Source organism: Vibrio methylphosphonaticus (genome assembly GCF_023634655.1).
In the GTDB taxonomy this organism is placed as follows: Bacteria; Pseudomonadota; Gammaproteobacteria; order Enterobacterales; family Vibrionaceae; genus Vibrio; species Vibrio methylphosphonaticus.
This window is the reverse complement of record NZ_JAMKMS010000019.1, coordinates 1-57,671: the sequence shown is the minus strand read 5'-3', so window position 1 is coordinate 57,671 and position 57,671 is coordinate 1. Positions and strand designations below refer to the sequence as shown.

Annotated in this window: 50 protein-coding genes and 2 pseudogenes (1 of these 52 running past the window's edge); 31 read left to right on the top strand and 21 right to left on the bottom strand. The window is 44.1% G+C overall.

Annotated elements, in window-relative coordinates; genetic code table 11:
* The 4 genes from potB to M9196_RS19020 all read left to right on the top strand — a co-directional run.
* Nucleotides 1-576 carry the 3' portion of a spermidine/putrescine ABC transporter permease PotB gene (potB, locus tag M9196_RS19035; RefSeq protein WP_250619092.1) on the top strand. It extends 282 nt beyond the left edge of the window, so the window shows 576 of its 858 coding nt (coding positions 283-858); its start codon lies beyond the left edge, outside the window; the stop codon is at nucleotides 574-576.
* Nucleotides 576-1,346, top strand: a complete 771-nt coding sequence (gene potC / locus M9196_RS19030; RefSeq protein ID WP_250619091.1) for a spermidine/putrescine ABC transporter permease PotC — start codon at nucleotides 576-578, stop codon at nucleotides 1,344-1,346. The genes potB and potC overlap by 1 nt, the downstream gene beginning before the upstream one ends.
* A gap of 102 nt (nucleotides 1,347-1,448) precedes the next feature.
* The gene (locus M9196_RS19025; RefSeq protein ID WP_250619090.1) at nucleotides 1,449-2,480 is read left to right on the top strand and encodes an extracellular solute-binding protein; all 1,032 of its coding nucleotides are present in this window, start codon (nucleotides 1,449-1,451) and stop codon (nucleotides 2,478-2,480) included.
* Between the two features lie 248 nt (nucleotides 2,481-2,728).
* A complete protein-coding gene (locus tag M9196_RS19020; RefSeq protein WP_250619089.1) occupies nucleotides 2,729-3,766 on the top strand; it encodes an extracellular solute-binding protein in 1,038 nt (345 codons plus the stop codon).
* Between the two features lie 160 nt (nucleotides 3,767-3,926).
* On the opposite strand, the gene cobB is transcribed toward M9196_RS19020, so the two are convergent.
* The 11 genes from cobB to M9196_RS18965 all read right to left on the bottom strand — a co-directional run bounded on the left by cobB (nucleotide 3,927) and on the right by M9196_RS18965 (nucleotide 15,721).
* On the bottom strand, nucleotides 3,927-4,667 hold the full coding sequence (gene cobB, locus M9196_RS19015) for a Sir2 family NAD+-dependent deacetylase (RefSeq protein ID WP_250619088.1): 741 nt from the start codon (nucleotides 4,665-4,667) through the stop codon (nucleotides 3,927-3,929).
* Nucleotides 4,668-4,893: 226 nt separating this feature from the next.
* On the bottom strand, nucleotides 4,894-6,114 hold the full coding sequence (locus M9196_RS19010; protein WP_250619087.1) for an ammonium transporter: 1,221 nt from the start codon (nucleotides 6,112-6,114) through the stop codon (nucleotides 4,894-4,896).
* Nucleotides 6,115-6,535: 421 nt separating this feature from the next.
* A complete protein-coding gene (locus tag M9196_RS19005; RefSeq protein WP_250619086.1) occupies nucleotides 6,536-6,967 on the bottom strand; it encodes a hypothetical protein in 432 nt (143 codons plus the stop codon).
* 15 nt (nucleotides 6,968-6,982) lie between these two features.
* On the bottom strand, nucleotides 6,983-8,044 hold the full coding sequence (locus M9196_RS19000; RefSeq protein ID WP_250619085.1) for a formate dehydrogenase subunit gamma: 1,062 nt from the start codon (nucleotides 8,042-8,044) through the stop codon (nucleotides 6,983-6,985).
* An 11-nt stretch (nucleotides 8,045-8,055) separates the two neighbouring features.
* Nucleotides 8,056-8,664 (bottom strand): formate dehydrogenase FDH3 subunit beta, encoded by a 609-nt coding sequence (fdh3B, locus tag M9196_RS18995; RefSeq protein ID WP_250619084.1) that lies wholly within the window; start codon nucleotides 8,662-8,664, stop codon nucleotides 8,056-8,058.
* An 11-nt stretch (nucleotides 8,665-8,675) separates the two neighbouring features.
* Nucleotides 8,676-11,531 carry a formate dehydrogenase subunit alpha gene (locus M9196_RS18990; protein WP_250619083.1) on the bottom strand — a complete coding sequence of 952 codons (2,856 nt, stop codon included), beginning with the start codon at nucleotides 11,529-11,531 and terminating at the stop codon, nucleotides 8,676-8,678.
* 11 nt (nucleotides 11,532-11,542) lie between these two features.
* Nucleotides 11,543-11,761, bottom strand: coding sequence for a twin-arginine translocation signal domain-containing protein (locus tag M9196_RS18985; RefSeq protein WP_250619082.1), 219 nt, complete (start codon nucleotides 11,759-11,761; stop codon nucleotides 11,543-11,545).
* A gap of 108 nt (nucleotides 11,762-11,869) precedes the next feature.
* Nucleotides 11,870-12,499 (bottom strand): TorD/DmsD family molecular chaperone, encoded by a 630-nt coding sequence (locus M9196_RS18980; protein ID WP_250619081.1) that lies wholly within the window; start codon nucleotides 12,497-12,499, stop codon nucleotides 11,870-11,872.
* A gap of 6 nt (nucleotides 12,500-12,505) precedes the next feature.
* A complete protein-coding gene (locus tag M9196_RS18975; protein ID WP_250619080.1) occupies nucleotides 12,506-14,170 on the bottom strand; it encodes a 4Fe-4S dicluster domain-containing protein in 1,665 nt (554 codons plus the stop codon).
* A gap of 305 nt (nucleotides 14,171-14,475) precedes the next feature.
* Nucleotides 14,476-15,294, bottom strand: a complete 819-nt coding sequence (locus tag M9196_RS18970; protein WP_250619079.1) for a DUF3306 domain-containing protein — start codon at nucleotides 15,292-15,294, stop codon at nucleotides 14,476-14,478.
* Nucleotides 15,284-15,721 (bottom strand): DUF3305 domain-containing protein, encoded by a 438-nt coding sequence (locus tag M9196_RS18965; RefSeq protein WP_250619078.1) that lies wholly within the window; start codon nucleotides 15,719-15,721, stop codon nucleotides 15,284-15,286. Before M9196_RS18965 ends, M9196_RS18970 begins: the two co-directional genes overlap by 11 nt.
* A gap of 233 nt (nucleotides 15,722-15,954) precedes the next feature.
* Between M9196_RS18965 and M9196_RS18960 the strand changes: the two genes are divergently transcribed.
* The gene (locus M9196_RS18960) at nucleotides 15,955-16,779 is read left to right on the top strand and encodes a formate dehydrogenase accessory sulfurtransferase FdhD (protein WP_250619077.1); all 825 of its coding nucleotides are present in this window, start codon (nucleotides 15,955-15,957) and stop codon (nucleotides 16,777-16,779) included.
* 137 nt (nucleotides 16,780-16,916) lie between these two features.
* Here the strand turns inward: M9196_RS18960 and M9196_RS18955 are convergent, their stop codons facing one another.
* Nucleotides 16,917-18,509 (bottom strand): ABC-F family ATPase, encoded by a 1,593-nt coding sequence (locus M9196_RS18955; protein ID WP_250619076.1) that lies wholly within the window; start codon nucleotides 18,507-18,509, stop codon nucleotides 16,917-16,919.
* A 270-nt stretch (nucleotides 18,510-18,779) separates the two neighbouring features.
* On the opposite strand from M9196_RS18955, the gene M9196_RS18950 reads away from it, so the two are divergent.
* From M9196_RS18950 to M9196_RS18940, 3 genes are all read left to right on the top strand, one after another.
* Nucleotides 18,780-21,128, top strand: coding sequence for an ATP-binding protein (locus M9196_RS18950; RefSeq protein WP_250619075.1), 2,349 nt, complete (start codon nucleotides 18,780-18,782; stop codon nucleotides 21,126-21,128).
* A 14-nt stretch (nucleotides 21,129-21,142) separates the two neighbouring features.
* On the top strand, nucleotides 21,143-22,036 hold the full coding sequence (locus tag M9196_RS18945) for a mechanosensitive ion channel family protein (RefSeq protein WP_250619074.1): 894 nt from the start codon (nucleotides 21,143-21,145) through the stop codon (nucleotides 22,034-22,036).
* A gap of 77 nt (nucleotides 22,037-22,113) precedes the next feature.
* Nucleotides 22,114-22,887 (top strand): hypothetical protein, encoded by a 774-nt coding sequence (locus M9196_RS18940; RefSeq protein ID WP_250619073.1) that lies wholly within the window; start codon nucleotides 22,114-22,116, stop codon nucleotides 22,885-22,887.
* A gap of 166 nt (nucleotides 22,888-23,053) precedes the next feature.
* Here the strand turns inward: M9196_RS18940 and M9196_RS18935 are convergent, their stop codons facing one another.
* The 4 genes from M9196_RS18935 to M9196_RS18920 all read right to left on the bottom strand — a co-directional run bounded on the left by M9196_RS18935 (nucleotide 23,054) and on the right by M9196_RS18920 (nucleotide 27,665).
* Nucleotides 23,054-23,545, bottom strand: a complete 492-nt coding sequence (locus tag M9196_RS18935; RefSeq protein ID WP_250619072.1) for a hypothetical protein — start codon at nucleotides 23,543-23,545, stop codon at nucleotides 23,054-23,056.
* Between the two features lie 145 nt (nucleotides 23,546-23,690).
* Nucleotides 23,691-25,454, bottom strand: a complete 1,764-nt coding sequence (locus tag M9196_RS18930) for a phospholipase D-like domain-containing protein (protein WP_250619071.1) — start codon at nucleotides 25,452-25,454, stop codon at nucleotides 23,691-23,693.
* 41 nt (nucleotides 25,455-25,495) lie between these two features.
* Nucleotides 25,496-26,569: a DUF2955 domain-containing protein gene (locus tag M9196_RS18925; protein WP_250619070.1), complete on the bottom strand. Its 1,074-nt coding sequence runs from the start codon at nucleotides 26,567-26,569 to the stop codon at nucleotides 25,496-25,498.
* Nucleotides 26,559-27,665, bottom strand: coding sequence for an HlyD family secretion protein (locus tag M9196_RS18920; protein ID WP_406707702.1), 1,107 nt, complete (start codon nucleotides 27,663-27,665; stop codon nucleotides 26,559-26,561). The genes M9196_RS18925 and M9196_RS18920 overlap by 11 nt, the downstream gene beginning before the upstream one ends.
* Nucleotides 27,666-28,259: 594 nt before the next feature.
* Between M9196_RS18920 and M9196_RS18915 the strand changes: the two genes are divergently transcribed.
* The 6 genes from M9196_RS18915 to M9196_RS18890 all read left to right on the top strand — a co-directional run bounded on the left by M9196_RS18915 (nucleotide 28,260) and on the right by M9196_RS18890 (nucleotide 31,692).
* Nucleotides 28,260-29,297, top strand: a complete 1,038-nt coding sequence (locus M9196_RS18915; RefSeq protein WP_250619068.1) for an AraC family transcriptional regulator — start codon at nucleotides 28,260-28,262, stop codon at nucleotides 29,295-29,297.
* Nucleotides 29,298-29,434: 137 nt separating this feature from the next.
* Nucleotides 29,435-29,785: a hypothetical protein gene (locus M9196_RS18910; protein ID WP_250619067.1), complete on the top strand. Its 351-nt coding sequence runs from the start codon at nucleotides 29,435-29,437 to the stop codon at nucleotides 29,783-29,785.
* 2 nt (nucleotides 29,786-29,787) lie between these two features.
* The gene (locus M9196_RS18905) at nucleotides 29,788-30,243 is read left to right on the top strand and encodes a hypothetical protein (protein ID WP_250619066.1); all 456 of its coding nucleotides are present in this window, start codon (nucleotides 29,788-29,790) and stop codon (nucleotides 30,241-30,243) included.
* 3 nt (nucleotides 30,244-30,246) lie between these two features.
* Nucleotides 30,247-30,765 carry a hypothetical protein gene (locus M9196_RS18900; RefSeq protein ID WP_250619065.1) on the top strand — a complete coding sequence of 173 codons (519 nt, stop codon included), beginning with the start codon at nucleotides 30,247-30,249 and terminating at the stop codon, nucleotides 30,763-30,765.
* 42 nt (nucleotides 30,766-30,807) lie between these two features.
* Nucleotides 30,808-31,203 (top strand): hypothetical protein, encoded by a 396-nt coding sequence (locus tag M9196_RS18895; protein ID WP_250619064.1) that lies wholly within the window; start codon nucleotides 30,808-30,810, stop codon nucleotides 31,201-31,203.
* 9 nt (nucleotides 31,204-31,212) lie between these two features.
* Nucleotides 31,213-31,692: a hypothetical protein gene (locus M9196_RS18890; RefSeq protein ID WP_250619063.1), complete on the top strand. Its 480-nt coding sequence runs from the start codon at nucleotides 31,213-31,215 to the stop codon at nucleotides 31,690-31,692.
* An 86-nt stretch (nucleotides 31,693-31,778) separates the two neighbouring features.
* Here M9196_RS18890 and M9196_RS18885 read toward each other — a convergent pair whose 3' ends face one another.
* Together M9196_RS18885 and M9196_RS18880 are read right to left on the bottom strand one after the other, a co-directional pair.
* A complete protein-coding gene (locus M9196_RS18885; protein ID WP_250619062.1) occupies nucleotides 31,779-33,836 on the bottom strand; it encodes a sensor histidine kinase in 2,058 nt (685 codons plus the stop codon).
* The gene (locus M9196_RS18880; protein ID WP_250619061.1) at nucleotides 33,826-35,286 is read right to left on the bottom strand and encodes a sigma-54-dependent transcriptional regulator; all 1,461 of its coding nucleotides are present in this window, start codon (nucleotides 35,284-35,286) and stop codon (nucleotides 33,826-33,828) included. The genes M9196_RS18885 and M9196_RS18880 overlap by 11 nt, the downstream gene beginning before the upstream one ends.
* 243 nt (nucleotides 35,287-35,529) lie before the next feature.
* Here M9196_RS18880 and M9196_RS18875 point away from each other — a divergent pair, with 243 nt between their 5' ends.
* From M9196_RS18875 to M9196_RS18845, 7 genes are all read left to right on the top strand, one after another.
* A complete protein-coding gene (locus M9196_RS18875; RefSeq protein ID WP_250619060.1) occupies nucleotides 35,530-36,363 on the top strand; it encodes a substrate-binding domain-containing protein in 834 nt (277 codons plus the stop codon).
* The gene (locus M9196_RS18870) at nucleotides 36,363-37,064 is read left to right on the top strand and encodes an ABC transporter permease (protein WP_250619059.1); all 702 of its coding nucleotides are present in this window, start codon (nucleotides 36,363-36,365) and stop codon (nucleotides 37,062-37,064) included. The genes M9196_RS18875 and M9196_RS18870 overlap by 1 nt, the downstream gene beginning before the upstream one ends.
* 254 nt (nucleotides 37,065-37,318) lie before the next feature.
* Complete coding sequence (locus M9196_RS18865) at nucleotides 37,319-38,086, top strand: energy-coupling factor ABC transporter ATP-binding protein (protein ID WP_250619058.1); 768 nt, start codon at nucleotides 37,319-37,321, stop codon at nucleotides 38,084-38,086.
* The gene (mobA, locus tag M9196_RS18860) at nucleotides 38,064-38,648 is read left to right on the top strand and encodes a molybdenum cofactor guanylyltransferase MobA (protein ID WP_250619057.1); all 585 of its coding nucleotides are present in this window, start codon (nucleotides 38,064-38,066) and stop codon (nucleotides 38,646-38,648) included. Before M9196_RS18865 ends, mobA begins: the two co-directional genes overlap by 23 nt.
* A gap of 161 nt (nucleotides 38,649-38,809) precedes the next feature.
* Nucleotides 38,810-40,594 carry a bifunctional molybdopterin-guanine dinucleotide biosynthesis adaptor protein MobB/molybdopterin molybdotransferase MoeA gene (locus tag M9196_RS18855; RefSeq protein ID WP_250619115.1) on the top strand — a complete coding sequence of 595 codons (1,785 nt, stop codon included), beginning with the start codon at nucleotides 38,810-38,812 and terminating at the stop codon, nucleotides 40,592-40,594.
* 27 nt (nucleotides 40,595-40,621) lie between these two features.
* Complete coding sequence (locus M9196_RS18850) at nucleotides 40,622-40,888, top strand: DUF2960 domain-containing protein (RefSeq protein ID WP_250619056.1); 267 nt, start codon at nucleotides 40,622-40,624, stop codon at nucleotides 40,886-40,888.
* Nucleotides 40,889-41,150: 262 nt separating this feature from the next.
* Nucleotides 41,151-41,399 carry a hypothetical protein gene (locus tag M9196_RS18845; RefSeq protein WP_250619055.1) on the top strand — a complete coding sequence of 83 codons (249 nt, stop codon included), beginning with the start codon at nucleotides 41,151-41,153 and terminating at the stop codon, nucleotides 41,397-41,399.
* A 52-nt stretch (nucleotides 41,400-41,451) separates the two neighbouring features.
* Here the strand turns inward: M9196_RS18845 and M9196_RS18840 are convergent, their stop codons facing one another.
* Entirely contained in the window at nucleotides 41,452-42,087 is a 636-nt protein-coding gene (locus tag M9196_RS18840) for a LysE family translocator (protein WP_250619054.1), read from the bottom strand.
* 197 nt (nucleotides 42,088-42,284) lie between these two features.
* Between M9196_RS18840 and M9196_RS18835 the strand changes: the two genes are divergently transcribed.
* Nucleotides 42,285-43,766 carry a carboxypeptidase M32 gene (locus M9196_RS18835; RefSeq protein ID WP_250619053.1) on the top strand — a complete coding sequence of 494 codons (1,482 nt, stop codon included), beginning with the start codon at nucleotides 42,285-42,287 and terminating at the stop codon, nucleotides 43,764-43,766.
* A 95-nt stretch (nucleotides 43,767-43,861) separates the two neighbouring features.
* On the opposite strand, the pseudogene M9196_RS18830 reads toward M9196_RS18835, so the two are convergent.
* Nucleotides 43,862-44,141: pseudogene (locus M9196_RS18830) on the bottom strand (DDE-type integrase/transposase/recombinase); the annotation flags it as partial.
* Nucleotides 44,142-44,683: 542 nt separating this feature from the next.
* On the opposite strand from M9196_RS18830, the gene aspT reads away from it, so the two are divergent.
* The 6 genes and pseudogenes from aspT (at nucleotide 44,684) to M9196_RS18800 (ending at nucleotide 52,147) form a co-directional block, all read left to right on the top strand.
* A complete protein-coding gene (gene aspT, locus M9196_RS18825) occupies nucleotides 44,684-46,399 on the top strand; it encodes an aspartate-alanine antiporter (RefSeq protein WP_250619052.1) in 1,716 nt (571 codons plus the stop codon).
* A 119-nt stretch (nucleotides 46,400-46,518) separates the two neighbouring features.
* Nucleotides 46,519-48,105, top strand: coding sequence for a bifunctional aspartate transaminase/aspartate 4-decarboxylase (locus M9196_RS18820; RefSeq protein ID WP_250619051.1), 1,587 nt, complete (start codon nucleotides 46,519-46,521; stop codon nucleotides 48,103-48,105).
* Nucleotides 48,106-48,195: 90 nt separating this feature from the next.
* Entirely contained in the window at nucleotides 48,196-49,053 is an 858-nt protein-coding gene (gene pdxY, locus M9196_RS18815; protein WP_250619050.1) for a pyridoxal kinase PdxY, read from the top strand.
* Between the two features lie 9 nt (nucleotides 49,054-49,062).
* Nucleotides 49,063-49,461 carry a glycine zipper family protein gene (locus tag M9196_RS18810; RefSeq protein ID WP_250619049.1) on the top strand — a complete coding sequence of 133 codons (399 nt, stop codon included), beginning with the start codon at nucleotides 49,063-49,065 and terminating at the stop codon, nucleotides 49,459-49,461.
* A gap of 442 nt (nucleotides 49,462-49,903) precedes the next feature.
* Nucleotides 49,904-50,205: pseudogene (locus tag M9196_RS18805) on the top strand (DDE-type integrase/transposase/recombinase); the annotation flags it as partial.
* A 382-nt stretch (nucleotides 50,206-50,587) separates the two neighbouring features.
* On the top strand, nucleotides 50,588-52,147 hold the full coding sequence (locus tag M9196_RS18800) for a ParB-like protein (protein ID WP_250619048.1): 1,560 nt from the start codon (nucleotides 50,588-50,590) through the stop codon (nucleotides 52,145-52,147).
* A 140-nt stretch (nucleotides 52,148-52,287) separates the two neighbouring features.
* On the opposite strand, the gene M9196_RS18795 is transcribed toward M9196_RS18800, so the two are convergent.
* A complete protein-coding gene (locus M9196_RS18795) occupies nucleotides 52,288-53,226 on the bottom strand; it encodes a LysR family transcriptional regulator (protein WP_250619047.1) in 939 nt (312 codons plus the stop codon).
* A gap of 93 nt (nucleotides 53,227-53,319) precedes the next feature.
* Here M9196_RS18795 and M9196_RS18790 point away from each other — a divergent pair, with 93 nt between their 5' ends.
* Genes M9196_RS18790 through M9196_RS18780 form a run of 3 tightly spaced genes read left to right on the top strand, consistent with a single transcriptional unit; the run spans nucleotide 53,320 to nucleotide 57,366 of the window.
* A complete protein-coding gene (locus M9196_RS18790; RefSeq protein ID WP_250619046.1) occupies nucleotides 53,320-54,645 on the top strand; it encodes a cytosine permease in 1,326 nt (441 codons plus the stop codon).
* 5 nt (nucleotides 54,646-54,650) lie between these two features.
* The gene (locus M9196_RS18785; protein ID WP_250619045.1) at nucleotides 54,651-55,775 is read left to right on the top strand and encodes a DUF917 domain-containing protein; all 1,125 of its coding nucleotides are present in this window, start codon (nucleotides 54,651-54,653) and stop codon (nucleotides 55,773-55,775) included.
* A 4-nt stretch (nucleotides 55,776-55,779) separates the two neighbouring features.
* A complete protein-coding gene (locus M9196_RS18780; RefSeq protein ID WP_250619044.1) occupies nucleotides 55,780-57,366 on the top strand; it encodes a hydantoinase/oxoprolinase family protein in 1,587 nt (528 codons plus the stop codon).
* Nucleotides 57,367-57,671 lie beyond the last annotated feature (305 nt).

The following is a 57,671-nucleotide window of genomic DNA, read 5'->3' as shown; positions in this document are numbered from 1 at the left end:
GAAAAATGGCGTCCGTTTATGCTCTTCCTAGTGATTGTACCTTTTTGGACGAACTCTTTGATTCGTACTTATGGTTTAAAAATAGTTCTAGGTACTCAGGGAATATTGAATAAAGGCCTACTAGCACTGGATATTATTGATAAGCCGCTTCGTATTATGTATACGGAAACCGCTGTCATGATCGGTTTAGTCTATATTTTACTGCCGTTTATGATTCTTCCTCTCTACTCAGCGTTAGAGAAATTGGATCATACCTATATCGAAGCGGCAAAAGATTTGGGCGCAAGTAAATGGCAAACTATTACGAAGGTTATTTTGCCTCTAACTATGCCAGGCATTATTGGTGGCTGTTTGTTGGTGCTTTTACCTGCACTCGGTATGTTCTATATTGCCGACCTGCTTGGCGGAGCGAAAAACCTACTCATTGGTAACGTAATTAAGAGCCAAATTCTTAATGCGAGAGATTGGCCATTTGGTGCGGCGACCAGTATTGCTCTAACAACAGCAATGGCCGTTATGCTCTATGCCTACTATCGAGCAGGTAAATTATTAAACCGTAAAGTGGAGCTCGAATAATGGGTCGCACTGCTAAATTTGGTTTCATGACATTAGTTTATGCATTTTTGTACTTACCAATCATTGTATTGATTGCTAACTCCTTTAATGCCAATAAATTCGGTATGAAATGGGGTGGTCTCACCACCAAGTGGTATCACGCACTGTTCAATAACGATAGCCTTATGCAAGCGGCTTGGCATTCGATTAATGTTGCCGTATTTTCTGCGACGGCAGCGACGTTAATTGGCAGTTTGACTGCGGTAGCGCTGTTTCGATATCAGTTTAAAGGTAAGCAAGCGGTAAGTGGTTTATTATTTATCGTTATGATGTCCCCTGACATTGTTATGGCTATTTCATTACTGGCCATTTTCTTGGTAATGGGCGTTCAACTTGGTTTCTTAACCCTACTGGTCGCACACATCACGTTTTGTTTGCCGTTTGTTGTTGTAACCGTTTATAGCCGCTTAAAAGGCTTTGACGTTAAAATGTTAGAGGCAGCAAAAGATCTTGGTGCAAGCGAGTGGACAATCCTAAAGCAGATTATTCTGCCACTGGCTAAGCCTGCAGTAGCCGGCGGCTGGTTGCTAAGTTTCACATTATCTCTTGATGATGTCATTGTGAGCTCGTTTGTTACTGGGCCGACTTATGAAATTTTACCGCTGAAGATTTACTCAATGGTGAAGGTTGGGATTTCTCCGGAAGTGAACGCCCTAGCAACCATTATGCTTATTGTGTCGTTGGCTTTGGTCATGATGTCGCAGTTTCTTGCTCGCGAAAAAATTAAGTAATGGTCTACTGTCGTCAATTTTAAAAGTGAGAGCAGAGTGACGGCGTCACTCTGCTTTTTTTATTTATGCCATTATGGCAGCGTTTGTTTGGAGCTTACGTCAATGAAAAAATGGGCTACTTTATTAGCTGGTAGTGCATGTGCACTTTCTCTTGCATCAGGCATGGTGAGTGCTAAAGAGCAACAATTGGTCTTCATGAATTGGGGACCTTACATCAACAGCAACATCCTCGAGCAGTTCACTGAGGAAACAGGCATAAAAGTCATTTATTCAACTTATGAGTCTAATGAAACCCTTTATGCTAAGTTGAAAACACATAATAAAGGTTATGATCTTGTCGTTCCATCCACCTACTTCGTCGCGAAAATGCGTGATGAAGGGATGCTACAAAAAATTGACAAGAGTAAACTCAGTAATTTCGGTAACCTTGACATCAATTACCTAGACAAGCCGTATGACCCAAATAACGATTACTCGATCCCTCACGTTGTCGCGATTACGGGTCTTGCGGTCAATACCGACATGTACGATCCAAATGACTTCACCAGCTGGGCAGATTTATGGAAGCCTGAGTTAGAAGGCCAGTTAATGATGATGGACGATACTCGTGAAGTGTTCCACATCGCGTTACGTAAACTGGGCTATTCTGGTAATACAACTGATCAAGCTCAAATTGATGAGGCGTATGCTGAACTTCAAAAGCTAATGCCAAACGTATTGGTGTTTAACTCAGATAACCCTGGTTCACCGTATATGTCTGGCGAAGTCGGTTTGGGTATGCTGTGGAACGGTTCAGCTGCTGCTGCGCAAAAAGAAGGCGTCCCTTTACAGCTGGTTTTCCCTAAAGAAGGCGGCATTGGTTGGGTCGACAACTTTGCTATCAGCTCAGGCGCCACCAACGTTGAAGCCGCCCACAAGATGATAGATTTCCTGCTGCGTCCAGACATTGCAGAGCAAATCTCAAATGACACGGGCTACTTGACCGCAGTAAAAGCGTCAAACGACAAGTTCAAGCATGAACCAGCCCTATTTCCTTCTCAGGAAGATTTAGATCGAGTTGAATGGCAAGACTCAGTGGGCGATAAGACCGTTGCGTACGAAGATTATTTCATGAAGCTAAAAGCTGGACAGTAGTTTCGCTACTTTCCTTAAATAAAGGTGGCAGATGCCACCTTTATTATTTCTAGACGCCCTATTACATTCTAAACGTTTATTTTTTGTAAACAGCTACATAGAGATATCATTCAATCACTGATATAATCTTGTGACTTACGTCAAATTATCTATGACGTCCAAAGTAATTTGATGTTAATGACTAAACCATCATCAAATTGTCATGCGTTCTATGGCGCTTTAGTTAATAAAATACAAACGGAAAAGTAATGAAAAGCAAACTGTATGCTAGCGCCCTTTGTGCGGCGACTCTCTTCACTACCCCGGCGTTTGCTGCCAACGAAGAACTCTATTTCTACAACTGGTCTGAATACATTCCAAGTGAAGTATTAGAGGACTTTACTAAAGAAACAGGGATTAAAGTCATTTATTCAACCTATGAGTCTAACGAAAGCATGTACGCTAAGTTGAAAACTCAAGGTTCGGGTTATGATTTAGTGGTTCCTTCTACGTATTTTGTTTCAAAGATGCGTAAAGAAGGCATGCTGCAAGAAATAGATAAAGACCAACTATCACACTTTCAAGATCTTGATGTTAACTATTTAGATAAACCGTTCGACCCTGATAACAACTTTTCTATTCCTTATATTTGGGGCGCAACAGGCATTGGCGTTAACACCGACATGCTCGATAAATCTGCAGTTAATAGCTGGGATGACTTGTGGGATCAAAAGTGGGAAGGTCAGTTGATGATGATGGATGACTCTCGCGAAGTCTTCCATATTGCGCTAACAAAACTGGGTTACTCTCCAAACACGACAAATCCCGAAGAAATTAAAGCCGCGTACGAAGAACTGCGTAAGCTCGTTCCAAATGTATTGGTATTTAACTCAGATTTCCCCGCCAACCCTTATTTAGCCGGTGAGGTATCACTGGGTATGCTTTGGAATGGTTCTGCTTATATGGCTCGTCAAGAAGGGGCATCCATTGAAATCGTTTGGCCAGAAAAAGGCACGATTTTCTGGATGGACAGCTTAGCGATTCCATCGGGTGCTAAGAATGTTGAAGCCGCTCATAAGATGATTGACTTCCTACTACGTCCAGAAAATGCTGCTAAAATAGCATTGGAAATTGGCTACCCAACACCAGTAAAAACGGCTTACCCGCTCCTACCAAAAGAATTTGCTGAAGACAAAAATGTCTTCCCACCACAAGAGGTGATGGATTCAGGTACGTGGCAAGATGAAGTAGGTGAAGCTGGTGCGCTTTACGAAGAGTACTTCCAAAAGCTTAAAGTTGACAATTAAGATAGTCTAGCGTGACTAATAGGGCTGCGAGCATTACGTTACGACTACCCTATTCACTCTAAATCAAAGCCCTCATTTTAAAATGAGGGCTTTTTTTGTTATCCATTTATTTTGTTATCAACAATAACGAATTGATGGCAGGTATGGAATCCGTGTTGTATTACAATAATGTCTCGTGGTCTTGAGTTTGCAATGCCAAGAGTTCTCTCACTAATTTTGGAACTTCTAGACTCGCTTTACCGTATCGTTTTTCTTCAAATTCACTTTGAACGGCGCTGGGCTCAAGGTTAATTTCTATAGTATGCGCACCATGCATTTTTGCATCGTGCACAAAGCCAGCAGCCGGGTAAACCACACCCGATGTACCGATCGAAATAAACAGGTCTGCAGCCTCAAGCGCTGAATAAATATCTCCCATCTTTAACGGCATTTCACCAAACCAAACAATGTGGGGGCGAATCTGGCTCGGTAATTGACAGCAATGGCACAAATCACCTGTAACAATGTCTTCTTTCATATCGATCACTTGTCCAGACTCAGAGCATCGGGCTTTTAGCAATTCCCCATGCATATGAATGACATTATCACTGCCACCCCGCTCATGAAGGTTATCGATATTTTGCGTAATGATGGTAACGGAACCATCAAGATCTCGTTCAAGTTGGCCCAATGCAATATGAGCGGCATTAGGGATAATGCTGGGTTGTTGAAGCTTTTTACGCCTTTGATTATAGAACGTTTGAACTAAATCCGGATCACGAACAAAGCCTTCAGGCGTAGCGACATCTTCTATTCTGTGGTTTTCCCACAGCCCATCTTGTGTCCGAAATGTTTGTATCCCCGACTCAGCTGAGATGCCCGCACCCGTTAAAACCACAATATTTTTATAAGGGAAGTTCATAAACCATCCTTGTTCAGATCTAAGCTATACCACAAGAATAACATGGATTACTGTCGTCACCCTAGTTTTGACCGTTAGACCATAGTCTAATGCCTTTGATTTAAAAGAATTATTTATAGATTTTACGCCGAGGGCTTCTCACACTTACGTGTTGTAAACATTACAATGCAAAAGAGGCGTCTATCGACGCCTCTTACTATGTAAAATACATGCTGTTTCCGATGACCTAATCGTCACTGGTTGATGAAATTTTATGAATTGCTAAATCCGCTCCGTTAAATTCATCTTCTTCGGATAGCCTTAGGCCAGTCACCTTGTCTAATACACCATAGACAACCAGGGCACCCACAAGTGCTACAGTGATACCCGCAAGCGTTCCAACCAACTGCGCTGCAAAACTTACACCACCTAGCCCACCTAATGCGCTTTGACCAAATATACCTGCAGCGATACCGCCCCAAGCACCACAAAGACCATGTAGTGGCCATACGCCTAATACATCATCAATTTTTGTTTTATTTTGTAGGTAGGTAAATACCCAAACAAACAAAGCACCAGCGATTGAACCGGTGATCAAGGCGCCGATTGGGTGCATAAGATCTGAGCCAGCACAGATTGCAACAAGACCCGCCAGTGGACCATTATGAATAAAGCCTGGGTCATTTTTCCCAACGATAAGCGCCGCTAATATCCCGCCAACCATCGCCATTAAAGAGTTCATCGCAACAAGCCCACTGATGCCCTCTAGCGCTTGTGCAGACATAACGTTGAAACCAAACCATCCGACACTTAGGATCCATGCACCTAAAGCTAAGAATGGGATATTGGAAGGCGCGAAGTTAGTGTGTTTCCCTGCTCTGATACGCCCTCTTCTCATTCCTAAAAATATAACCGCAACTAACGCAATCCAACCACCGACACCGTGCACCACAACAGATCCGGCAAAGTCATGAAATCCTGCGCCAAATGTTGTCTCTAGCCACCCTTGAAATCCAAAGTTTCCATTCCAAATCATGCCTTCAAAAAAGGGATACACTAAACCAACAGTAAAGAACGTTGCCAATAGGATTGGATAGAATCGAGCACGCTCCGCGATACCTCCTGAGACGATCGCCGGTATTGCCGCTGCAAATGTTAGTAAGAAGAAGAACTTAACCAACTCATAACCGTTTCCTTGTGATAGCGTTTCCGCATCAGCGAAGAAGGTGCCACCATAAGCAACCCAGTATCCAATAAAGAAATAAGCGATAGCTGAAACGCCAAAATCGGCGAGTATTTTAACTAGCGCATTCACTTGGTTCTTTTGCCTAACGGTACCTACCTCAAGAAAAGCAAAGCCTGCGTGCATTAAAAACACCATAATCGCTCCTAGTAATAAGAAGAGCGTGTCAGAGCTTTGTGTGAGTGTTTGTACTGCGCCATGTACCTGTTCTACCGAAGGGGTCATGTATCGATTACTCCTTTAAACCATATTTCCATGTAAAGCATCATTGTTGTGCTTCATAATATTTCAAACACACCAAGTTGGTGCTTAAAATTAACATGGCTTGATAAAAGCAAGAACCATTCCAAAACCTGCAATTAGATAATCAAAAAGTAACATACTGATTTTAATATCATTAAACTTCACCACGGCTATCAAAGCACCTATGCGCTGGTATTTTTATGCACCAGAATGGTGATAAGCACTAATTTTGTGCGCACTGTAATGTTGCAAAATAGTTAATAACACTTCAACATAATGGAATATCAAACATAGTAGAAGGCATAATAAAGGTAAGCGGTAAAAGAAAAGTTCACGACAAAAAAAAGCCCACATTTCTTTCGAAATATAGGCTTTGTTAGAATCAAATCTTGGGTCGCAGCCCCTATTGGGTTGTATCAATCAGTTGAGGACCTTTATCAAACGTCATAGGAATATTACGCTTGAGCATATCCATTCCCTTAAACATACGAACGATCCAAACGATAATAGCAATCGCGGCGAACACCATCCCAACATAGGGAATTACGTTGGCAATTTGATCGAGCCACGTCGCTTTGTACCAATAATGGGTCACACCTTTCAGTAATCCGTTCGATGTTGCAACGGTCACAATGAGTACGACAAAAAAGGTTAAGTTTAGAAAAAACGTCCTAATTAGTCCGTAATAATGCGAGTTGACGACATCTGTATCTTCGCCTTTATCTAACCTATAGCCTGCGTAAACAATGGCAATAACGCCGGATATAAGTAAAGTAAAAGGCGTAAAGAGGCTTAGGATGTACGCATACCAAATGCCTTTATGTTGTTGCTGCATACTAGTCGTACTCCCTTAAGTCAGTTTACTATCAGATTGAGCCGTCGTAGCGCTCGAAGAAGCATTCGTTACCGAATTTACGTCGTCATTTTCCGAGTTCTTCATTTCTTCAAACCACAAATCATGATGCTCTTTTGCCCATGTTTCATCGACTTCGCCAGTGACCATCCCTTCCAGCGCACCTTCCATGCCAAAGAGACCTATATAGATGTGAAACACAAAGCCACAAATTAAAATAAGCGCAGAGAACATGTGCACTAAATTTGATAGTTCCATGTCACGTCGAGTTTGACCAAAGATTGGGAAATCTAAAATCAATCCACTGACAGCGGCAACAGCACCAAAGCAGATCAGTAACCAATAAATCGCTTTTTCACCACCATTTGAGAAGCCAGCCGATGGGTGTGACCCTTTATGTTTACCAACCATGCCGCCAAGCTTCATAAACCACTGCACGTCAGTTTTATTAAAGATAGATTTTCTCCACCATTTAAATAAAACGGCGAAAAGTAGGATGAAGAACAATGGACCAATGTAGTTATGATATTGCTTGGCAATGTAAATCGTCCAACCCCAAAGCTCAGTCGGTACATACGGTTTCATGAAGTGCTTACCGTAAACCAACATTAAGCCACTAAAAGCAAGAGTGAGGAACGTGAACGCCATACTCCAATGGAGCGCACGATCCATTCTAGACCAGCGTTTAACCTTTTTACCCGTTCGCGGCGCACTCAATTTCAATGGACCAACGATAAAGTACATCAGTACGACCATGGCAATACTGCCAAAAATCGCCACAGCTGCAGCAGGTGACATCCACTTTTCTTTCAAAACAAACCAAGTTTCACCTGGTGTACTTATCAGTACACCATGCTCTGGAGACGCCGACGTGGTGGTTCCTTCTACCCCATCTTTAACGGCACGCCAATAATCAGCACCGGCTAACTGGATCATTTCACTTTGCACTACTTTGTCATTCTTGCTCTCTTCTGCTCTTACTCCAAACGACAACATTAGCAGTAATGCTGCCAACACCGGCAGCATTGCAAGAGCTTGGTTTCTAAGCGTACTTAGCATACGTGTCTCCATTAGCTCTTAGTTGCATCGTAAGACAGATCGTGTCCGTCGCTCCAGCCAGCATTTTTTGCGCCACGCTCTACCACACGTTGACGGAATATGTCAGAGACTTTTTCTGCATCTCCAGCAAGCAGTGCTTTGGTTGAACATAGTGATGCACACATAGGCAACTTGCCTTCTGCAATTCGGTTTGCACCGTATTTAGCGTGCTCTTCCTCTGAATTATCTTCAGTTTCAGGGCCGCCAGCACAGAAAGTACATTTGTCCATTTTGCCTCGCTCACCAAACGATGCTTGTTTAGGGAATTGCGGAGCACCAAATGGACAGGCAAATAAGCAGTAGCCACAGCCAATACAAAGGTCTTTATTGTGCAATACAATCCCATCTTCAGTGTGCTCAAAACAGTCTGCAGGACATACCGCCATACAAGGCGCATCCGTACAGTGCATACAAGCGACCGAAATGGAGTTTTCACCCGGTTCTCCATCATTTAACGTGACGACTCGGCGACGTTGAATACCCCATTCAAGCGCCTCGTCATTTTCATTTTTACATGCGGTGACACAGCCGTTACAGTCAATACAACGCTTGGTGTCACAAAGGAATTTCATTCTAGCCATTTTATGACTCCTTACGCTTTCTTGATATTACAGAGAGTGACTTTGGTTTCTTGCATTTGCGTGACCGGATCATAACCATAGGTAGTCGCGGTATTCGCGGCTTCACCTATGACATAAGGATCACTTCCTTCTGGGTATTTAGAACGAAGATCTTCGCCTTGGAACTTTCCACCAAAGTGGAAAGGAATGAAGGCTAGCCCCGGTTTTACGCGTCGTGTTACAAGCGCCTTAACCTTGATTCTTCCCTTCTCTGCACCTTCTACCCACACCATGTCACCATCTTTAAATCCAATGTCATTCGCGTCTTTAGGGTTCACCTCGACAAACATTTCTCGCTGTAGCTCGGCGAGCCATGGATTAGAACGCGTTTCTTCGCCGCCACCTTCATACTCAACCAATCGACCCGACGTCAACACAATCGGGTACTCACCTGATTTGTCTTGGTCTTGAATGGACTTGTACAAGGTTGGTAAACGGTAGATAGACTCACTGTCGTCCCATGTTGGGTAATCCGCCACTAAATCTCGACGAGGCGTATATAGCGGCTCTCGATGCAGCGGAACTCGGTCTGGGAACGTCCAAACAATCGCTCGAGCTTTCGCATTACCATATGGCATACAGCCATGTAGAACCGCTACGCGCTGAATACCTCCGGATAGGTCAGTTTTCCAGTTTTTACCTTCCGCTGCAGCTTGCTCTTCAGGCGTTAAATCGCCCCACCACCCAAGTTGTTTGATCAACTTATCGGTAAACTCTGGGTAACCATCTTCAATTTCACAGCCAACAGAGTAACTGTCTTCAGCTAACAAGCTATCCCCTTCAAACTCGACACCAAATCGAGCACGGAAGTTACCACCACCAAGTGCTACCGGCTTCGATGTATCGTAGAGGATATGCGTGCCTGGGTGCTTCATTTCTGGAGTCCCCCAACAAGGCCATGGTAGACCATAGGTTTCGCCGTTTGCGACGCCGCCCTCTGCTTCTAACGTTGTTTTATTGAAAATATGCCAGTTCTGCTGGTGAGCTTTGAGTCGCTCAGGGCTTTGGCCTGTGTAACCAATCGTCCACATACCTTTATTGAATTCACGGGTAATGTCTTCAATCACCGGCTGGTTATTTTCAACTTTAACGTTTTTAAATAACTGGTCTGCAAAGCCCAATTTTTTAGTCAGCAGATACATAATTTCGTGATCAGGTTTCGAATCAAACAGTGGCTCAATAATTTGATCACGCCATTGTAGTGAGCGGTTTGACGCGGTAACGGAGCCGTAGGTTTCAAACTGAGTCGTTGCTGGTAATAAATAAACACCATCTGTACGGTCGTTCATTACGGCAGCATGTGTTGGGTATGGGTCAACAATCACCATCATATCGAGTTTTGACATGGCTGTTTTCATTTCAACGCCGCGGGTTTGCGAGTTAACCGCATGCCCCCAATAGAACATGGCGCGAATGTTGTCGTTTTGCTCGATGTTTTCTTTATTTTCAAGTACACCATCAATCCAACGCGACACAGGAATGCCCATGTTGTTCATTGGCTTTTTACCGCGATACTCTTTAGGATCAAAGCGGCCTTTAATCCATTCATAGTCAACATCCCAGACTTTCGCCCAATGCTTCCATGAACCATCGGCTAAACCGTAGTAGCCGGGTAATGTATGAGAAAGAACGCCAAGATCGGTCGCACCTTGCACATTATCGTGACCACGGAATATGTTCGCTCCGCCGCCAGACTGACCGATATTACCTAAAGCGAGTTCAAGTACACAGTACGCACGTGTGTTGTTGTTACCCGTGGTATGTTGAGTCCCGCCCATACACCAAATAATACTCCCAGGACGATTGTCAGACAGCAGTTTGGCGGCTTTGTAAACATCCGCTTCGCTCACCCCTGTAACGCGCTCAACCTCTTCTGGTTTCCACTTGGCAACTTCTTGACGAATCTCGTCCATGCCATACACACGTTGGCGAATAAACTCCTGATCTTCCCATTTGTTCGCAAAAATGTGCCATAGCAAACCCCAAATAAACGCGACATCCGTACCGGGTCTTAATGAACAATAGTGATCAGACTTCGCAGCTGTACGAGTACGTCTTGGGTCGGCGACCACGATCTTACAGCCATTTTTCTCTTTTGCTATCAAGATATGCTGCATAGCAACTGGGTGTGCTTCTGCAGGATTGGAACCAATGAACAGCATAGACTTACAGTTATGCATATCATTGAAAGAATTGGTCATTGCCCCGTAACCCCATGTATTCGCAACGCCGGAAACAGTGGTCGAGTGACAAATACGAGCTTGGTGGTCGACATTGTTGGTGCCCCAAAGAGACGCCATTTTTCTAAACATATAGGCTTGTTCATTGTTGTGCTTAGCACTGCCTAGCCAATAAACAGAATCGGGCCCCGATTCTTCGCGGATTTCTAAGACTTTGCTGCCAATCTCTTCGATTGCTTCATCCCACGTCAGCTTTTTCCACTTTCCGCCTTCAAGCTTCATCGGGTACTTAAGACGTCGTTCACCATGTCCATGCTCACGCAATGCTGCGCCTTTTGCACAATGTCCACCAGCATTAAATGGGTGGTCAAATGCAGGCTCTTGCCCTGTCCATACGCCATTTTGAACCTCAGCGTACACACCGCACCCTACCGAGCAGTGAGAACAGATCGTACGTTTGATTTCAGTTTTAGCGTCAGGGTCGACCGCTTTAGCTTCTGCCTTTTTAATCATGCCGGGCGCGAACACATACGCCCCTGCTGCTACACCACCTGCTGCCAGCGTAGAACTGCGCATAAAGGTTCGTCGGCTGATGCCAAGCTTGTTTTCATTTTTGCTCACTGTGTTGGAGCGTTTTGTCAGTTTCATTGGTTCGCTCCTTAAAGTGTGTCGTAGTAGTCTTTTACATGTTGTGTTTCACGATAGCCGGTTTTCTTTGCGCTCTTATCTAAAGGCGTGTCGGCAACATCACTGCCTGCCGCGTTGGCAGTCCCAGTAATGACGGCACCCGCGACGGCCGCAGTCGTCAACCCCTTTAAAAGGTTACGTCGGCTTTCATTGCACGTGCTCTGTTCATCTTGCTTGTTTTGCTTGCTCATAGTTTGCTCCCTGAGTGGATGCCTTGTACTTAATAAGCACGTACATCTCTAGTAAGCTAAATAGTTAAGTTAAGCCTCATGCCAAACTTACTAACGATTTAACGGTCATTACTTAGTGGTAATGTTTTTTACATCTATTTTCATTTTTGCTTTGGTAGAAACAGGAGTCGTTGCATATTTCACCTGTTCTACATCGAAAAACGCTGCCATCAACACTGCTACAGCCTTATAAAACTGAGCACTGGATGCTGATTCCATTTGGCGACAAAGCGATCCATACCAAGTAGCTAGGTGTTGATTAAAAAACGCCTTAGCTTCGGGTTCACTTTGTTGTTCAATTAACGCCGCCATTACTTCGCTAATCGCGGCAATATGATCTTCAGGTTCCTTGACACCATCTTCTCGCTCTAACCCCAATTGAGTCAGTGACTGCCTTACAGCAGCGAGCGGTTTTTCCATTAACGAGCCTGTCAGATGCCAAGATGCGAACGGCACAACTTCACCCTTACCAATACCAATAAACAAATCTTGATATTCATCTTCAAGCGCACTGACTTGCGCTCCTTTCGCTGCAGCCGATAAATCCTGCCATGCCGTTGTCATTTGATTGATGCCACTTTCAATTTCAAGGTGAGCTAAAAACTCTAATAGATCTCTATCAGGCGACTGACGACAAAGCGTTGAAATCAAGAGATAAATGTCGCTTCGTATTTCATCATGTTGCTCTTCCATCAACATTCACTCCTAAATTTTTAATTGTTGTTCTGGATTTTCGGCCATCGCTTCAAATACATCTACGACGCGGCAGTCTTCACACATAGCAATTCGGCGTAACGACATTTCATCTGAAAAATGAGAGTGACCGCGTAACTTATCTTGTAACATAGTAATCATAGACTGAGGTGCAAATGGCTTCCCACACCGTAGACATTCCGCTGCTTTTTCTTCATGAAGCGCGACAACTTTTTGGCGGGATTCTTGATCCCAGTTGATCTGTTGAGAAATAGATAAGGCCGATTCAGGGCAAGCTTTCTCGCACATTCCACATTGCACACAATCTTGCTCAATAAAATCAAGAGCGGGTCTATCACCAGTATTATGGAGCGTCTTCGTTGGGCAAACAGCAACACAGCCCATGCAAAGTGTGCATTTGTCCGTATCACAATTCACGGTGCCAAATGGCGCAGTAGAAGGAAGCAGTTGGATGGTTTCTATGGCAGTGTGTTTAGACGCTAGCGCATCTAAAGAGGTATAAAGTCGCTGGCGCTTGTCGCCTTGAACATCGCCGACTTGCACACCAAGTGAGCTGGTCACAAGCGTTGGTAGCCCTTCACGTAACGATTCTAAGTACAAGATGTCTATCGTTTCTCGAGCAAGCCCCAGATTTTCAAGTAATAACTGCGCCATTCCAACTTCACGATTAAGCACGGTTTGAATGGTTTCAGGCATATGACGACTGGCCGCAAATAACACTTGCGTCGCACCGTTAACCAATGCCGCAAACCAAGTGTCAATTCCAACCGAAGGTAACTCTTCCACGACAACGGGAATAATATTATCGGGCAAAACTCGTAAGGCCATGACGTTATAGCTTTCGTGTCTTGAACTACACACAAGTATAATGGCGTCTTTACCACCTTGATTGTGATAATTCGCTAACGTTCGTTCTATGAACTTTTGTGTTTCTTTCGGTGTTGGGAGTGCGTAATGAATAGCTTCTGTTGGGCAGGCCGTCGCACATGTTCCGACGCCTTGACACAAGTAAGGGTTGATCTCTATCTTGTGTCCAATCTTATCGTTCCCTTCACTTGATAACGCACCTGCAGGGCATGCTTCCACGCAACGCTCACACCCTTTAACCCCGCGAGAGCTGTGAGCACACAAATCGGTATCCAAACGAAAGTACTTAGGTTTATCAAACGTCCCCATCAGTGTTGGGATAACCTCTAGTGCTTCAGCAAGAGTAGGATATCCTCTTCCTACGGGATAGAAACCCGGAACCGGTACCTGCTCAGACATGCAGCCGTTAAGAGTATGATCTAGCACAATATCAAAACAATCTCGTCCTACTGATATTTCAGCCAGGTTAATGGTTTGTGCATGATTTTGAACGTTAACGGTAAACGTGCCTAGGAAACCTGAAATTTCTACGCTGTCCGCGAAATAGAGATTGGGGTGATTGTCACTTGCCACGCCATCGGTCGATAGTAGCGTCAACGAATTCATCGCTGTGAGCTGCTCTGCCGTGCTCGTTATGATCGCCGTCGGTCCGACGATTAGGGTATCGCCTTGGCTTTCATAGCTGACAGTCGGTGGAATAAGATTGGCAAGCTCTACGGTATTTTCAAACGCGTACAGACGAGCCAGCCCGTTTTGAGTTGTCGATTCTTCTAATAATTTTTTTATCATTGCATCTTCCAGTGCAGAGGTCTTTGCCTCATTGCTTTGACGTTAACTCGTCACTGTCGATACAAATTGCAATTATTGTTCCAACTAGAAACTCTCTCGAATTTATAGCCGACTAACCGATAAATTGATAAATACGCCCAAATTATGTGGTTTATCCCCCACGTAAGAATCACTTTTGAGTTCAACGGATAGGGTTTATCGGGCTTATTTAACATGGTGAGACAATTTGTCTTAGTTATATCATTTTATTACTAAGACAAAATGTACCTATTTTTTGTGTGGTAAATATTGTCCCAATCAAAGTGTTAGCTTTTGTCTACCCCGTCATCTTGACCAGGTTCAAGCTTAATTTCAGCATTGACGCATGAAACGCTTGAGTCCGCACCGGCATCGGTTACGTGTTGCGGGTCGTCGACCTCGGCGTTGTTAACTTGTTCCGCTTCAAGCGCATCATCACAACTTACTTGTTGTTCATCATTGGCGTTCTCATTATCGAGTGTGAGAACATCGTCCTCTTGATTGCTTGCTACGTTTTCAGGTTCAACTGGCTCACTATCAAGTTCTTCTACTTTATTAACCCATTCTCTGAGCGTTTCCGCAACACCAGCAGCAAGCGGTTTTACCGCAGCATAGTCATGGTCATAATCGTTGAGTCGATCAACAACATTAAATTCGGGGCTAAGAAACATTTTACGCAGCGCCGCTTTTTTTGCCGCTTTGTCGATACCCGTTTTAGTCATTAATTCCGACATGCTAAGTGACTCAACCGGTACATCATCCTGTTCAGATTCTTCACTTCTATCGCAAGACGCCTGACTTTCTGTGACTAGACCTTCGGTATTGTCCTCCGTCGGTTGACGACATTCAGACTCCCCTTCACCTTTAAATCCACCTGGCGCGGTGTTTGAGTCTACTGCTATCGCACTTTCAGAACGTTCTGTGACGACTTTTCTATCTGTAATTAATTGGTTATCCGTAGCTAACTGCTTATCCGTAACTAACTGTTTATCTATAACTATTTGAGCATCAGCGTTCTGCTCATCGACATTAGTTTGCGTAGAGGTAACGTCTTTATCGGCGTCTAGCTTTCGTTGCGACCAACGAGATAGGAAATTATTTTTCACTTGATCGCCCCGCGCCTTTACGCTTTTTACGGCGTACTTCTAGTAACTCTCCGTGCCGACCGATAAACGCTTCCATCCAAGCTTGTATTGGTAACGGCATGGCATTTGATAGAACCAAGTAGTCCCCATCCATAAACGATCCTGCGACGCCTTGAGATGCAGTAACAAGAATCGGGGTGACATCTGATTCGTCATGATTATCGAACACCACAAACAATTTGGGCGCTTGGGAGCTTAGGTTAAAACGATAGTCTGTACGTTCATCTTTATAGAGCTCCAATAAGGAATAAGGTCGGCTGATATCAACATCAGAAAGACCAAATCCGTTGAGTTCTCTTTGCGTGGTCATCCAGCGACCGACTTGTTTTTCTGTGGCAACCACGTCAATTTGTAGCGGCCATTGGTCGTCATTTTTTTCAGGTAACATCTGCGTCTCTTTTTGGATTAGGTTGGCTTACAACGATGATCACTGTGGATTTATAACACTCTTATGGGCGTCCAATCACTTTATTAAGTCATCGGTATCAGTCATTGGCATTTAATTTGCTTTTGTCATTAACTGAGTTGCTAATTACTGATTACGAAGCAATAATCAAGCCAATAGGTTGAGTTCATTCGTTGTCTTAACCGCTATTACAGTTGAATAAAAGGACATAGTGCGTGGTAAAGCCAAATATTATTAGAACAAGCGAAAATCCTTTGCAGACAATGGAAGTTGAAGTTGTTGACGAATATGGTGAAAAACTCGTCAAGCAAATCGCCTGTGAACGTCCCCTTACCGTGATGCTGAATTGGAAGGAAATCGTCACATTAATGACCTTGGGTTCTAGACCTGATTCTTTAGTTCTGGGTTACCTAAAAAATCAGGGGTTCTTATCTGATCCTAACGCGATAGAGTCACTCATCATCGATTGGGAAACCCATTCTGCAGCGGTGATTACGAAAGAAAATACCGACTTTCTCGATGAAGCGCTCAAGAAAAAAACCGTCACCTCTGGTTGTGGGCAAGGTACGATGTATGGCAACGTAATGAAGCAACTTGATGGCTATCAAGTACCGCAGACGCCGCTAAAACAATCACAAATTTATGCCACACTCGAAGCGCTCACCCACTTTAACGATACGTATAAAAAAGCAGGTGCTGTGCACGGATGTGCGATTTGTCAAAATAACCAAGTTCTTTCGTTTGTCGAAGACGTAGGGCGTCATAACGCGGTTGATACGTTAGCCGGTGAAATGTGGCTTAATGAAGAAACAGGTGACGATAAGATTTTTTATACGACAGGTCGACTCACCTCTGAAATGGTCATCAAAGTGGCGCAGATGGGTATTTCTGTGCTTTTGTCTCGCTCTGGTGTGACTCAGATGGGGTTAGATCTAGCCAAACAGTTTGGCATAACCACCATAGCTCGAGCTAAAGGGCTGCGTTTCCAAGTATTCACCGGTAGCGACAAAATTGATTTTGATGTGAAAGGCACTCAATAACGAGATTGCAGTAACGAGATTGTAAGACTCAATCCGATAAAAAAGGCAGACCACATAATATGGCTGCCTTTTTTCTTTATGACTTGTTGACGATATTCAGAGTTTAAATATCTCAGTATCGACAAAGACTCTTAAACTTAAGCGTCACCGCGCATTTTCAAGAACTCTTCATACGTGCCTTTGAAGTCATTGATCTTGTTGTCTTTGATTTCCAGAATACGCGTCGCCAAAGACGATACGAATTGTCTGTCGTGCGATACGAATAACAATGTCCCTTTGTAGTTCTCAAGCGCTAAGTTTAATGATTCAATCGATTCCATATCCATGTGGTTTGTTGGTTCATCCATCAACAACATGTTTGGTTTATGCATCATTAGCTTGCCTAGAAGCATACGACCTTGTTCACCACCAGACAGAACTTTCACTGACTTTTTGATGTCATCTTGGCTAAACAGCATGCGACCTAGGAAACTACGAACAACTTGCTCATCATCACCTTCTTGACGCCACTGCCCCATCCAATCTGTTAGGTTGAGATCTTCTGCAAAATCATGGGCATGATCTTGAGCATAGTAGCCAATATTCGAATTTTCAGACCATTTGTACGTGCCTGATTTTTGCTCTAACGCACCAGCAAGTGTATTCAATAGTGTTGTTTTGCCCACACCATTTTCACCAATAATAGCGACACGCTCACCGACTTCAAAAATAGCATTGAAGTCAGACCAAAGCATACCCTCATCAAAGCCGTTAGAGAGCTCTTCAATAATAAGAGCATTACGGAACAGCTCTTTCTCTTGCTCAAAACGAATGAATGGGTTCTGGCGGCTTGATGCTTTCACTTCATCAAGTTGGATTTTATCAATTTGCTTAGCACGAGACGTTGCTTGTTTCGCTTTCGAAGCATTGGCAGAGAATCGAGAAACGAACGTTTGAAGTTCTGCAATTTGTGCTTTTTTCTTCGCGTTATCAGATAGCAGGCGCTCACGAGCTTGAGTCGCAGCGAACATGTACTCGTCGTAGTTACCTGGGTAAACACGCAACTCACCGTAATCTAGGTCAGCCATATGGGTACATACACTGTTTAAGAAGTGACGGTCATGCGAGATGATGATCATAGTACAATTACGTTGGTTAAGCGTTTGCTCCAACCAACGGATAGTATCCATGTCCAAGTTGTTCGTTGGTTCGTCAAGTAGCATGATATGTGGGTCAGCAAATAACACCTGAGCCAATAGCACACGTAATTTCCAACCAGGCGCGACTTCGCTCATTAGACCGTAATGCTGCTCTAGTGGAATACCTACCGCTAATAGTAATTCACCGGCTTTTGATTCCGCCATGTAACCATCAAGTTCTGCAAATTGAACTTCAAGATCGGCGACTTTCATACCGTCGTCTTCACTCATTTCTGGTAATGAGTAAATACGGTCACGTTCTTTTTTGATTTCCCAAAGCTCTTTGTGACCCATGATGACCGTGTCAACAACAGAAAACGCTTCGTAAGCAAACTGATCTTGGTTCAGTTTTGCTACGCGTTCATTAGGATCACAAGATACCGTACCACTGGTTTGCTCTAGCTCACCGCTTAGAATCTTCATAAACGTGGATTTACCACAGCCGTTCGCGCCAATTAGGCCGTAACGGTTACCGTCACCAAATTTGATAGAAATATTTTCAAACAGTGGTTTAGCACCAAACTGTTGAGTGATGTTAGCGGTTGAAAGCACAAGCAATACCTTTGAGAATGAACAAAACTGCGCAACCCTACAGGGAGTTAGCCTAGGTTGCAAGTAACAAAGTGACGTCACCCTCAGCTTTTTACGGTAAAGCTAAAGCTTTTACTGACAAAGTGACCACGGACTATTCATTTCTAATACAAATTCTGCTCATTTTCAATTTTCTCCTGCCAAAATGAGCGAAGTCCAATTACGGTAACTACACTATATAGTTATGACAATACCAATTTATACAGTCAGTTACAGGCAGTGTGCAGAATCATGAAAAAGTTCATTATTACACTATCGATACTCATGTCTCTTTTTTGCTCCCAAGCGATGGCTAAGTGGGAATATCAAGATGAGACGATTCCAGTGTTATCTCAAAGTGCAGTTGATATGGAGAAGGAAGTCTCCGGATTCGCTAACCCGTTATTCTTAACACCCGCAGAGAAAGCTAAAGTCCGACGATTATTGTCAGTAACACTAGAGTTGCAGGATGATGAAATAGTGTCGTTTGAAAGATCTTTGAAAGAGTACCGTCAGACCTCGACCGAAAAAGATGAACACTGGTTAAACGTCGAGAATCACTATTTAACCTTAGTAAGCTTAAGTCTTAGCAAGCAACGCTTACTCGACTTGGCATCTTCTCGAACTCGAGATCAACTCACTGGGTTTGGTCCTGATGGCGTCACTCAATTTAAGCAGGAGCTAAAGCTCACCACGCTAAATGCGGAGTACTTTGTCTTTCTACAATTCATCAGTATTAAAACACTCGTAAAAGAAATCTTCATTTCCCCTATTCCTGTTATTTGGGCGACGCTCAAAGTCTTCTTTATCTACACATTGTTAATGTGGTGGCTAGCCAACCAAAAACGTCTGTTTGAACAATTTAAACAGCACGTTGCATCAAATATGTCTAAGCCGCCTATTTGGGTGCGCATCATTTGGTACATCAGTCGTGCGAGTCGCGCCATCGCTTGGTTAATCGCGCTCACACTGTCTTTGCGAGTGTTAAGCGGCATAGAAGCGTTAGAGCATCTCATTTACTTAGAAATTTTCACGTGGTGGGTACTGGGTGGTTCGATTGCCATTAGCTTTATTTTGGAGTTTGCTCATCGCAATAGTATGGCTTCAAGCCCAGAGATTGTAGCGTTACGACTCTCTACTATTCGACGCTATGTATGGAGTTTTATCTTAGCGGGTGTGGTGCTGCAAATTTCATCTGAAACCCTCGGCAAAGGAACGATTTATTACTGGATATACAGCTTATTCTCATTTTGGTTTGCCTTTATAACCGTGACCGTCTTAATAATGTGGAAACCTATCGTATTTCAATCATTGGAACGCGTTACGGAGAAACCGCTGATTGTCGTTTGGGCGTCCAGAAAAAAAGATACGTTATTTTTGGGTATTATTGCCACTACAATTGCAACGATTTGGCTCACCATTCATCACATAAAGAATCGCTCTATTGGGCTTTTATCAAGAAATACCTTTTTTAACCAGGCATTAACCTACCTATTTAAAATTGAAGTCGCTAAGCAAACAGGCAGTAAAGGTGACCATAATTTAGTGCGTGTCCGCGGGGATGCTGCATTTAAGTACATTCTTCCAGGAAATGAAGAAAGTCCGCTCGTTGATTATGCGACCAATGAAATAAAACAGCTGTCGCAATATTTGCTCACCGATAATCCTGCAATCTGCGTCATTACAGGCGAGCGAGGTGTGGGAGCAACGCGCGTCCTTCAACAATTATTAGCTAAAACGAAAAATGCCGAACCCATTTACATCAATTGCCCACTCGCCGGTTATACAGAACTATTAGTCGAGTTAGCAATAAGTCTAGGGTTGGAGCCTGATACGAGCGAAGTGAAAATCCTCACTTTATTGCGTAAAAGCGAAATCCCCTACCTCATTGCCATTGATAACTGCCAGAGGTTGGTGAAGCCAAAAGTCGGTGGACTTAACGACCTCATTCGCTTCACTAACCTATTACGCCGATCTAAGAAAAATCACAGGGCTGTTTTTGCTATAGAAAAAGCCAGTTGGCGCTTTGTAGATCGTGCACGTGGTGAGCGCTTATTATTTGATTGGGTTGCTTTTTTACCTAGATGGAGTGAAGTACAAATTCAACAGTTGCTCGATACTCGTATTAATCAAAGCATCGAAAAACCCTTGAGCTTTGATGGGCTTGTCGTTCCGAAACAATGGGATAACGACAGTGAAACAGAAGAAGAGCGAGCACGACAAGGCTTCTACCGTATCTTATGGCATTACTCTGATGGCAACCCTACTGTCGCGTTGCGCTTTTTTAGATTTTCATTAAGAAAGGATAAAAGTAACCATCGAGTCGTTGTGCGACTATTTCACGCGCCGGAATCAGAAGAATTGGAAAAAATGCCAAAACCTATGCTTGCCGTACTGCGATCGATTGTTCAATTAGAGTCGGCATCACCTGACGACCTTTCTGATTGCACGCAGCTTACCATTTCTGAGGTCATTGGTACCTTACGCTACTTCCAAAGCCGAGGTTATATAGAATGGGCTGAAGATAAAGCTCGAGTCTCTGATCATTGGTTTAGACACATTACTAATGTGCTCGACCGCCAACATTTATTAGTGAAATAACGGGGGTTATTGTTATGACTAAATGGCTTTACCTTATTGCCCCACTTATGTTTTCTTGCGCGGTTAATGCTGAAGAAGCCGTTGCCTCGGTCGAAAACATTACTCAGTTTACCAATTTAATCCGTTGGTCTGGCGTAATCTTCAGCGTGCTAATCATGATGGGCACCTGGGTTCTGATTAAATTTATGAATTCAATGGTAGACAGTATTGGAGGACAGTTTGTTCAATACCGAATGCTGCTACAAAAATTGCAGTCTTTCCTGCAGTTCTTTATCTATATGACCGCAGGCTTAGTGGTATTCATGCTAAGTTTTCGAATCAATGACCATATATTAGCCCTCATTGGCGGCACGCTTGCCGTATCTGTGGGCTTTGCACTCAAAGACCTTGCGGCCTCTTTCATTGCCGGATTGACCGTTATGATTGATCGCCCTTTTCAGGTTGGTGACCGCGTTACATTTGAAGGTAACTACGGGGACATTACTACCATTGGATTACGCTCGGTTCGAATGCGGACATTAAACGACGACATCATTACCATTCCTAATAACAAGTTTCTTAACGAAGTCACGGTCAGTGGTAACTATGGGGCGTTGGACATGCAAGTCGTGATTCCTTTCTATGTTGGCATGAATGAAGACATCGTCATGGCTCGTAATTTAATTCAGGAAGCTGCGTCGTCTAGTCGCTATATTCATTTACCCAAACCTGTGACCGTATTGGTCAAACAAACGATTACGGACAATTACTTAGCGGTTCAATTAACCTGTAAAGCGTACGTGGTTGATACCGCGTACGAGAAGCTATTTGAAACCGATATTACACTGCGTGTCATTGATGAATTTCGTAAACACAATATTAATGCGCCACAAATTGCGGTGCAAAATCACAACCGTACGATTAAATAGCGAGTAAGATACAACGATCTACTCACGCAGTATACCGATAACACAATAATGATATGAACGTATATAAAGGATTAAGAATGCGTTTTTTAGGACAGAGTATAATCATCGCTTCATTACTCGCTTCATCATTTTCAATGGCGACGGATAACGACGAAGAATGGACGTTTCTTGTCGTATTTCCGATGTTGTGGGCCCCTAGTATCACAGGTACAACCGGCCCTGCCAACGACAAAGTTGATATCAACATTCCGTTCGATAATATTGTTAGCAACTTACACTTCGGCTTAATGGGCGATTTTTATGCCCAAAAGGATAAGTGGTTATTAGGTGTTCGAGCGAATTATCTCCATGTAAAAAATGACTCGGATACTCAGCCAGGCGTCATTGTCCCAAGCTTTAATGTCGATCTAAGTGCTCATATGTCGCTGAACGATTTATTTGCGGGTTACGAAGTCACCCATGGTTTAGTGTTGCTAACAGGCGTACGTCATGTCTACAGTAAGATTGATGTAAAGGTAGGCGCCAACAGTGATCGTCCATTTTGGAATGACAAAAATGGGACGATCAGTTCGACTTCCCACCAGTTCGATTGGTTGATTGGCTTAAAGTATGCCCACCAGTTTAATAGCAATTGGGGCTTAAATTTAACGGTTGATGCGGGCATTGCTGGTGATAATGATATTAACCGAGGGCTCAACCTAGCCGGTACCTATAGTTTTAGTAAGCACAATAACCTCTGGTTCGGCTATCGATATCTAAACCTTCAGAATACAACCGATAGTACAAACGGCCCGGTAGAATTGGACGTGACCCAAAAAGGTCCTATGATTGGCTGGGCATATATGTTTTAAACTTTCTCCTCTTACCCACCTAATGCCCAGAATTAGAAGGGACTTAAATTTCTTAAGTCCCTTCTTCATATTGGCCTAGCTCTGTTTGGCTTGAAGAAACGTCGCAAGGTCAATGTAAAGCCATAGCTCTTCAATATCTTGAATACGAAAATGTACAATCATATGTCTATCCCTGAGCAGAAACACCACAGTCAACATTCATTGAAAAGCTTACTTCATGAATACCTGCCTGGAGCTTATCATCACCAACTTGGTTTACGTATATTGAGATTCCTGTGACATTTTGTATACGGTCTACAGAAAAATTAAAGGAATCAGCGGTCAACTCTCCAGTCTCAATAGCATCATTCCCACTCACTACCGTCCACTTGAACAATGGTTTCCCGTCTTCACCCGTTAAACTATCACCGCTATAGGTTACGGTTGCCGCTACGCCCGTTGAAGGATTGCTGTTATTGATAATATTTGCGGTTGCAGGATCACCACTCGGTGGTACATCCCCCTCAAATGACTCCCCGATTGTGCCTGTATCTATTACCGTTTCAATACCACATTGAGCGGCAACAGTGGTATCAAAGGTCACTTCATTGCCACCTTGATCCGCCAATACTGACGTTGATGCTAGAATCGCACCTAAACAAATAAGTTTCTTTTTCAAAGTCATGTCTCCTAAATAAAAACGCCAAGCATTTGGCCTACCTGGCGTATAATATTTCGACACAGAATTTGTTACTTATCATTTTACGACATGATCAAAGATAGTCGGTCACGGATAATCATCACGCTTCGTTAAGCAGTGATGATTAAAACTGATACTTTAACCCGGTTTCCTCAAGTGCCTCAAAAATACCTCGCTGACGACTCGATGTTCGCCCTTTGGTGCCACCAGCGTCGCGTAACTTACGTCTCATCTCCAGCCATTCATCGCTTCCCCACAGTAAAGAGTCTTGTTTTAACAAAGAAAATTGCGTCTCTAGTTCATCAATGAGTGGTGCTCCACCCAAGAAAAAGCCGACTTCATTATTGTATAACAAAGAGCGGAAATCCAAGTTCGTCGTCCCTACAAACGCATTCTGATCAATGATTAAAAACTTTGCATGCAGTTTGCCATAGTACTTATCACCGCCTATAAGCACTGAATCTTGCTTTCCTAACTGATAAAACTTCACTTGGGGATGCAGAGTCATCTTTTTCCATGCGTCAGAGGCTATAAATGACTTGTTTTCTTCGTTATTAGTTAACTCATCATCCAACCAACGTTGCTGTGTTTCCTTATCCATCATCAAAATGTTAGGGGCGGTGTTCATATCTATCACCGCTTGGGTAAAGTAATTATCACTGGTCAGCACCGAGTTTGTGATAACTTCTATCCTTCTCTCTGGATCTTGTTCTAACCACTTCATTGTAACGTTAAGATCTTTTTCAATTATCCCTTCATCTTTAAATAGATCGGTTTGAAGAAATAGGTATGGCGAAACAATTTTGATGGTTTTGACATCCTGCTTAGAGTAGGCAACCTTAGCTAAGATACCGCTAATAGAATTGGCATTGGCGCGCTTGTTCTTAGAGTACTGAGTCACCACATCAACGGCATTCAGATTATCTAATTCGTGGGCGAGTTTGGTTTCACTCAAGTAATAGTCTTGTGTCAGATATCCGTCGATTCCCTCATAAGCCCGAGCAAATTCGGGTAACGCCTTTAATTCTGTAAGGGCAGAAAGTAGTCGCTGTTTATCTCTATTGTAGCTTGTCCAAATATCCAGTTTTTTATTGCCAGGCTTGGTAAATAGCACAGAAAAATACAGCTCACTCAATCGTGATGGCGATTCCTCCTCTTTTGCATGACTTGTTGGTCGTACAACAATTTCGATATCGCGGAATGCGGTGGGATCGACTCTTCCTTTATTATCAATACCGTAATAGTGAAGCGACATGTTTCGTCCACCGGTAATGACGTATGCTTGCTCATTATAGGCTGCATCGACGACAAATAATTTATCATGAGAACGATGATTCCACTTAGAATCAGAGTTTGTGAGCGCATTAAACACCACAGCTTGAACACGGGCTTTCTGGGAGGTGGCAGCTCCCTGCCTATCTAGCACATATCCAGCTTCTTGTTCACACTGCATCAGCCCCTTTAAATTGCCGTTATTGACACTATATGAACCTAAACTGTCCACCATTACCCGAACGTCGACACCTCGTTTTACGGCGCGGCACAGCGCCCCTAGCGTTGCTTGCCCTGCTAGGTCATCAGCAAAAATATAATAGGTAATATCAATCGTATGCTGTGCATTTTCAATAAGATAAATCTTGCTGGCTAAGCTTTTTATCGCCGATTCTGACTCTGTCCCTATCACCTTAACGTGGGCTGATTGCGCTGGTAACATCGTATCAGAGGCGAGTTTAAGATAGTTGCCTTTTAATTCACTCGGTTCGCGCCACCTTCTCTGTTCCATGTAGTCCGATGTCCACGCGTCATCCGATGTCGTGGCTAAATGGGCATTCGAAGTACAACCAAATATCGCTCCGGTGAGAAGCAGCATTGACGTCCCTTTCCACATACTGTCTATCCTTACTCCATCATTAATCTATTATCGTTTCTTTATTTAGACTCACTGAGAGGCTTCATCATTTGCCCATTAAATTTTAGAATTTTCCAATCTCTCGCTTCAATGAAATACGCGGCGATGATCATATAGACTGCGACAATGAACAAAAGCCCTAATCGGATCCACATTTTTTCATCAATAACACCTGAGCTCATCATGGTGGTACCAATGAGTACTAACGCGGTATTAAATACAGTGCTATATATTGGCGCTTTTGCTGGCTCCATGTACATTTTGTTCCCAACTACAATCGCCATGAGACTGATACATATCGTATAGAAAAACATTGATGGCACCAACGCTAGGACACTGAATACTCCGATGGCAATGACACCACCAATTGCGTTGCTGACTAATAAAAAAGCGCCGAGTTTAATCGATTTCTCACCGGTAATCATAAGAGATAACAGGGCGATGAAAATCATAGATAAGAGTGCTTCTGAGATTTGAAAAACAAAGAAAAACACCACAACCGGAAGCGCGATGATTGAAGCACGTATAGCTGAAAACCAACGGAATTCGTCCGTCATCGCTGGACTCGCCTCTGAGGATTCCACGACCTCTTGCTCAGGAAGGTAGATGTGAACAAACCCAAATACTGCCACCGCCACCGCACCAGAGGCACTAAGCCCGAACCCAAGATAAACCGCGACAGCAGGGCTATCTATTGCCATAAATGGCAGCATGAGTACCGCCATGAGTAAAATCATCGCAAATAGATTCCACTTAGGGTCCAAGAATAGATAGTAACCAATTGTCATCAATCCACCGACACCAATAAGTAGCGGTATTGGGTAATGAGTAAACCCCATACTCAACACAATACCAATGGCTACGGTAACGACCATCGCCAGCAGCAACTCGTACACCACGTCTTTTGTCATCACCTTTTTTTCAAAGAGAAACTTCGCGGTAAAAATCGGGGTAATGAATGCTAAAGGCCAATCAATCCAAGCGGCCAAAAAGGTCGCGATCCCTACACCGAGCGTAAAACGTAAAATACGAGTTTCTACTAACCAAGGTGCCGGTTCTGAACGAAGGGTTGTCGATTCATCGTTATCTGACATAGGACATCCAACTGACTGCTCGAATCCATAATTTACCAAGACTATTGAAGATAACGTTATTGCCGGTATAAACCACAACATCGGCTTGACCGCCAATACGTAGCTGTCCTTTAGTGTCTTCTGGGTTAAATTCAATCATGACGGGCAGCATTTGCGTTTGACGTAGCCAACCAGTTTGATTATTTGCTTGTGCTAATTTCCCCGCTTGATTGCTCTGCCCCCAATCCACACCCCAGTCAACACTTGAAATGGTTCCTTTTACGACTTTACCCGGAGCAAAATCTAACGCTATTTCAACCTCATCACCGGCTTGAATATTACCTAAACTATTCTCTCTGAAATACGCCTCGATCCAGATTGAGTCCGTGGAAATAAAGGTCATCATAGGTTGCCCGGCAGTCGCGTAAAACCCTTCAGATAAACTGAAATTGGACACGCCGCCATTAGTAGGAGCACGAACAGTGGTTCTAGCTAAATCGAGCTGAGCTTTTTCTAACGCCAACAACGCCGCTTTTATTTGGCTGTTTTCTTCCCCAGCGCTGCCCAATTGTTTATTCGCTTTATCAAGGTCGGCTTGGGCATTTTGTACGTTTGCACGGGCTCTTGCCAATGCAGCACGAGATTTATCGGCTTCAGAGACAGAGATGACACCTTTTTCGGCCATCGTCAGTACACGTCTCGTTTGCAGTTCAACATTGTCTTTTTCAATCGCAGCGCTCGTCAGTCGCGCTTGTGCTGCGGCAATAGATGCAGTTTGTGCACCAACATTCTGGCCAGCAATCGTTAAATCCTGTTCAGCTTTTTTTACCGCTATTTCATAATCGATGGGGTTAAGCGTGACTAAGACATCCCCTTCCGAGACCAATTGATTCGGTCTCACCATGATGTCAGTAACCTGGCCTGATACCTGCGGCTTAATTGGAACCACATAACCTTTGACTCGTGCATTATCAGTACTAGGAATAATCCGGTCTGAAGCGATACTGACAACAACACACAGTGCAACAGCTCCAACAAGTATGTTGGTCACCTTTTTCACCCGCTGCTGGCTGCTTTGGATCTCTTTACTTGCTTGTTCATTAGCCTGATCCGGCATACCCTCTTGCCCATCACTTTTTGACTCGATTTCTTTGCTCATTAGATCTTCCTTACGACAAACCTTCAACTAATTCTCTACCATTATTTATAGACTAAATATCCGGCCAATCAACAGTAATATCTTGAAAAATCGGTATTTTTGTGACTAGATCGAACAATCCTAATGATATTTTCGTCGTCCAAAAGCTTAAAATAATCGGCGTCATATACTTGCCATATTACGCCAAAGATCCGATGCTTGTTTCATTAATGGCATAACATTAGAGCTAAAGTGACAATCGTCCCATTACGACAATCGTCCCATTACGATAAATGCTCCATTACGACAAATGTTCCATTACGCAATTATTCCATTGTGACCAAAGTTCCATACGAAATAGCTCCATATAAAATAGCTAAATACGAAATCGTTCAATATTGCAATAACGCCATGGTGACAATAGATCCGATGAGACAGCAACATCGACGTAGCCGTCACCCGATAGGTGTCATCACTCAGGCATGAAATCGACACCACGGGGTAAGAAACGGTGTTAAGCGCTACACGTTTTGCCAATCACCATCAATACACTAAGGGAAAGGAACACGCTGGATGACGTCAACGCATCACGACACTAAAACTACTGAGCCAGTTCCCATGATTAAATCTGGGTATGCGCGGCTGATTATCGAACTCCTTGCGGAAAATCATTACGACACGCATCAACTTATCCATGAATCCGGTCTCCCACCTGATCTTCAGGATTTAGATAGTGAGTTTTTACCTGTAGAACCTGTGCGACGATTACTTTTTTTGTCGGCTCATCAATTAGGTACCACGAATTTTGGCGAGTTACTTAAATTGGCAATTAGACAAAAACTGATCCCAAAATTACTCGGCGCGTTTCAAGACTGTACAACCGTTAAAGAGGCGCTAATCTCGTCCAACGCTATCTATCAGTACGATACTGTCGGTACGACGACTGGCGTAGAGGAGATACACGGTAGGGTCTGGTACTTTCGCTATAAACCTTTTGAAGAGAATGGCCTGTACTTGTGGTCTGAAGTCTTCGCATTAATGTATGGGATTGAATTTATCAGGGCACTAACCAAAACAAACTGGAGCCCAAAACAAGTGAAGCTCCAATCGACAAATGCCGACGTATTCCAGGCAACTGTGGGTAAAGGAATACAATACTTCGTTGCTAACGATAAAATGGCCATTTTGATGGATGACGATATTCTTGAGCAACCGGTCAAAATTTATAGTCAAGACATTAAGTCCCAAGAACCTTTGGTCACTTGGCATGCTAATTTCACCGATAAGGTGTTTACATCGCTGCTTCCCTACGTACGTGAACATAATTTAACGCTTGAACAAGCCGCAAAACTTTTAGCAATGACACCAAGGACCCTGCAAAGAAAGCTTAACGAAGAACGTACCACCTTTAGACACATTAAAGATAACCTTCTTTTTACCGTCGCTGTGGAAATGATGGCTGAAGATCTGTCCCTGACCCATGTTGCTAGTCAGCTTGGTTATTCCGACATTTCTCATTTTTCTCGGGCGTTTAAGCGAATCAGTGGACTCACCCCCAGGCTATATCAAAAAACCATCTTGAGCTTAAATAAAGTGCAACGTCAGCCTTAAAATTATTAATAACGGATAAAAGCGCTGATTACCTAAAGTCTAGAATATGCCGTAATTTCACCCATGGCATAAAATGGTAATTAATTTCCTCTGTGTCGCATTAATATTCCCCTCTAATTCACAAACAGAGTGATGAAATGCGACTTTCACTAACATTTATTAGTTTACTGATACTCACCACATCATTCGCCACGAATGCCAATGTGCATAAATGGAAGAATACGTCGTTTGATGCGTACTCAAATAAGACGCAAGTTAAATTTACGCTGTTGAATCGTTCAAGTGTTGATGCCAATTACTTTCTACGAATCGACAATAAAGTGTTCCCTCAAAGTGTGCCTTTGAAAGCCAACGAGGAAATTGAGCTTGATGTGACAGTCAATACACCTGCTGGTGAGGTGTCAGAAAAATACGTATGCACAAAAATGGTGTCTGACTCACCCAATACTTATGAAGTATGCACCCAACTGACATTCAAAAGGTATTAACCATGCGATTTTATTACGCTTTGGGTTTATGCGTATTACTGATGTCAAATGGTGTACGGTCTAACCCTATTCCATCAGTATCGAACCCATCGGGCACCGACAGAATACGCACGTCCGGAGGCGCCAGCTGTGAACAAGCCGTCTCGACAGGAAAAACGTTTCAAGTCGGTACGTATGGCAGTAGTGGTGTGGATGACCAATACAACGATGGCAGTGGATATGACCCCTACCATAATTATTACAATGAAGATGATAAAGGCGTTTACGCTGCGGTCACGATACAGTTCGGCGGAGAGGACAGGATTGATTGTACGAAATTGTATCGCTACGAAATGTTACAACGAAAGCGAGAAGAAGAGCTGGCTCAAGCCGAACATGAACTCAAACTATTACAAATAGCGGCTGAAAAACACAGGCTATTACAAATGAAACAAACGAATACGTCATTCGCGGAGTAATACATGACTAACAATAATAACCCCAAAAAAACCACACTATCCTTCACTGCGGTGAGCTTAATCGCGTCATCTTTATTCGTCACTAATTTGAGTTACGCCGACGACAATGACAGAGGTGAAGTCTATTTTAGAGCAGATGTTGAATCACAGTGTGGCATCAAAGTAGAAAAAGATAACGGTAGCCTTGGGTTTAGGGAGTATGGCGATGATGCTGCACAAATTAAAATCATAAACAATAATCATGACGGCCAAGTTCGGTTAAAACTCACCGATATAGATTTTGACGATCAGGACTATTTCGCCCCGATTCATAACCAGCTGTTTCACTTTAAAGTATCTGGCGACGTCGATAAAGAAGGCTCAGCATCAGATTGGCTCGTTGGACAAACATTCAATCATGATGAATTAAGTGGCGGACAGAAACTAGATATTAAAGCAAAGATCGAACTTGATGAGGCCGATGCTATCGCAAAAGACGACATCGTCCTAGAAACAGAATGGACGGCTTATTGTATTTCATAGGGCTGATTATATTTCATGAGGTAAAATGTATAGGATCGCATTTTGAAGACATCTTTACTATTAGCGTCATCACTGACGCTTAACGCCTCTGCTCAGGTGCTGCCACCTGAGCAATTGGCCCATTATCAACTCGTGTGCCAAGAGGCACTAAAAACCCACGAACAACGATTGTTTGACGCGCTTGCCAATCACGATTTATTAGACTGGACACTGATCAAAGCCGATCAACAAACCAGTCGCGTCAATTATACTCGGACCGTCGAGGCATTTGAACATCGAAACATCCATTGTGATGCGGTTATTCAATACCAATATGATGACAAAAACGTCGTGGTGAAAACGACCTATATTATCGATAGTAACCGCCATAACGTACATAGTGAACTCCGTGACTTAAATGCAGCGGTGCATGATTTCCTAGTGCAGCTAATGGTGTAAAAAGTAACAATGAAGTCTCTAATACAACTCTTGATGACCCTTAGCCTCTTAACCTCTGAGTGTATAAGTGCAGGAACGGATCGCGCTGGTGAATTACGATTTAATGCACATGTACCGGAACGCTGTGGTATAGAGGTCATAGATCAAGCTGGTGAGGTCTCCTTTGGGCAGCAATACACGGGGCGTGCTATCCAGTTACGTGCGGAGAATAACATTGAAGAAGGTCAAATCAGGCTCAAACTCAATTACGCAGACTTTGGCGAATTATCTTCCCGAATACCCCCTTCACGTATTCGTTTTAAAGTCGACGTACCTCAGTCTTATGAGGGTGACGTCGATTATTGGCGTGATGGGGTTGTACTCGACAAACAGCAACTCGCCCAGGATGACATGATATACATTCAAGCAAGGATTGATCTTGATGAATCACAAATCCCAGCGGGTGAATTGGTAATGCGCCTTGAGTGGAGCACCGAGTGCGTTAGGTAGAGAGCCAGGGGATGATGGCTCTCTATTGGTAATACTACTAACTACTAACTACTAACTACTAACTACTAACTACTAACTACTAACTACTAACTACTAACTAGCAGATGATGGTCCGTTTTATTAGGTAAGTACAAGGTAAATTGGCTTCCTTTGCCTAGTTCGGATTTTACCTTTATCTCGCCACCCGTTTGACTCAAAATACTCTGTGATACGGATAAACCTAGTCCCGTACCATCACGTTTGGTGGTAAAAAATGGATCAAAAATTCGCTTCAAGTTGGCCTCTGATATCCCACAGCCCTCATCAATAATATGAATGAGCGCACCAATTTTATCGCTCCCCTCAATCCAATCTTCACTTAATACCGTGAGGCGCCCTTTTCCCTGCATAGCATGTATAGCGTTCATTTGCAGGTTCACTAGAATTTGTAGCAATTGGTGACGATTGATCTCAACTGGGGTTTTGGCATGTAAATCCACGTAGAATTCAACATCGCGTTTCTTAGAACCCGTACGTACTAAAGTCACGCTTTCATCGACGATCGGATTAACGTGCTGCCACGTGACTTCATCTTGCACCCCCCCGTGCCGACTGTACTGCAATAAACTCCGGGTAATATTACGGATGCGATCAATCTGCTCCAAGATCGCATCCACTTCTTCCTCAACGGCACTGACGTCTTCACCAAGCTCAAACTTTAGCAGTTCTACATTTCCAAGAATGACCGCTGTAGGATTATTAATTTCATGGGCAATGCCGGCGGTTAGCTCTCCCAACGCCGCCAGTTTTTCATTTACAATTAGCTTATCTTTGGTTTGATTCAACAAGTGAATATGCAGTTCTAATTGATCAGTTTTTTCTTTCAAGCTTGCCGTTCTTGACGCAACTTTCGCTTCTAGTTCATGAGCCGCTTCTTGAATTTGCTCATTACGAAATTGTAACTGATTGAGCATATTATCGAATTGCCGAGCAAGTTGGCTCAACTCATGCTGACTGTCTAAGCCAATATCACCGATGCGTTCTTCATCTTTACCAAGCTGTACCATTTTAACGACACGGTGTATTTGCTCAATCGGTTTAAAAAGACCTCGTGCACCTCGGTAGACAATAAAACCCGACAGCAGCAAGATAGTAACGATGATTGCGGTGACTTCACCTACATTGGTTAAATAGGTTTTGAGTAGTGGCCACGCTCGATAACCCGTATAAGCGATACCAATTATATTATTATCCCTATCACGCAGTGCGTCATAGCCTGCAATATACCAAGTATCATAGACATAGGCTTTGTCGATCCAACTCTGACCTTGCTCTAGAACACGTTGTCGAACCTCTTCCGATATGTCAGTGCCTATTGCTCTTCGACCCTGATATGACTCGTCAATCGGAACATTAGTCGCTATACGTAAGTCTTCTAAAAAGATCGTGACTGTGCCCCTAACGTGGCGAGCTTGGCTTGTTTCCGGATAGATGGTGTCTCGAATGCTATCGACCAGCTTAGCGTTGTTATTGAGTAATACCCCACCATCAAGATAACCAACCACCTGACTGCTTTCATCAAATATAATGACCACTGATCGGCTAACCAGTGAGCGGGTTTCTAACGCTTGTGTTGACTGATGGCGCACCTCAGAATGCTCGGCAATTTGAGGTTCTAAAGCAAACGCATCTTCACGCGTCAATACATCAAAAAAAGAGTGCTGGCTGGCCATCGCTCGGTATTGACGAGCGTCAGTTTGTTCATCACTAGCGCCTTTAGTCTCAGACAAACTTTGAACCGGAATCCAACGTAAAAAATCGAGTTGATAGCGCGAATTTTGTAACTTAACCCATTCGTCAAACTCTTGGGAAGACTGAATATGCGCAAGGCGCGTTCTAAACTCATACGATTCTGAAAACGATTGTAGATGTTCGTGCTGTTCGGATTGCAAGCTGTCCAATTTGTCAGTGACAATATTTAGTCGTTCACCCACATCAACCAAGGCACTTTGCCAAGTATAGTGAATCGACCAATAAGCCGTAATCGCGAACATTGCAATAAGCGTAAGGACAATCGGTGCTGACGTAAGAAATAATAAGCGATAACGCACCATCGTTTGTGTGCGAAATCGCCATCGACTGACGAAATAACTGTTAATCCTCATTCGACAATCCACTATCATCCCATTCTTTGTATTTGCGCTCTAATGTCTTCCTGGCCACTCCCAAATCTCGAGACGCTGCAGATTTATTGCCGGAATGGAAGTCCATGACTTGTTGTATGTGAGCCTTCTCGACATCTTTTAGTGACCATGAATCAGGATAGCCAAATTGAGACTCACCGCCTGTACTTGTAGTTGGTAGTGTGGTGATGTCATTGGATGATAAGGTTATCGCGGCGCTGACCGCTGGGCCATTAAGCTCTCTAAAGTAATGGGCTGGTGGCTTGTTCAGCAATATGCAACGCTCTAACATATTTTTGAGCTCTCGTACGTTGCCCGGCCAATCATAATCTTGCATGGCATACATATCTTCATGTGCCCAATTGGGTTCTTCAATACCCAGCTCTTTGGCCAGCATTCTTGTCAGATAAGGCACTAATTCGTTCAGATCACTAAGTCGCGTGCGTAATGCTGGAACTTCAATCTTTAATACATTCAAACGATAGAATAGATCCTGTCTAAATTTACCGTCTTCGACTTCTTGTTGTAGATTTCGGTTTGTGGCCGCGACAATTCGCACATCTACACTGATTTCTCGCTCGGTGCCAACGGGTCTTACGGTGCGCTGTTCAAGTACTCTAAGTAACGATGCTTGCATAGCCAATGGCATCTCACCAATTTCATCTAAAAACAACGTGCCGCCACTCGCCACTCTAAATAGCCCTTCGCGGCTTTTTTTCGCCCCTGTAAATGCCCCAGCAGCATGGCCAAACAGTTCACTTTCTAGTAACTCTGGCGCTAACGCTCCACAGTTAATTGCGACATAAGGTCCCTTTCGTTTACTGGCATCATGAAGCCCTCGTGCGACCAACTCTTTACCGGTTCCTGACTCGCCCTCAATCAACACCGACGCCTTTGAAGGCGCAAACTGACTGATCAACTGTTTTAGTTGTGTCGTTTTAATAGAAGAACCGATTAAGTCTTTCGTCACCCGGCGGTTAATATCGTGGTTAAGTGCAACGGTGACCCGCTCCGCTAGTCGCTTGTCCATGCAGCGACTCACCGCTTGGAGCATTTGCTGAAGGTTAAACGGCTTCAAAATAAAATCCGAAGCGCCCAACTTAAGCGCACTGATGGCAACGTCTAAATCCGCGTAACCAGTCATAAATATAATGTCAGCCTTACGGTCAGCATCATTGAACGCCTCTTCCCATTCGATACCAGAACGACCCGGAAGATTAATATCGAGAACAATCAGATCAAAATGATGCTCAACCCGCAACGCTTCAGCTTCCTCAACGCTACCTGCGGTTTCTACATGACCAAAACCTTTGCTTAATGCCTTTTTTAAAACGGTCTGCATTCCTACTTCATCGTCAACGATAAGAACAGAGAAGGCCAGATATGGAGAAGCTTGCAAATGCGTTTTTTCCGAAGAATCAAAGAATGCCATAAATACTTGTTATTATTCCCATTTAAGACAGAGTGTACCAATATGAATCAAAATATCCTTACTAACATTGCGACATTTTGTCCCAGCTCAAACTAATTGTAGTTTAACTCAGGAAAAATTTAGCAAAATGTCGCACTTTGCCACTTTTTTCCTATAAAAATTATGGCATTGTCTTTGCTTAGTATGCTGTGTCACCCCGAGCATTACGCTCTCCTATAAAAATAGACAAAAATGGATAACATTATGAAGCTCCCTCATTTGATGGTTTCAGCCCTTTCCGTGGCAGCACTTTCTGTATCGGCTTATGCAGAAACTCTTCAAAGCGAACTCCCTCACGTCAGACTCGCGACCACCACAAGTACTTATCATTCTGGTTTGTTAGACTACCTATTACCTGAATTTACAAAAGAAACAGGATACCAAGTCGACATTATTGCTGCTGGTACCGGAAAATCACTTCGAATGGGTGAAAACGGGGATGTTGACTTAGTGATGACTCACGCCCCTAAAGCTGAGGCTGCCTTTGTCAAAGCCGGTTATGGTATCGAACCCCATAAAGTGATGTACAACGATTTTGTCATCGTCGGTCCTGAAAAAGATCCAGCTAACGTCCACGACCAAAAGAGTATCGATCAAGTGTTCGATAGCATTGCCAAAACGAATGCGATTTTTATCTCACGAGGCGACGACTCAGGCACGCATAAGAAAGAACTGCTAATTTGGCAACAAACAAAAATTGAACCAAACTTTGCAGGTTACCGCTCGGTTGGACAAGGCATGGGGCCAACGCTCAATATGGCATCAGAAATGCAGGGCTACACCATGACTGACCGCGGTACTTGGCTCGCCTACCAAGCAAAGCTCGATTTAGCCGTACTTTTTGAAGGCGACAAACAGCTATTCAACCCTTACCAAGTTATTTTGGTCAACCCTGCTCGCTTCCCGACGCTCAACACGGCAGGCGCGAAGGCGTTAAGTCAGTGGTTAGTTTCAGACAAAGGCCAGACAATGATCAACAGCTATCGCAAAATGGGTGAACAGTTGTTTGTTGCTAATGCAGAGAAATCCAATAATTAATGAGTATTACTGAAACAACCATGGAGGCCTTTGGCCTCCTATTTAGCCTAGATCGAGAGCTGTGGAAAATTGTCGCAGTGTCTTTTAGTGTCTCTATTTCTGCAGTCTCGTTGGTGGTTTTGCCTGCGATCCTATTTTCTTACTTGCTCGCTTACAGTAACTTTCCGGGCAAATGGATGCTGCTCTCTCTCGTTAATACGCTGCAAGCTATCCCGACCGTAGTTATCGGCTTATTGCTTTATATGCTGCTTTCTCGTTCAGGGCCATTAGGTGACTGGCAAATGCTGTTTACCCAAAAAGCGATGATTATTGGACAAATGCTAATTTGCTTTCCAGTACTGGTGTCTATGATGCATGGCGCTTTGCAAAGTACCGACCGAAGAGCAATGGAGACCTCAATCACGTTGGGGGTGTCTAGAACTCGAACCTTGATGACACTCATTTGGGAGTCTCGCTTTCCTTTGCTTGCAGCCGTGGTCGCGGGATTTTCTCGTATCGTCACAGAAGTCGGATGTTCGATGATGGTGGGTGGCAATATTATGGGGCTCACGAGAAACATCCCTACTGCTATCGCAATGGAAAGTCATAAAGGGGCGTTTGCTCAAGGGGTCGCGCTAGGGATAGTCCTATTGCTTCTCGCGTTAGTTTTAAACTTCATGCTTTCATCAATGAGAGGCAAAGGCGTGCTGCGGACCCATTAGCAATATGACGATTACTATTACAAGTAAGGCTTGAGTGACCAGTCATGCTTCGACCGCTAACAACTCTTAGCGGTTTAGTGAGTGACATATTCGCTAAGTCATACTATCGCTAAGAGACATTATCGCTAAAAAACAATATCGCTAAGCAACACTATATCGCAAAACACCTGGACATTCAGGGCTCGAAGGTGGCTACGAATTATCATTCAACCACTATACTTATTCAACGGCTCTGCTTTAGGATTACAAGAATAATGACAATACAATTAAAAGCTAGGCAGATTTCCATGCGATTCAACACTCGCGTGCTTTTCCATATCCCTGATTTGACGATTGGTCCCAACGACGCCATTTATCTAAAAGGCGCAAACGGCGTGGGTAAAACAACCCTACTTAAGATTTTAGCTGGGCTATTGAAGCCTAGTAGTGGTGTCATAACCCCTAAGCACGGTGGTTTTTTAAATCGTTTGTGGTCTGGTGCAGGTCGAAAAGATGTCATCTATTTGCACCAGTCTGCCTACCTATTTGATGGAACAGTCTATCAAAACGTTGTTTATGGCTTAAAACACCGACGACAAAATGCCCACGACAAACGTGCAGACGTCATTGCGGCATTGCGACTTGTCGGGTTAGAAACGCTTGCTGACGAACATGTTTCTGTTTTGTCAGGAGGTGAAAAACAGCGTGTTGCAATGGCAAGAGCTTGGGTGCTCAAGCCTTCTATTTTGCTCATGGATGAACCTAGTGCCTCGCTTGACCAAGAATCGATAGAACGACTGGTGACGATGGCACAGGATCTCTTGGACTTAGGTTCAAGCATTGTCGTGACGAGCCATCAAGCCAATAAACTCACCACTCTATGTCGAAAACAGTGGTGGATAAAAGACTGTACCTTGATAGAATCGCCATTACTGCAAGTAATTGATAAAAGCGACATCAATCAAAGCACGATTAATCAAAGCACCACCAAACAAGCGAATACCAATCAAGAGAGTACTTATGCTGCAACCAGCGCAGACTAGTTGGGTTATCCTCGCCGGAGGACAAGCCTCACGCATGGGCGGAAATGACAAAGGGCTCATTGAGTTCAATGGTAAACCGTTGATTGAGCACGTATTACATCAACTGTCGTCTCAGACCAATAACATTACCATTAATGCTAACCGAAACCATGATCGCTACACGCAGTATGCTCCTGTGATTAGCGACACCTTCCCCGACTATCCTGGCCCTTTAGGCGGCATTCACGCAGGTCTTCTCGCAGCAAATAGTGACTGGGTTGGCTTTGTACCTTGCGATAGCCCATTTATCGACGCCTCACTTGTCACTCGATTTTGTGACAGCGTAACAGATAATAGCGATATCCTTGTGGCGCACGACGGGGAATTTCATCAGCCAGTATTTACCATGTTTCATCGACGTGTTCTTCCCAAATTGGAAGCGTTTTTAGAACGAGGCGATCGAAAAATCATTCTTCTTTATAAAGATTGTCACACTAACTATGTCGATTTTTCTGACTCGCCAGACTGCTTTGTCAACCTTAATACACCAGAAGAACTGGCTCGTTTAGCCGTAAATCGTTAACTCGTTTAGCCATAAATCGTTAAATAGTAACCTTCTGAATTTTTACAAAAATTGAATGCACCTAAGTCGAATTATATGTAAACACCTTGCCCCAAAATGGCAAACGTGTCCTTAACTACACTCGCTTAGGCAAACCATCGACATTAGAGTTTGTTATGACCATAAAAACTATCAACAACATTCCACTTCTCGGTTTTGCTGCATACAGCGGCACAGGTAAAACAACATTGTTAGAAGCCTTGCTACCAAAGTTGACGGCTACGGGGCTTAGAATTGGGGTTCTAAAACACGCGCACCACAATTTTGATGTCGATAAACCCGGTAAAGATAGCTATCGCTTACGTAAAGCAGGCGCAAGCCAAATGTTAATCTCCTCACGCTTCCGTCATGCACTAATGACAGAAACGCCAGAAGCGGAAGCTGACTTCGAGCATTTATTGACTCGCTTTGACCATGAAAAACTTGACGTGATTTTAGTGGAAGGGTGTAAGAATATCGCATTCCCCAAAATAGAGCTCAATCGAAAAGAACTGGGTAAACCTTGGCTCTACCCTAGTGATGATAATATTATTGCCATCGCCAGTGACAGCGCGCTTGATGTGTCATTACCGATGATGGACATCAATGACTTGGACGCAATCACACAATTTATAATCGACTATGTCGCGCCGAACGAGAAAACGGGAGCGGTGGCCAGTTGCTGCGATACACTGTCACCAGCCCTACTGTCGGTTAAACAAGGACAAGAGAAGATCCTTGCAGCCGTGTCATCATCAGCAATCACTGAAAATGTCGAGCTTATCTCAGCGTATGGACGAGTACTCGCGCAAGACATTATTTCCCCAATCAACGTACCCGCTTACACCAACTCTGCGATGGATGGGTTTGCATTACGTTCTGAAGATATCCCGAGCCAAGACAACGACCAACCGCAATTTGAAGTCGTCGCGAGTATCATGGCTGGTCACGCGTTCGACGGCACATTACAACAAGGTCAGGCGGCTCAAATTATGACGGGTGCGCCGATGCCAAAAGGCGCCGATACCGTCGTCATGCGTGAGCAAGCAGCACACGCTAACAGCAACGTTTCTTTTGGCAATGCCGTTATTACACCAGGTCAAAATGTCAGGCAGGCCGGTGAAGATCTTGCCATCGGTCAGCCGGTATTTGAAAAAGGCACTCTAATTGAGGCGCCAGAGCTCGGTATGATTGGCTCGTTAGGGTTTGGTCAAGTTGAAGTGAAGCGTAAACTTAACGTCGCCGTCTTTTCTACCGGCGATGAAGTACAAGCTCCGGGGAGTCCTTTAAGAGCGAACTCTATTTATGACTCTAACCGCTTTACTATAATGGCCATGTTACAAAAACTTGGCTGTGACATTGTCGACCTTGGCATTCTTGAAGACGACGAATCGGTCATGGAAGCGGCGATATTAAATGCCAGTAAGTCAGCCGATCTCGTGGTAACGTCTGGAGGAGTCTCAGTCGGCGACGCCGATTTCATTAAAGACGTTCTGGAAAAAAGCGGTAACGTGGATTTTTGGCGTATCAACATGCGACCGGGTCGCCCCCTAGCCTTCGGCCATATTAACAACACACCTTTTTTCGGCTTACCGGGTAACCCTGTAGCCGTAATGGTCTCGTTCATTAATTTTGTCGAACCCGCTATCAAAAAAATGCAGGGTGTCGATCAGTTCTTGCCTTTCAAGGCTAGCGCCGTTGCTGAAATGCCGCTTCGTTCACGCCAAGGGCGTACCGAGTTTAGTCGAGGTGTCTATACAATGGACGAAGAAACGGGTCAGTTAACCGTGCGTACGACCGGCAAACAAGGCTCAGGGATCTTACGTTCAATGAGTGAGGCAAATTGTCTCATTGAAATTTCTCCGAATATCGATACAGTAAAAGCCGGTGAAAGCGTGACAATCGTCCCACTTCAAGGCAGAATCTAGCGTAAAATTTTCAGCAGGTAGCAAATTATGGCTCGTACCATTCTTTACACATATAAAGACGAAGACAAAACATTAACGTTTTCTTATCAACAGCATCGCAATATCCATGAAGCGGTGGCGGAAGCTGAAGGTATCGATCTGACTGAGTTCCTAAAGATGGAACAACAAATCGAAGCGATCTCTGATACCAAATCAGTGCGTAACTACAGAGATAATCACTTTCGTAAACTTGGTTTTACTAAATTGACCCTCGCTCAAAAAGAAAACCATGGTGTAGGTAAAAAACCTCAATAACCATGCGATGCATGTTATCTAACTTAATTGTGGCGACAGTCATGATGCGCCGCGATTAAGTTAGAACGTCCTCCACATCTTCAAATGATGAACATGCACTATGACCCTTAATTTAGCGGTGCAACGCCTCCCCACTTTAAACTCAATGACGTAAAGCCAAGAGAAAAAAGCTTAACGCCATGGAACTTTTGGCATCAAATGGCAACTAACTACCCTATAGATGATTACTATATCGTTAATCGAGTTATTCAGTTAGGGTCACATGTTTAAGTTACTACCATTAACCTTCATCTTCGCTCTACTTACTGGTTGTGCTGCGCCCGATCAACTGGCTAGCGAACGTGCGTTATACCAACACAATCTAGAAGCGAGAAACTACTGTAAAGCAATCAATGAAGACAATTTATCTTATCAGTGCTTTGACGAGTATATGCTTAATTCCCCCTCGGTCACTCAACGTAAATTATTGACTATTAAACAGTCACTTCAGCAAGCCAAGCAACAATCTTAATACAGGTTTAGCCAACGAGTTGCTCACCGTACACGTTACAACCGAGTATTTGTTAAATTTGCGGATCTTCTAGAAGTAATTTAACCCCTAAAGCAATGAGAACAACCCCTGTCGTTCCTTCCATCCAGCGCATAAATCGATCGCTTTTAAGCAGCGATTTCGCAGAGTTGAGCATCCCCGACAAGCTACATTGCCATAGCATCGCAATCACAAAATGAATCGATGCCATTGCCATGGATTGTGCGAATGGTGAGTATTCTGGGTTAATAAACTGTGGCAAAAATGCCAGATAAAAGACCGCCGTTTTCGGGTTTAATACATTGGATAAAAACCCTTCTCTGAGAGACTTTGACCGCCCAGCTGCTTGCGGTGCCAGATCGGCAACATCAACACCTTTTGCTGCTCTTAGCGCGCGTAGACTTGATAGACCGAGCCAAATTAGGTATGCCGCACCAATGCCCTTTACGAACGAGAACAATTCTGCAGATTGCGTCAATATGACAGAGATACCCAATGCAGAAAACGTCGCGTGAACAAACAGTCCAAGGCAGATTCCGAGACTTGTGACAGCCCCATCTTGAAACCCGCCTCTTGAGGTATTTCTGATCACCAACGCCGTATCAAGTCCAGGGGTCATAGTGAGGATAACAATCGCGACGAGAAAAGCTTCTACATTTAGAAAATACATAACATCCACTGTTTCGTGTTCATCAAGGTGAAACAGGATTTTGACTCAAGCAACGAAAAATAGCCACTGGCGATTAAAGTTGAACATCAAAGAGAGACTATTTTGTTGTAAAGACAAGCTGCCCCTTCGCTTAATCTTTTCGTAACCTATTGTAGATGTTAACGTAGTAACATCGTTCGCTTGGAAGGTTAAGTAAAATGGAAAACTACAATAAACTCGTTGAACATTACAAAACAATCGCCAATTTTGGTCACCTCTCTGCTATTTGTGGATGGGATGCAGCCGCAATGATGCCTTCTGGTGGCAACCAGGCTCGTTCAGAAGCCATGGCGCAATTATCCTTACACATCCACCAACTTTCTACCGCTCCTCATCTTTCTGAACTCATGAGTATAGCCCAAGACGAGAACCTCTCTTCCAATGAACATGCCAGCTTGAGAGAAATGAAAAGGCAATGGCAGCTCAGCACGGTCGTACCTGAAGATTTGGTCAAAGCAAAATCCTTAGCCGGTTCAAAGTGTGAACACGCTTGGCGAACACAACGTGGAAACAATGATTGGTCTGGCTTTTGTAAGAACTTCGAAGAAGTCGTTAACCTTTCTCAACAGGAAGCACAAATCCGAGGTGAAGTATCGGGGCTAACGCCCTACGATGCGATGTTGGATATCTACGAACCTGGTGTCAATTCCGCGCAGCTCGACACTATTTTTGGCGACCTAACGTCATGGCTACCCGAGCTCACCCAACAAGTTCAAGAAAAGCAAAAACAAGAATTCGTTAAAACAAGCGATGAGTGTTACTCAACCTCGGCACAAAATGCGCTAGGTCTAGAAGTGATGGCATTGCTTAACTTCGATTTTAACCATGGTCGACTTGATATAAGCTCTCATCCGTTTTGCGGTGGAGTACCTGAAGACGTTCGTATTACCACTCGTTATGATGAGCAGGATTTCGTTCAATCTCTCATGGGGATCGTCCATGAAACAGGCCATGCCCGTTACGAACAAGGCTTACCCCAACAATGGGCTGGCTCGCCAGTTGGACAAGCACGCTCCATGGGTATTCACGAATCTCAGTCGTTATTTTTTGAAATGCAGCTAGGTCGTAGTGACGCTTTTATTGCTAATCTTGCACCGCTCGCCAGCCAACATTTTCAAGACAATGACCCATCCGTTTTTGAAGCCAATAACTTGAAAAAAATCTACACTCGTGTTCAGCCCGGCTATATTCGTGTCGATGCGGACGAGCTGACCTACCCTGCGCACGTAATCCTACGTTACGAAATTGAACGTGATTTGATGAATGGTAAAATCAGCTACAAAGACATTCCCGAACTTTGGGATAATAAAATGCAGCAATACCTTGGTTTATCAACCAAAGATAACTATAAAGATGGCTGCATGCAGGACATTCATTGGACCGATGGCGCATTTGGTTACTTCCCATCCTATACATTAGGGGCTATGTATGCTGCTCAATTCATGGCTGCAATGAAGAAGAGTGTCGACGTAGAGAGTGCCATTCGAAGTGGCGAGCTATCGCCTATTTTCACTTGGCTATCAGATAACGTTTGGTGCAAAGGGAGTTTACTAACCACTGATGAACTAGTTAAGCAAGCAACAGGTGAAACGTTAAATGCTCAGCATTTCCAAAGCCATTTGAGAAGCCGTTACCTTTAATGACATAAATCGATGAGGCTGAACCATTTATTGATTCAGCCTTTTTTTGGGCTTGTTGCACAGAGTACTGAGTTCAGCCATTGCGTTTTTCATTCCTAGTTGAAAACTGCCTCAACATTGAGAGGCGGTTCATGAAGGCGGATCTCTCCCGCACAAGGGATTTACGTTCATCACGGCGTAACCAGAAATCAAACTGCCCTTTGTTCAACATCCGTAATAATTCGAATTCCTGAATGGTTGACCAGGCTCGCTTTCGTATTTTAAAACCGCCAGTACCTACAACGAGTTTCTTGATGGGGCGTGGTCGGATTCAACGCCATGATTGAGATACTTTACTTGCCGTGACTCGACGTCCACTCGAAGTCGCCTCTCCTTCTACAAGCGGCTAATCGAGCTCATGGGGGTGAGCCATATCAGCGAAGGCACTATAAAATGATTTCAGGGGACAAAGTGCTTCTATTTGAATTCGGGATTGGTCATAGAATCGTTGGATTAGATGGGAAACAAGGAATACTGTGTCTTGACAATATTTTTGCAACAAGCTCATGCAGAGTTTGTTGCAAAAAATATAACCGAAATAATATTTCAACCCAATTCGATCACATACTAAGCGTCACTCCCTAAAGAAAAATAACACCAACTCAATCTTTCTGAGTAATCTTAAACTTACAAAAATCAAACTCGCCACCAAACAACAAAAAATATAATTATCAATAATTTAAATCAACTAAATCATTTCAAAACTAGCGTTACCCTTCTGGCGATGACTTCATCCTACAAACGTGATTTATTAAATTCTCACATCCAACTTATTATTACCACATCAAGACAACAACGGTGCTTGATTAGCAAAGATTGCAACTCAGCTTTCACGGAAGACTCTTATTTAATTACGTAAACTAAACCGGAGCTATATTATGGACTTTGTTCATACTTTAATTCAAAGCTCACCATTTATTGCATTATTCATTACCCTATCACTAGGTTATTTGGTGGGTAAAATAACAATTGGTCGCTTTGTTCTTGGTGGTGTCGCAGGCACACTATTAATGGGCGTACTCATTGGTCAATTTGGTGTTCATATCGACCCTGGTGTAAAGAGTATTTTCTTCGCACTATTCATTTATGCCGTAGGTTTCCAAGGCGGTCCGCAATTCTTTAGCGCACTGAACTTCAGAACCATCAACATTTTGATGTCGGCTGTTGTAATGACGGTCTCAGGCCTTCTATGTGTTCTGGCGGCAGCGTACTTCTTCGACTTGGATCGTGGTACAGCAGCAGGTCTTGCAGCGGGTGGTCTTACTCAGTCTGCCATTATCGGTACAGCGGGCGACGCTATCAGCAAACTGGCTGGTGTGACGGAAGAAGCTAAGCACATCATGCAGACCAACGTCGCTGTAGGTTACGCCGTAACATACATTTTTGGTTCACTAGGTCCAATCCTTATGGTGACTTGGATTATCCCAACCATGATGAAATGGGATATCCGTGGCGAAGCTATCAAGCTTTCTGAAAAAATGTCTGGCGGTAAACCAGAGCTAAGCCCTGGTGAGTTCAACGCGATTTCACAACTTGAATCTCGTGCATTCAAAGTGATTAACTCTTGTAGCGTTTATGGCAAAACCATCGCTCAAGTAAATGAAAAACTCGTAGACGTTGCTATTGAAGTTATCGAACGTGATGGACAAGAAATTGAGCTGGCGAAATTCACAGCTATCAATGAAGGTGACGTCATTGTTGTTACTGGTCGTCGTAAAGCAGTGAACAAATTCGCGAAACACCTAGGTCAAGAAGTTGTCGACCTAGACGAAAAATTCACTCTTATCGAAGAAAACCGTCAGCTTATTGCGACAGACAAAAAACTTATTGGCAAAACCCTTAAACAGGTTAAACAAGAGTCAAATACAGATGCACTTCGCGGTGTCTACGTCACAAACTACACCCGCGGAGGTAACTCTATTGAAGTCACTGAAAACCTTGTTGTTCAGAAAAACGACATCATTCAGTTGACAGGTAAACCAACAGACATCAACAAAGTTGAAAGCAACATCGGTAAACGCCTTGGCTCAAGCGTAGTAACAGACTACGTCATGTTCGGCCTTGGTATGGCAGTGGGTATCCTTATCGGCATGATCAGCTTCAAGATTGCAGGTATCCCGGTCACTATTGGCTCAGGTGCTGGCTGTTTGATCTCTGGTCTCATGTTCGGCTGGTTACGCAGCAAAAAACCAAGTGTGGCGTCATTCCCCGTTGGTGCGTCTAACTTCCTTCGTGACTTCGGTCTGGCTATCTTCGTCGGCATCGTTGGTCTAGAAGCCGGTCCACAAGCAGTAAGCACAATTCAAGAACACGGCTTGTCACTTCTATTCCTAGGGTTTGGTGTGACGTTGATTCCTCAATTTATCGGTTTCTTCGTGTCTTACTACGTACTGAAAATTCGCAACCCAATTGAAGGCTTAGCAGCCGTGAGTGGCGGTCGAAGCGCAAACCCAGCATTTGCTGCGCTACTAGAGAAGGCAGGCAACTCATCTCCAGTATTCGCCTTCACCGTAACTTATGCAGTAGCAAACGTACTGCTCACACTATGGGGACCAATCATCGTTGGCATTATTACTACCAACGTCCCTATGTAATGAACTTATAACACTGAAATAAGCGGGATAATTCCGTCCCGCCTTTTCAAACTAATTTCAGTAAAACGAAAGTTTTCGTTTGCTAACAAACTAAAATTTAAGATTAAAGGTAATTTATTATGTCTACTATCGACTTCTCACAATTTGAAAATCTAAGCCCATTTGAACTTAAAGATAAACTGATTGAAGTAGCGAAGACCACACCTGACCGCATGTTGATGGATGCTGGTCGTGGTAACCCTAACTTCCTTGCAACGCTTCCTCGTCACGCATTCCTTCGCCTGGGTGATTTCGCAATGCAAGAAGCTGAGCGTAACTACGCTTACCTAGATGCAGGGTTCGGCGGTATCCCTGATGGTAAAGGTATCGTTGAGCGTTTCGACACGTTCGTTGGTAACGCAGGTGATTCTGAAGGCGTTCGTTTCCTAGAAAAAGCACTAAGCTATGCAAAAGACCGTCTAGGCATCGAAAAACAAGAGTTTCTGAACGAACTAGTACTGGCATTCCTTGGCTGTAACTACCCTGTTCCTCCACGCATGCTAGTGAACATCGAAAAAGTGGTTAAGCAATACATCGCTGAAGAGATGTACGGACCAATGCCAACCACTACTAATTTTGACTTGTTCGCAACTGAAGGCGGCACTGCGTCAATGACCTATACCTTCCAAACCATGTTCCACAATGGTCTATTGAAGAAAGGTGACAAGGTTGCACTAACAACTCCGATCTTCACTCCGTACTTAGAAATCCCTGAGCTTTCTGAGTATGAACTGGAAATCGTTGAAATCCGTCTAGACGAGAAAACATGGCAACTTCCTCAATCTGAAATTGAAAAGCTAGCAGACGAGCAAATCAAATTGCTTTGTGTGGTAAATCCTGCAAACCCGGCGTCTGTGAAGTTCTCTGACGATACGCTAAACCGCCTAACTTCATTTGTCGAAGAGAAGCGTAAAGACCTGTTCATCATTACCGATGACGTATACGGCACATTCGCAGATAACTTTGTATCACTATTTGCAAAACTCCCATACAACACGCTTTGTGTCTACTCGTTCTCAAAATACTTCGGTGCAACAGGCTGGCGCCTAGGCACTATCGCAATTCAAGACAACAACGTCTTTGATGATGCGATGCGCGCCCTACCAGAAGCACAGCAGCTTGAACTGGATGACCGTTACAAAACACTGACTCCAACACCACGCGATATCAAATTCATCGACCGTATTGTTGCAGACAGCCGTGCAGTAGCACTTAACCACACTGCGGGTCTGTCGCTACCACAACAAGTTCAAATGGCGATGTTCTCTCTGAACTGCCTAATGGACCAAGAAGACAAATACAAAGACGCATGTAAACGCATCATTCGCGAGCGCTTCAACACACTTTACGAAAACATGGGTATCACAGTGGAAGAAGACAAAGATCGTGTAGATTACTACACCCTTCTAGAGCTGGATGCGCTTGGCGGCAAGCTATACGGGGACGAGTTTGTTGAGTGGTTCAAAGCAAGTAACAAGGGCAAAGACTTCTTGTTCCGCCTTGCTCACGAAACAGGTGTCATCTTGCTTCCTGGTAAAGGCTTCGACGTGGTTCACGCCTCTGTACGTGTGTCACTTGCGAACCTTACTCACCACGAATATGAGCTAATCGGTCGCGAAACTCGACGAGTACTGGATGAGTATTTCGCTGAGTTTATGGCTCAATAGTACAGATAAAGCCTCGCACAGCGGGGCTTTATTTTCCCCTCGGTTCCAACCGCATTCAATTACACTTTTCGTCAAAAGAAGAAGTACGTTATGAAAGGTATTATCTCTATTCAATCGCACGTCGTTTATGGACGTGCAGGAAACAGCTCAGCTGTTTTTCCACTACAAAGACTTGGTTTTGAAGTTTGGCCAATTCACACCGTTCAATTCTCTAATCATACACAATATAAACAAGGCTGGACTGGCCAAACGTTTCATCCAAGCATCATAGGTGAACTCACACTTGGACTTAATAAAATTGGAGCATTGAAGGACTGCGACGCAATTATCTCGGGTTACTTTGGAAGTGCTGCTCAATCGCACGAAGTCCTAAAGCTCGTTAATAAAGTGAAAAAAGAAAACCCAAATGCCCTTTATGTTTGCGACCCTGTCATGGGTGACTCAGCGAAAGGCTGTATCCTAGACCCGGAGATTACTGACGAGCTCATAACGCATTTGATGCCAGCAGCGGATGTTATTGTCCCTAACCAGTTTGAGCTTACCCAATTTACTGGTATTGAAATTACGTCATTGGAAGAAGCCGTCAGAGCATGTCAAAAAGCACTTACCATGGGCCCTAAGGTCGTGCTTGTTAAACATCTGCATGGCATATCGAACAATATATTTACCACTATGCTCGCGACAGGGGGACATTGTTATATGGTCCAGCGCCCATTCTTGGATTTTAATCGCGAACCCGTTGGCGTGGGAGACCTTATCTCGGCACTATTTACGGCAGGTCTTCTTAGCGAATTACCGCCGGTTAAGGCATTTGAGCATGCGAACAATGCGTGTTACGGAGTGCTACGTGAGACTCATCGCCGCAATGAATGGGAGCTACAAACTGTGGCTGCTCAACAAAGTCTTGTGGATCCAAAAGATCGCTTCTATGCGACTAAGCTATCGTAAGGAGTAACCATGAAAAAAATGCTTATCTTAACGCTAGTCGCTTGCTTAAGCGCGACCGCATCAGCGAATATCATTATCGATACACAGAACGTTAATCAGGAGCAGTATCATGCCGATATGTACGAATGTCAGCAATACAGCCAGCAAGTTCAGCACGGTCAATCAGACTCATTAGGCTCTGATATGTTGGGTTCAACGGCAAAAGGGGCTGCTTTGGGGGCCGCTGGAGGCGCCATCACGGGAGGGAGTGGAACCCATGGTGCAAAAGTGGGTGCTGGCATTGGCTTGATTGGTGGTGCGTTAAAACACGGAGCACAAAAGAAACACCAAGCCACTGAATATCAGGTGCAGCAGGACCAGGTGGTTAGACATTGCATGCAAGGGCGTGGTTACTATGTTTTAAATTGACGGTTTTAAATTGACGGTTTTAAACTAATCAATTCAATATAATCATCTTAAAGTCACTGTAGTGGGCTGACCATCGAAAAATGTGCACTTTAAACAGAATGCATTGTTAGTACGGCATCCTACAAATGCGATTCGTTCATACTCGATTTCAAAGGTAGGATACACAGGTCAAGGCTTAATGCTCCTTGTTACTGTCATTGAACTCGAATGGACTAACATGGCGTATGGGCCGACCCTGCTTTGGGAAAGGATTCCCCATTTTTTTACCCTAGCCGCTCTAAGTGATTCAAATGGGCTTGTTTCAACAAATATCGTCAAGACTCAGTATTCCTTCTTTCCCATCTAATCCAACGATTCTATGACCAATCCCGAATTCAAATAGAAGCACTTTGTCCCCTGAAATCATTCTATAGTGCCTTCGCTGATATGGCTCACCCCCATGAGCTCGATTAGCCGCTTGGAGAAGGAGGGGCGACTTCGAGTGGACGTCGAGTCACGGCAAGTAAAGTATCTCAATAATGGCGTTGAATCCGACCACGCCCCCATCAAGAAACTCGTTGTAGGTACTGGCGGTTTTAAAATACGAAAGCGAGCCTGGTCAACCATTCAGGAATTCGAATTATTACGGATGTTGAACAAAGGGCAGTTTGATTTCTGGTTACGCCGTGATGAACGTAAATCCCTTGTGCGGGAGAGATCCGCCTTCATGAACCGCCTCTCAATGTTGAGGCAGTTTTCAACTAGGAATGAAAAACGCAATGGCTGAACTCAGTACTCTGTGCAACAAGCCCAAAATAAGGCTGAATCAATAAATGATTCAGCCTTATTTTTCACATCTTCAAAACAAACTTCGCTTGATTTAACGGCTCTACCACTTCGAACTTAACAATCTCTGAGTATCTTTGTACCTGCTAGCGTCGAATTATCGACAAAACGGGTTTATAGGTCTTACTAAATGGGCACTTAACGGATTATCTGAGATATAGCAAAGCCCCAAATCAGTAGGCCGAAATCACTAACCCACCACGGAACGACTGCAACATCTTCTTTATCAAAGTGAAATATTAATGTCATGATTGCATATTAATTTAATGCATGAATTTTTATTCCATATATAGAAGGACTTATGAATAAGACTGGGATTTTTGCCACGATTGGCGCTCTGGCTATCTTCGCTTTACCGACTCACGCAAGCAATGTCGCTGAAGGCAATGTTTCCGAAGGCAATGTTATTCACCTCGGGCTCCATGAATTAAAACCGACTCAACCGTCTGTGGGCTATGACCAAATTATGTACAAGTTGGGTCGTTACCAATTTGACCAAGAAAAGATGTTCGATGAAATCTGTGAAGCCAACGGTCAAAAAGGTGTAGCGAGCATCAACGAGCAAGCACACCCGAATATTCCTTCAACTTTCACCTGTGAAATGGAAACAGGTGCACGTAAACAAGACATGAAGACAGTGGTTATCGCACCCAGTGGTGAATACTACCTGACTGACGGTCACCATACGTTCAATGTGTTCTACCGCATGCCGCAAGGTGGCGCATCGTTTAATGTGAACGTGGTGGTTGATAAAGATTACCGCAACCTCAAAAACATGGATGCGTTCTGGAACCAAATGGCAAAAGACGGCAATACATGGCTGTTTGATAACAACGGCGAAGCGATTAGCTATCAACAACTTCCTACCTCTCTTGGGCTAACCAACTTCGCTAACGACCAATACCGCTCATTGATGTACTTTTCTCGTGATGTGGGCTGGAACAAGCCAAATCAGCCAGTCCCGTTCTTAGAGTTCTACTGGTCTAAAGAAGTACGTAAAGCGATTGATGCAGCAGACTTTGATCTAAATTCTACCGACGGTTACGCAAAGGCAGTCAATGCGGTCAGCAACCATATCTTATCTATGGATACCAACAACGTTGGTGGTTCAAAGCTTTCGGTTAAGCAAATGGGTCAATTTAGCGCATACAACCAAAAAGGCTTCGATAAACTGTTCAAAGAGCGCGGTAAGGTTGACTACATGCTGCGTTACAAAACAACATCTACCGCCAATGGTTTAAGCTATGACTTAGCAGCGGCGTCAGCGCCTGCACTAAAACAGTTAGACCAATTTACCCTTGAAGCAAACTCGAGCTTTAATGATTACCCAGCAGCTTCTGCTGACGGCATCGTTAATGCAATTGTAGAGATCCCAACGGGTACTTCCGCTAAGTGGGAACTAAGTAAAGACAATGACAAGCAAGTTGTCTGGGAACACAAAAAAGGCGCACCACGCGTGGTCAACTACCTTGGCTACCCAGGTAACTACGGCTCTATCCCACGTACTGCACTGCCAAAAGAGTTTGGTGGTGATGGCGACCCGTTAGATGTGATTGTTCTTGGTCAGTCTGTTCCACGTGGTGAAGTTGTTCCTGTACGTCTGATCGGTGTGATGAAAATGTTAGATGATGGCGAGCAAGACGACAAACTCGTTGGCGTTCTCACTAACGATTCACCATTTAAAGATGTGACTTCACTAAACGACCTAAACACTGCCTATCCAGGTGTTCAAGACATCGTTGGTCTGTGGTTTGAAAACTACAAAGGCCCAGACGGTGGCATGGAACTGCAAGGCTGGGGCGACGACGTGGAAGCCAACAAGATCCTTGATGCAGCAAGAAAACACTACGCTGTGAATTAAACTTCGGTAAGGTTATTGGAATTTGATTTAAGCCCTCGTTGCGTTGCAATGAGGGCTTTTATCTTGGAGCTTTTGAAATGTTGCGACATATATTAAAAGCTACATGTATTAGATTTATGAAGCTTTCGGACAAAACTTTCTTAGATTAAATCCGATGTTTCCGGTTGATATAGCTCATCAAAAAACGCACGCGCGGCCGGAGAAAGGGAGTCTACAGGTTGCTTCAACACCACATAAAACTGGCTTTTAAGGCTCCACTTTTCGGGCTGAAGCGGAATCAAAGCTTGGTCATAATGGCCACGGTCAATTAAGTGAGACGGTAAAAAACTCAGGTGTGTGCCCGCCAAGGTTAAAATCACACCCGACTCGACATGCCAGCCATCAAAAGGCTTTACGGAATCGTACTGCTCAATATTCAGTAATCGGAACATCTCATCTTTGGCATAGCCGCCCATGTTGATACGACAGCCATCCAATGAGAAATCCTTGTCCATGATCTTCTCAGCCAGATCCTTGCGCGCATACAGATAACTGTGCTCTTCAAACAGTGGGTATTTATGTTGAAACGCTGATTTTTGATGTGACCCTAGAACCACTATCATCATATCAATCTGGTTCTTTGCTAGCTTCTCATTCAACTGAGTGAAATCGCCAACATCAACACTCACCTCTACACTGTTACTGCGTTGGTAAAACGTCTCGATCGCTTTAGGAAGTGGGTTATAGGGCAAAGTGACGGTGTTATCCAAGCATCCAATTCGCACATGCCCAGAGAGTTCTGTCTGTACACCTCGTAACTTATAAGCGAAGTCAGTTAAGGTCGATTTTAGTTGGTTCGCATATTTATACACTTGCTCACCTTCGTGAGTCAGCTTAAAACCACGTCGTCCACGTTGGCATAATGTTAATTCTAAGCTTTTTTCCAAGGCAATAAGCTGATTACTGAGCACAGGTTGGCTAATCCCAGTGCTGGCGACCGCCTGATTGATGCCTCCTTGCTCAACAATTTCACAAAAAAGCTCTAATCTCCGCAGATCTCTTTTATCTAACTTATTGTTTGAATTCACTTTGCCACTCACATTTGTTTTTTGTTATGTTTACATCTGATTATATTCATTTATTAACAATAAATACATAAGTATGCTTTATTCACACTTATGGAATAACAATGCATGGATGGCACTATGGCGGCAGAAGCTTACGTGAATAAACCCGAAGCAACACACAGCCACAAAAAGATAGATGACTTTGAATTGGAACCCGTTCCCGAGAAGGCCAAACGATCTTGGTGGGTTATCAGCCTTATTTGGTTGGCTATCGGCATCGATATTTCGGGATTGTTTCTCGGCTCGATCCTAAGCAGCGGTATTGGTTTTGAAGACGCATTGCTTGCCACGTTTATTGGTTCAGGCTTATTGGCGATCATCGCGATGCTGTGTGCCAACATTGGCTTTCAAGCTGGTGTGTCTACCCCGCTGGTGAGCAGTGCGGTGTTTGGCCGTAACGGCGGTAAGATTCTTGGCTTCATTAACGGCATCTCATTAGTTGGCTGGTTCGCATTCCAGGCTGATTTCTTCGCTTTCATCATGGTCGATGCTCTGGCGAAATACGACATCATAATTTCCCACCTCACCGCTCTTATTGGCGGCAGTGTGTTAATGATGATGACGGCGATCTATGGCGTTCGTGCTTTAGGCAAACTCAGTACCTATTCAGTGCCTTTGATGGTGACGCTGATTACCATCGGTTTGTTTATGGCCGCTGATTATCAAGGGGGCGCAGCGCCTTCCATTGACGATCCTTTAACGCTTGGCCAAGCCATCTCTTTTGTTATGTCTATCTGGATTCTAGCTGCGGTTGCTGCGCCTGATATTGCTCGCTACGCCAAAACGCGTCGTGATGCAATTCTAGGAGCAGGTATCGGATTTCTGGTTGGCAACAGTGCCATCATTCTTATCGCGTTGATCCTGACCAAAATGACCGGTACCGACGACCTAGTAGAAGTCTTCTTTAGCCTAGGTTTAGGCATGGCGGCCATTATCGTACTGGTGTTCGCACAATGGACCACCAACAGTAGCAACCTGACCTCTGGCGGCTTATGCATGTCGATGGTTCTACCTAAGATTCCGCGCCCTGTTCTGGTTGTGATCATGACCATCGTCGGTATTGGTATTGCTCAGCTCGGCATGGTGAACAAATTTACTGATTTCTTAATGCTCCTCAGCGTAACCATTGCGCCGGCCGCGGGTGTCTACATCGTTCAATATTATGTTTTAGATTCAACAAAAATGAGCTTTGAGAACATCCAACAAGTTCCAGCTTGGATGTTTAAAGGCTTAGCTTCTTGGGCATTTGGTACTGCATTCAGCGCTTGTACCGCGCCAGAGTTTTTCAACCTGTTTTCGTTCACCAGCATCTCGGCGTTAGACGGCATTCTTGCCGCTGGTGTGATTTACCTCGCCCTAATGAAGCTTTCTCCTTCAAGTGATAAGGAATAGTAGTTGTGATTATTACTGAACAAATGATTGATGATATCGCGCTTGGTGCGACGGTATTAGGTACTGGCGGCGGCGGTGACCCATACAGCGGTGCCTTGATGGCGAAAGTAGCCATTGCAACGGCAAATTACCCTGTACGCATGATTCCTTTAGAAGACGTGCAAGACGATTGGATGACAGTGCCCTCTTCAATGATTGGCGCACCAACCGTCGCAGTAGAGAAACTCAATTCGAAAGATCAAATGTTGATTGCTTTCGAAGCGATGGAAAAAGCGCTCGGCACTGAAGTAGCGGCAACGTTTCCTATCGAAGTAGGCGGCTTCAATTCATTGATTCCAATTCTCGTTGCAGCGCAAAAGAATATTCCTGTGATCGATTGTGATGCGATGGGACGTGCGTTTCCAGAAGCTCAGATGGTGACCTTCTTTCTTGATGGTCTCCCTTCTGCACCGAACACATTGGCCGACGAGCGTGGCAATGTCGTCACGCTTTATCCGATTGACGGTATTTGGTCTGAAAGGTTTGCGAGGCCAATTACCGAGCAGATGGGCGGCTCTGCAGCAATGTGCGATTACCCAATGAACGGTCAGAACCTAAAACGCAGTGCACTGCCTGCAACACTGACCCAAGCAATGAAGATTGGTGAAGCGATTAGACTGGCGAACGACAACAATCAAAGTGGCACACAGGCCGTATTAGACATTGTTGGCGGCCATACCATCATCAGTGGCAAAATTGTTGATATACAGCGTGAAACCGATGGTGGCTTTGCAACAGGCGGTGTCGTGATTGAAAAGCTGGCTCAGTTTGAAGATACCGGCGTCGATAACGTGTTTGTGCAGTTCCAAAACGAATTGCTTCTCGCGCACAAAGGCACAAGCCGCGCAGACATGAACCAAGATAACCTGCTGGCATCAACACCGGATCTTATTTCGATCTTGGATCATGAAACCGGCAAGCCAATCACAACCGAACAACTTCGTTACGGGCAGCGCATCGACCTTATCGCCTACCCTTGCGACCCTAAATGGCGCACTGACAAAGGCATCGAAGTCGCCGGCCCGGGTTACTTTGGCTACACAGTCGAGTATCAAACCATTGAACAACTGAAGTCTGCATTGAAGAGGTAATCGCATGACAAACATTACGCTTGATTACTGCCGCCTTGGCATTGACGTAGGTGGCACCAATACCGACGGTGTGCTGCTCGACGCAGACCTAAATGTGATTGCCAAAGTAAAAACCGCAACCACACATGACATTTCAACCGGCATTGATAACGCGATAGCTGCGCTATTAAGCCAAGCAAACATTGATGGTCAGCAAGTGAAACATGCGATGCTTGGCACGACTCAATGCACCAACGCAATCGTTGAACGAAAAGGCTTAGACAGAGTCGGGATGATTCGCTTAGCGCTTCCAAGTGGCGATAGTGTTCCGCCACTCTGTGGTTGGAGCAAAGCTTGGCAAACACTGCTTGGGGAGCACTTCTACCAAGCACACGGCGGCTATGAATATGACGGCCAGTTAATTGCCGACATCCAAGAATCTGAGATCCGCAAGCTTTGCCAGAAAATGAAAGGCCAAGTGGATTCCATTGCTATCTGCGGAGTGTTCTCTCCCGTCAATGGCGACCAGGAGCTTCAAGCAGCAGAGTGGATTCAGAAAGAACTTCCAGGCGTGAACCTATCGTTATCCCATAAAGTGGGCAGCTTAGGGCTTTTAGAGCGTGAAAACGCGACTATCCTCAATGCGGCTCTGCAAGGTACAGCAAAACGATTCGTTGACGGCTTTTGTAATGCACTCATCAATCATGACATCCACACCACGCCTTATTTCGGTCAGAACGACGGCACACTGATGTCGCAGCAATTCGCATTGATGTATCCGATTCTTACCGTGGCTTGTGGGCCAACAAACTCGATTCGTGGAGCGAGTCACTTAACTAAGTTAAAAGACGCGATTGTGGTCGATGTAGGCGGAACTACGTCTGATATTGGTGTGCTGACTCACGGTTACCCAAGAGAATCGAGCCTCGCGGTAGAAATCGGCGAAGTGAGAACCAACTTCCGTATGCCTGATATTTTGGCGTTAGCCATTGGTGGTGGTACCAAGGTTCGCTTTGAACAACAGCGTATAGAGCTAGGCCCTGAAAGTGTTGGTCACACTCTAACGCAAACGGCGCGTAGCTTTGGCGGTGATGAACTTACGCTTACCGATATCGCACTCAAAACAGGTCAAATGCAGTGGCAGGCAGAACATCAACTGAGTGATGAGATTGGTATTTCAGGCGAACAAGCAAGCAAGGTTTACCAACAAATGGTAACGGATGTTGAAGAAGGCATCGATAAGATGAAGACCTCTGCAGCGAGTGTACCCGTAATCATGGTTGGTGGCGGCAGTGCCCTATTCCCAGATCATTTTGAAGGTGTAAGCCAAGTGGTTCGCCCTGAACACTTTGAAGTAGCGAATGCGATTGGTGTTGCGCTGGGTGAAATATCAGGCCAGTTCGATAAGATCGTACCGATTGACCCAGCATCACGTGAAGAAACCTTAAAGGGCTTGGAAGCGCAATCAAAGCAACTGGCGATTGAAGCTGGCGCATGCAGCGATAATGTCGCGATCATTGAACGCAGCGAGATTCCATTAAGCTACCTACAAGGCAATATGGTTCACGTTAAGATCAAAGCTGCTGGACATATCAAGATGGCCACGTTCTAACCTCTAACTTTATTCATTGTTCATAGTGTTTATGCACTTGGCCTATTTTGAGCAAGGTAAAAATTATTTCACTGTCGCCATTTGCTATTATTCGAGCAAAAAAGGGCCGCTAAAAAGCGACCCTTATTCTACAAATTTGGTTGAAATGACCATAAATTGATATATTTGTGAATCAGCGAAGTTAACCAAGAACTAACGGTAAGAAAGTAACTTTCAGTATTTTGGCGGAAACACTTCGTCACTCCTCATTTGCGGAACTTCATCCTTTGGTCTAAATACCAACGGCACTAGCAAGGTTTTGGACA

What these genes read in the sequence shown, in the direction of transcription:
- potC (WP_250619091.1), top strand. Translation starts at nt 576, where the DNA reads ATGGGTCGCACTGCTAAATTTGGTTTCATGACATTAGTTTATGCATTT.
- M9196_RS19025 (WP_250619090.1), top strand. Translation starts at nt 1,449, where the DNA reads ATGAAAAAATGGGCTACTTTATTAGCTGGTAGTGCATGTGCACTTTCT.
- M9196_RS19020 (WP_250619089.1), top strand. Translation starts at nt 2,729, where the DNA reads ATGAAAAGCAAACTGTATGCTAGCGCCCTTTGTGCGGCGACTCTCTTC.
- cobB (WP_250619088.1), bottom strand. Translation starts at nt 4,667, where the DNA reads ATGAACTTCCCTTATAAAAATATTGTGGTTTTAACGGGTGCGGGCATC.
- M9196_RS19010 (WP_250619087.1), bottom strand. Translation starts at nt 6,114, where the DNA reads ATGACCCCTTCGGTAGAACAGGTACATGGCGCAGTACAAACACTCACA.
- M9196_RS19005 (WP_250619086.1), bottom strand. Translation starts at nt 6,967, where the DNA reads ATGCAGCAACAACATAAAGGCATTTGGTATGCGTACATCCTAAGCCTC.
- M9196_RS19000 (WP_250619085.1), bottom strand. Translation starts at nt 8,044, where the DNA reads ATGCTAAGTACGCTTAGAAACCAAGCTCTTGCAATGCTGCCGGTGTTG.
- fdh3B (WP_250619084.1), bottom strand. Translation starts at nt 8,664, where the DNA reads ATGGCTAGAATGAAATTCCTTTGTGACACCAAGCGTTGTATTGACTGT.
- M9196_RS18990 (WP_250619083.1), bottom strand. Translation starts at nt 11,531, where the DNA reads ATGAAACTGACAAAACGCTCCAACACAGTGAGCAAAAATGAAAACAAG.
- M9196_RS18985 (WP_250619082.1), bottom strand. Translation starts at nt 11,761, where the DNA reads ATGAGCAAGCAAAACAAGCAAGATGAACAGAGCACGTGCAATGAAAGC.
- M9196_RS18980 (WP_250619081.1), bottom strand. Translation starts at nt 12,499, where the DNA reads ATGTTGATGGAAGAGCAACATGATGAAATACGAAGCGACATTTATCTC.
- M9196_RS18975 (WP_250619080.1), bottom strand. Translation starts at nt 14,170, where the DNA reads ATGATAAAAAAATTATTAGAAGAATCGACAACTCAAAACGGGCTGGCT.
- M9196_RS18965 (WP_250619078.1), bottom strand. Translation starts at nt 15,721, where the DNA reads ATGTTACCTGAAAAAAATGACGACCAATGGCCGCTACAAATTGACGTG.
- M9196_RS18950 (WP_250619075.1), top strand. Translation starts at nt 18,780, where the DNA reads ATGAAAAAGTTCATTATTACACTATCGATACTCATGTCTCTTTTTTGC.
- M9196_RS18945 (WP_250619074.1), top strand. Translation starts at nt 21,143, where the DNA reads ATGACTAAATGGCTTTACCTTATTGCCCCACTTATGTTTTCTTGCGCG.
- M9196_RS18940 (WP_250619073.1), top strand. Translation starts at nt 22,114, where the DNA reads ATGCGTTTTTTAGGACAGAGTATAATCATCGCTTCATTACTCGCTTCA.
- M9196_RS18930 (WP_250619071.1), bottom strand. Translation starts at nt 25,454, where the DNA reads ATGTGGAAAGGGACGTCAATGCTGCTTCTCACCGGAGCGATATTTGGT.
- M9196_RS18925 (WP_250619070.1), bottom strand. Translation starts at nt 26,569, where the DNA reads ATGTCAGATAACGATGAATCGACAACCCTTCGTTCAGAACCGGCACCT.
- M9196_RS18920 (WP_406707702.1), bottom strand. Translation starts at nt 27,665, where the DNA reads ATGCCGGATCAGGCTAATGAACAAGCAAGTAAAGAGATCCAAAGCAGC.
- M9196_RS18915 (WP_250619068.1), top strand. Translation starts at nt 28,260, where the DNA reads ATGACGTCAACGCATCACGACACTAAAACTACTGAGCCAGTTCCCATG.
- M9196_RS18910 (WP_250619067.1), top strand. Translation starts at nt 29,435, where the DNA reads ATGCGACTTTCACTAACATTTATTAGTTTACTGATACTCACCACATCA.
- M9196_RS18905 (WP_250619066.1), top strand. Translation starts at nt 29,788, where the DNA reads ATGCGATTTTATTACGCTTTGGGTTTATGCGTATTACTGATGTCAAAT.
- M9196_RS18900 (WP_250619065.1), top strand. Translation starts at nt 30,247, where the DNA reads ATGACTAACAATAATAACCCCAAAAAAACCACACTATCCTTCACTGCG.
- M9196_RS18890 (WP_250619063.1), top strand. Translation starts at nt 31,213, where the DNA reads ATGAAGTCTCTAATACAACTCTTGATGACCCTTAGCCTCTTAACCTCT.
- M9196_RS18885 (WP_250619062.1), bottom strand. Translation starts at nt 33,836, where the DNA reads ATGAGGATTAACAGTTATTTCGTCAGTCGATGGCGATTTCGCACACAA.
- M9196_RS18880 (WP_250619061.1), bottom strand. Translation starts at nt 35,286, where the DNA reads ATGGCATTCTTTGATTCTTCGGAAAAAACGCATTTGCAAGCTTCTCCA.
- M9196_RS18875 (WP_250619060.1), top strand. Translation starts at nt 35,530, where the DNA reads ATGAAGCTCCCTCATTTGATGGTTTCAGCCCTTTCCGTGGCAGCACTT.
- M9196_RS18870 (WP_250619059.1), top strand. Translation starts at nt 36,363, where the DNA reads ATGAGTATTACTGAAACAACCATGGAGGCCTTTGGCCTCCTATTTAGC.
- M9196_RS18865 (WP_250619058.1), top strand. Translation starts at nt 37,319, where the DNA reads ATGACAATACAATTAAAAGCTAGGCAGATTTCCATGCGATTCAACACT.
- mobA (WP_250619057.1), top strand. Translation starts at nt 38,064, where the DNA reads ATGCTGCAACCAGCGCAGACTAGTTGGGTTATCCTCGCCGGAGGACAA.
- M9196_RS18850 (WP_250619056.1), top strand. Translation starts at nt 40,622, where the DNA reads ATGGCTCGTACCATTCTTTACACATATAAAGACGAAGACAAAACATTA.
- M9196_RS18845 (WP_250619055.1), top strand. Translation starts at nt 41,151, where the DNA reads ATGTTTAAGTTACTACCATTAACCTTCATCTTCGCTCTACTTACTGGT.
- M9196_RS18840 (WP_250619054.1), bottom strand. Translation starts at nt 42,087, where the DNA reads ATGTATTTTCTAAATGTAGAAGCTTTTCTCGTCGCGATTGTTATCCTC.
- M9196_RS18835 (WP_250619053.1), top strand. Translation starts at nt 42,285, where the DNA reads ATGGAAAACTACAATAAACTCGTTGAACATTACAAAACAATCGCCAAT.
- aspT (WP_250619052.1), top strand. Translation starts at nt 44,684, where the DNA reads ATGGACTTTGTTCATACTTTAATTCAAAGCTCACCATTTATTGCATTA.
- M9196_RS18820 (WP_250619051.1), top strand. Translation starts at nt 46,519, where the DNA reads ATGTCTACTATCGACTTCTCACAATTTGAAAATCTAAGCCCATTTGAA.
- pdxY (WP_250619050.1), top strand. Translation starts at nt 48,196, where the DNA reads ATGAAAGGTATTATCTCTATTCAATCGCACGTCGTTTATGGACGTGCA.
- M9196_RS18810 (WP_250619049.1), top strand. Translation starts at nt 49,063, where the DNA reads ATGAAAAAAATGCTTATCTTAACGCTAGTCGCTTGCTTAAGCGCGACC.
- M9196_RS18800 (WP_250619048.1), top strand. Translation starts at nt 50,588, where the DNA reads ATGAATAAGACTGGGATTTTTGCCACGATTGGCGCTCTGGCTATCTTC.
- M9196_RS18790 (WP_250619046.1), top strand. Translation starts at nt 53,320, where the DNA reads ATGGATGGCACTATGGCGGCAGAAGCTTACGTGAATAAACCCGAAGCA.
- M9196_RS18780 (WP_250619044.1), top strand. Translation starts at nt 55,780, where the DNA reads ATGACAAACATTACGCTTGATTACTGCCGCCTTGGCATTGACGTAGGT.